The organism is Macrococcus capreoli, assembly GCF_025628935.1.
In the GTDB taxonomy this organism is placed as follows: Bacteria; Bacillota; Bacilli; order Staphylococcales; family Staphylococcaceae; genus Macrococcoides; species Macrococcoides capreoli.
On sequence record NZ_JAOTIS010000014.1, the window covers coordinates 1 to 57,401 of the forward strand.

The window sequence follows — 57,401 nt, forward strand, 5'->3', positions numbered from 1 at the left end:
AGGACTTATTCCAATCGGTAAGGTGTTTAAAGGTGTAGGTAAACCGGCATTAAATATGATGTCGAAGACAGCTGGAAAAACGACTGCAGGTCAGTTGATGAAGAGTGGTTTGAAAAATACGACAAATATGACGACGAATAGACTAATCAAATTAAAAACGTCATATAAAGTGATGATGGATAAAGCGAATGTTGGCTATCGTGTTGCCAGTGCGATAGAGCGTCTGGAAGGTAAGAAAGAAGCCATAGAGATGGCAGGGAAATCGTGGTACCGCGGTCAGAAAGAACGATTGATTAAATATGTAGATGAGAAGATGGTACCTCAGGTGCACAACATCGCATATAAAGGCGCGAATCACTACAACAAAGTGAATGAAGCACTTAGTAAACTAGGGATGGCACCAAAGTATGCCTATGCGGGGATTGGAACAGAAACTGCGAAGAAGATTACGAAGCAAGATATCGATCGGTACATTCAGAAAGCCAGTGCGAAACTGACGAATAAAGGAACAAGCACAGCGGTGAAATCTGGAACAGAAGGTTCTATTAGTCTCACAAAAAATAAAGGTAAGCCATTAAAAGTAGATGATAAAGATGCGCACCTCATTACAAGGGTGGAATACACAGAAAAAGAACATATGATGTGGAAGAATGGGAAAGCATTAAAGCCAAATGTTGAATATGTCACACCGGAAGGTCATTTATATCGTACTGATGATTTAGGTAGAATTAAGTATGTTGAGGTTGATAATCTATATCTTAAAAAAGGTAAGCGAAAACCGCATATGCAGAGAGTAGTGGGCAGGATATTTAGACGTAAAGATGATGATGGTGGTCATTTAATTGCTTTGCAATTTTCTGGCAGTGGAGATATAGATAATCTTGTTGCGATGCATAGTGGCATTAATAGAGCTGGTGGAGAATGGTATGAAATGGAGAAAGACTGGGCAAATGCCTTAAAAGAGATTCCACCAAAACAAGTAAAAGTGAAGATAGAACCTGTGTATAGTGGCGATTCATTGCGACCGGATAGATTTAAAGTTCGCTATACTATTGGCGAAGAAAAGCATTTTAAAAATATAGTAAATGAGGGGTAAGAAAATGGAACTATTAATTAATAAAAAAATTATAGAAATCGTAGAATATGTGAATGAAATGATACCAGAAGAATGGGACGAGTTTTATGTCAATGGCGATATTAATGGAGAAGAAGGTGGAATATTCTTTTACTATAGAATCAATGATGAGTGGATATATAGTCATGATATGTATGAAATTTACGAAGGATATTCAAATGAACAGTATGAGGAAGATTGGTATCAATTGTTTGATATAGCAGTCGAACTCCAACAAATCTTCCGTGATCATGATCAACCAATTTGGTCAAATGTCATCTTACATGTAGATGAAAACATGAAGTTGACAACAGAGTTTGATTATGCAGATTGGTCAAATACCGAAAGATATGGAATGCCATCTCTTTACTTGGCTTTCTTTAAGTATTTTTATTTAGGAATTAACCCAACGAGATTTACTATTGAAGAATTAAATGAAATGAAAGCATTTAAAGAACGAGAGAACAGTAAAATTAACTAAGGTGTTTACGATGAGAGTAAATAATCACTTTAATAATGCCGAATCAAAATTGAGGTAATAAAATGGAACAATTAATAAAGAAATAATATTAAACAGAAATTAAAAATTATGAAAGAAGCAGCACTTGAAGAATTGAAATTTACAAAATATTTCAATGCAAAAAAATTGAAACATTTTTTAATATTGATCAAAATTTTAAATTTAGTGATATTAAAAATAAAATAAAAAAATTAGATTTTTCAAAAGCAAATTTAAAGCAATTAATGATAAATAATGCTAAATCATATAAGAAAAACTTAACCAACTTAGGTAAAAATATTTCAAACACTGCTAAAGGTGATTTTAAAAATATTGTAAAAGATTTTAAAAATGTAAATAAGTTAGGGAAATTATCTAAAGCAATGAAATATGGTGGAAAAGTATTAAAACCTTTAGGTGTGCTTTTAGTTATTCAAGAAAATGAAAGTATAAAGGATACACAAAAACGACTAGTTAGTACGGGTGTAGATTTTGTTGCAATGTCTGGTAGTGCAGCAGCAAGGGCTGCTGTAGGTGCGGCAATAGGTGGACCAGTGGGTATAGTTGCTGGAATTGGAGTAGGAATTGCAAGTGATATAGTACTTAATCATGAAATAGGTGGAAAATCTATTAAAAATCATATTAAAGATGGAATTAATAAAGGGATAAATAAAGGAAAAGAAATTGTCGGTAATATTTCAAAAGGGTTTGAAGGATTTGGTAAAAAATTTGGAAGTATTTTCGGAGGTTAACAAATATGAATAGGAAATATTTAGAAGAACTGAAGTTTGAAGCATATCATAATTTCAGAGGGATAGATTGCTTATACGCATATTTAGTTGTATTTATTGCATTAATAACGGGTGTTCTACATATTATTTTTAATGATACTACTATCTTTATGTCATTCCCTATTCCTGTTGTGATGACCTATATCACTAATATTATTTTATTTTCATTAGTGATTCACATTTGGAACAATACTATAGCTTTTGACATAGAAAAGTTAGAAAAGAATTTTAGCATATTTAAAGAGATAAGCGTGTTTATAATTCAAATGTTGGTCGTGTATTTTATGCCGATTACTAGTACTATATTTGGTTTTGCATTTATGAATTATGACGGAATATATGATAATCATCAACTAGTAGAATTGATTCAATTTACATTAGTATTGATGTTTATCAATATATTATTTTTAATGCCTGTCAACCGAAATACATATAAATGGCAGAATATTGTATTGGCAATTCTCTTTTTAGGTTTATACATTTATTATTACTTTACTCATAATGCTTTTTTACACAAGATGGACAAAATTGCAAATTTCGAAGTATTTTCTTTGTATCCGATATTAGTATTGTTATCCTTTGTAATTTCATTAAGAATAGGTGGCAATTTCTTTGCTATGCTGATGAAATTCGGATATTGGAATAAAAGAGAATGGGAAGAACATATTAAAAAATAAAACGTAACAACATAAATATGAAGTAGTGATTAAATGGAAAAGTCAGCATTTATTCAACTGAATTGTGCGGTATAGGAAAAAATTAGGTAGTGTTTTTGGAGGATAATTATGAAAAATAATTATTTAAATCAATTTAAAGAAGAATCATATGAATCATTTAGAGGAATTGATGTACTTTATGTATATCTAATAGTGATAATTTCTGTTGGGGTAGGATTTTTACATATTGTATTTAATGATATAGCAATTTTTAAATACTTCCCTATTTCGGCTATAATATCATACTTATTAAATTTGTTGTTATGTATTTTAGTGTTTTATATTTGGTATAACAGAAGTTTTAGTAGTGGTATGGAATTAGAGAAAAATTTCAATATAATCAAAGAATTATCAATTTATTTTTTACAGTTTATTGTACTTTATTTTATGCCAATAACATCACTATTACATGGTTTTGCATTTATGAATTATGAAGGATTATATGAATTTAATTATTTTTTGGAACTTATCAAATTTACATTTATTTTAATGATCTTAAATATGCTGATTGTTATACCTACTACAAGAAATATGTTTAAATGGCATAATATTCTACTTTCATTATTATTATTTGGTGTTTATTTATTTTATTATTTTAAAAATAATCACTTTTTATATGAGATAGATAAGACAGCTAATTTTGAAGTGTTTTCAATTTATCCTTATATTTTGTTTGTAACATTCGTTATGTCATTCCGAATTGGTGGGAATTTCTTTGGTATGCTCATGGACTTTGGATACTGGGATAAAAAGTTTAATGATGAGTTTAATCGAAAACATTTTAGTGATGAAGAAGAAGGAAAAGTCAAACGATAGGAGAAAAATTAATGGAAAAATCAGCGATTATTCAACCTAATTGTGCGGTGTATGAATTTATTGATTCGAATCAGTCATGGATGGAAGAGCTTAAGGATGTATATCATCATTTTATATTAGAAGATGCATTTTTAGTTGGTCCAATTATATTCACAAAAGAACCTTATGGTATTGGAGAAGAGAAAATTACGGTTTATTTACCCTTAAACGATGAAATTGAGCCAATAGAATCACTCAATCTCAAGTTTGAGCCATTATTTACTGTGATTCCTACATTAAGTGAAAAGTGTTTTGAAGAAGAAGAGTTTGAAATCATTTATGAAGCAATTCGTCTTGTATGCAAAGAAAATAACTTAAAACTAACAGATCAACCGTTCTATCATACGATGGCCGATTACATGGGTGGCTATGTATTTGAAGTTCATGGTCAGATAGATGTAAGTGAGTTGTAAATATGAATTTAAATGTTGGAGAACGATTAAGTTACAGAAATGTTATTCGAAAGATATATTATGATATTTCAAATGACAGCCTACAAGAGACGATTGAACAATTTCTTTCAAACTTAGAACACTTAGGAGTAGATCCGAATGGTCCGTTAATTTATAACTATCAACGCATTTATAAAGATGGTAGTTATGATATTGAAATGATGATTCCAGTTACAGATATAGTAACTGATTACACTGAAGTTCAATTTATGAGTTATTTGCATATTACCGATATGCTTCATTCTAGATTTAAATCGAAAGATTTTATTAAGGAAGAACGTCAAGTCATGAAGACAATTGTCGATTACGTTAATGATAATGGATTGATGGTGGTGTCACCGTATTATCATATCGTTAATCGAACAACAGGTAACATTGAAATAAAAGTGAAAGTTTCAACTTATAGAGATTAAATTATATTGGAGGAATTAATTATGGAAAACTTAAGAAAAGAAGATGGAAAGAAATTATTAATTTGGGCGTGGGTGTGTGTCGTTTGTATTATCATTTCACCATTATTTGCGATTGGCGGGATTATATTAGGAAGCAAATATAAGAAATATGATCAAAAGAAAGGAAGTCAAATTATTACAGCATCAATCATTGCGGGTGTATTAATGATTTACTTCAATTTTAAAATTCTTTCGGGTATGTAAGATTGTGTATTTAAGAATAGGCGATAAGTAATCTTCTTATCGCTTTATTTACAAGTGTAATTGTGTGAAAAATCAAAAAAGGTGATAAAAAATGTTATTAGTTTATTTATTAGTGAGTATCTTAATGTTTCATGCGCTCTATATCATTTCAGGTTTTATGAGTGCGAAAGCGATAGTATTTTCTGTTGTGTTAAACATCATTTGTATTTCAATATATTTATTTGTAATGACGATACCAGGATTTATTAGTAGTGAATTATCTGAGTTTATTGCGTATATAGCAGCTACGATATATTTCTTTGCAGGTGCGTTATGTTGGTTCCCGCATTCTGATTATGAAAAGCTAAGACAAGAACAGGATCCAGAAACAATTGAGAAGATTGAAGATGATATACAGCTTTATAAATATGCAAGGTTCGTTTATACCATCAATGCAGCAATTATATTAGCGAGTATTGTATATTTTAAGAACTATGAAACACAGGTTACTGTCGTATCACTAGCGTATTACATGGCGATACTGAGTATTTTAGGGGTTGTAATTGATCTGATTATTACGATATTAAACTTTAAAAATAAGAAGCGTTATCAATTTAGATTTTCAAAGTACATTTTAATTTATATATGGCTATTTTTATCGGCGTATTTAATCCTTTTATAATTTGGCAGGAGGGTTGATATGACAAAAGAATATATATTTAAATTTGAAGATTATTATGCAATGTTCAAAAGTAATTATTTATTGCCATTACTTAGTCTAATGTATTTAATATTAATATTCCACAATATTTTGGATTATTTTGCTATCGGTTTGGGATGGCAAGATATGCCAAAATATCACCAATATTATTTAATATTTATTTTTAGTTGGATTGGATTAATGATTTTACATCAAGCTTTTTGTGTAGTATTCCCTATATTTAGGGATGAGACAAAATTTACATGGCCAAAAATCTTTGTGGATTTATTAATGGTTCAGAATTTTTAATATTTTCTTATCATTTTAAAATCATGACAATGAAAGAGAATGTGAAAGTAATAAGATAAGTAAATTATAAATAGAAAACGATAAGTTGAACATCTTATCGTTTTTTCTCTATCACAGTTGATAATGCAGAAAAATGGCAATAAGGATTTTTCCAAGAAATGAAAGTATTTAAAGAACAAGAAAACAGTAAACTCAATTAATATTTCAGCGATAAGAGTCACTTATCGCTTTATAGTATCACTTCGAATTAATGAAGGAGAATAAAATGGAACAATTAATTAATAAAAAGATTATCGAAATTATTGAATATGTAAATGAAATGATACCTGAAGAATGGGACGAGTTTTATGTCAATGGCGATATTAATGGAGAAGAAGGTGGAATATTCTTTTCCTATAGAATCAATGATGAATGGATTTATAGTCATGATATGTACGATATTTATGAAGGATATACAATGGAGGAATATGAAAAAGATTGGGATACACTATTTTATTTAGCAGTAGACCTCCAACAAATCTTCCGGGATCATGACCAACCAATCTGGTCTAAAGTAATCCTACATGTGGATGAAAATATGAAGTTAACAACTGAGTTTGATTATGCGGATTGGTATAACTCTGAATATGTAGATTATGAGTATATGGATTACTTTAGAGATGAATATTTAAATCAGCCGCCAAAACATGTAGGAATGGATGTTGTCCAAGAAATGAAGGCATTTAAAGAACAAGAAAACAGTAAACTCAATTAATATTTCAGCGATAAGAGTCACTTATCGCTTTATAGTATCACTTCGAATTAATGAAGGAGAATAAAATGGAACAATTAATTAATAAAAAGATTATCGAAATTATTGAATATGTAAATGAAATGATACCTGAAGAATGGGACGAGTTTTATGTCAATGGCGATATTAATGGAGAAGAAGGTGGAATATTCTTTTACTATAGAATCAATGATGAATGGATTTATAGTCATGATATGTACGATATTTATGAAGGATATACAATGGAGGAATATGAAAAAGATTGGGATACACTATTTTATTTAGCAGTAGACCTCCAACAAATCTTCCGGGATCACAATCAACCGATTTGGTCAGATGTAATTATACATATTGATGGAAATATGAAATTGACAACTGAGTTTGATTATGCAGAATGGGATTATAGCAGATATAATGAGTATCAAAAAATGGATTTTTTCAGACATGAATATTTAAAATTACCACTTGAAGATATTGACGAAGCTTTTTTTGAAGAAATGAAAGCCTTCAAAGAAAGAGAAAACAGTAAACAACAGTAATACAGAATCAGAAATAATAACATGATTCCTCTGTGTTGATTTTATGTAAGTGGTAGTTTAAGAGATGTATTCAATTCATTATAGAACAAGGCGCTTTCTACTAGTTATCGCATATTGGTAAAAATTTATGAAGGAATCGATGGTTAATTATTAGAAATAAATATTTAGAAGAAGTTAAATGGAAATCATTTATTAAATTCAGAAGATTAGATTCGCTTATTATTTATATCATTATTTTATATGTTATAGCCATGCAGTGCCTACTATTTTATTTTAATGGTAGTTACATTTTCAGATATATTCCTATATATGTTAGATAAATTTGTATACTGGAATAAGAAATTTAATGATGAGTTTAATCGAAAATATTTTAGTGATGCGGAAAAGTAATTTATTTTCCAATATTAGTGATTGTTTTATTTAGTTTTAATTTTTTCTGATTGCCCATATGCGACAAATCCCTCTTTTTATTAACATTTATATCCGTTTCAATAACAACACTTACCATTGGGATAGTAATTCGTCAGTAAAAATAGTAATTATATACGTTTCACTTAAGTAATACAAAAATCGATTTACAACTTTATGTAAATCGTTTTTTTTGTGAGCATACTAATATTTAATTTTAATTGGAGATTAATTCAGACTAGATGTTTGATGCTGATAAGTGTTAATTGAACAACATTTCTATATTTTAACATAATTCCAATAAGTCAATTTACTTAAAAATTGTAAATTGATATGATATATGTATAGATATTTTATATAAAGATTGCTATTTACCGGAATAAAATTTTGTTATGATGCAATATACCAACGATACATTAATGAGGTGATAATGAAAAAATATAAAAAAGGGTTACTTATTTTTACATTTTTAATGATTGTATTAATAGCAAGCGCAATTATTATTCCTAAAAATATAAATCCAAAGATCGAACAAGCATTTGAGAAACATTTGTCGATTTACCCGGTGAAAAGATTAGAAGATTTTTACGATTTGGAAGGGTTTAGAGACAAAGAGTTTGATCAAAAAGATAAAGGTACTTGGGTATTAGAATCGAGTTTCACCAAAGCGTTCAAATATAAGGGACCAGTAATTACTCATAAAATAGTACTTTATTTAGACAGAAATAAAAAAACTGGTGAAGGGCAATATAGCTATAATCTGGATTATCATGAATTAGGTGGATATGAACAACACACTTATAACGTTGAATTGAAAAATAATCACTTATACATTATCAATAGAGCTGATGATTTAGAAAAGAAATTTGTAGAAAACTTCAGGTTCCTTGTGCAGGATAAAAAATTCGAGCAATTGAATAAGTATAAATTGATTAAAACTAACTATATTCCAACTGTCCCAAAATACAGTTCTGTATATCAACTGGATAAAAATAACGAGATAAATCGATGGGTACAAAATCGTTATCATATGGCTCCAAAAGCTGCGACGTTATATTTAGAAGGGTTGGTAATTTTAAAGGAAATAGTAGCGGGGATTTCTTTTTTGAAATTAGATACCGTGACCAGGAAGACTATTATTTTAGAGAAAGGATCAATTACCGACCATCAAATGAGTAATAACCGCAAACACAATCACAATTTTGAGCATTTACTTAATATAGTGAATGAAGTCAATAAATGAAAGGGTTGAGTATATGTCTCGTAGAAAACTTAATGCTGCTTGTATCGTTGTTAGCTTAATGATGTTAAATACAGGATGTTCCAATATCGCCATAACAAAAGATCAAAAAGTTGAACAAGCATTTGAGAAACATTTATCGATTTATCCTGTGAAAAGTTTGGAAGATTTTTATGATATGGAAGGGTTTAGAGACAAAGAGTTTGATAAAGACGATAAAGGGACGTGGGTGTTAAGTTCAAAAATAGTAACACAGTCAAATAAAAATGCTCCATTAGATGTGAAAGGAATTGTGTTATTTCTAAATCGTAATAAGCGTGAGGGATATGGAAATTTAAGGTATGCAACTGTTTATGATGATCATAGTAAGTATAAAGAAACAAAATACAAAATTGAATATAAAAATAATCGATTATTTTTAAAAGATAAAGCAACTAGTGAGGTAAAGCATTTTGTAGAAAACTTTAGATTTCTAGTGCAAGATGAACAAATTGGTGATTTAAGTAAATTTAAAAAGATTGATAGTACTTATAATTCCAATGTTCCTCTATACACATCTGAATATCAATTGGATAAAAATAATAACATAAACCAATGGGTCCAAAACCATTATAATTTGGCAGAAAAAGATGCAACGCTTTATTTAGAAGGTACGGGTGATTTGAAAGGAAGTAGTACGGGCGATTTCTATTTTGAAGTTAGAAACAGTAAAAAACAAGGAGATAATTGCTATTTTAGCGAAAGTATTACTTATCAGCCATCAAAATAATTGCGAAAGTTTTAACGTATTTGAAGAAAAAGGAGCAGATATGATGTCTCGTAGAAAACTTAATGCTACTTGTATCGTTGTTAGTTTAATGATGTTATTACAAGGATGTTCCAATATCGCCATAACAAAAGATCAACAAGTTGAACAAGCATTTGAGAAACATTTATCGATTTATCCGGTGAAAAGTTTGGAAGATTTTTATGATATGGAAGGGTTTAGAGACAAAGAGTTTGATAAAGACGATAAAGGGACGTGGGTTGTGAGTTCTAAAATAGCTATACAAAAGGACGACAGTTCACCACTAGTTTCTAAAAATATTTATCTATTCTTTAATAAAAACAATAATAAAGCTACTGGTAAATTTGTATTAAGTAAAATCTATGAGGATTTTAGTAAAAATACAGAAAATGAATACAGAATCGCTTACAGCAATAATAAGATTGAATTACTCGATAATGCACCTAAAGAAGTAGAACTGTTCTTAAAAGATTATAAATTTTTAGTTGAAGAAAAATCATTCAAATCACTTAATAATTTACCTAAAATAAGCTCTAGGCATAATGATAATCTTCCACTTTATTCTATTAACTACTTAATAAAACAAGATAATGAAATAAACAAGTGGTTACAACAAAAATATAAATTTATGAAACAAGATGCCATTATGAATATTGAAAATAGCGGAGAATTAAGTAATTCTAGTCTTAGTAACTTCTATTTTAAGGTTCGATATAAAGGTAAAAAGGAAGAAATTCAGTATTTTAGAGAAAGCATAAATTTTAAACCATCAAAAGGGGGATATTAATGAAATTACAAATAGATGAAAATATTGATTATCAATCAGAGGCTACTAGTACAGTTTCAAGTATCTCCTATTCAATAGAGAATGCTCTTTTTAATAAAAATACCAAGAGAGAAATTTTTGATTTCATAAATGATATTAAAAACGAAAAACATTTCCCCAAAAACCTCACTTTCATCGATGCACATTTAGATGAAGCAAATGGTTTATGTGCGAGCGCTTTTTTAGATGATAAAACAGGTAAGGTTATTATTGGTCTTACAGGTACTAATAACGATACTTCATTATTACATGCGACAAAAGATTGGATAGCTAATGCCAATATCGCCCTTTCGGTAAGGAACGCGAAAGATCCATATTACAAACCAACTCAAGCATTTATCGAAAAGATTGATAAAAAATATGATATAGACACATTTACTGGACATTCTAAAGGCGGGCATGACGCAATAATATTAGGCCTACATAATAAAGTAGATAATATTGTCGTCTATAATTCAGCTCCTGTATATCATGAAGAAGCTCCCAATGTACCATTTTTATTCCCGACTGAACGACAGTTAGACATAACTATGAAACATTTATTCGACAAATGGAGTGAAGAAGATAATAAAATTTACTCAGAAGATTTACTTGCTATGGAACCTGAAAGCAGAAAAAAGCTAGAACAACAGAACTTGAAAAAATTAAAATCAGATATAAAGAATTATAAAGGAAATCTAACATGGTTTGTTACAAATCATGACTTCTTAAATTGGATTAATATAAATACAGGAAGTACAACTGCTGGTAATAATGTCTTGATTGATAATGAACTTGGACATGGTATGAGTAGCTTTCATGGTAAGGATGCCCAAACTGTTATTATGCAATCATTAATGAATCCAACAAAAGAATTTATCTCCAAAACGCAAACAGCGATTTATGAAAAAGCCGTGAAGCATAACCTTCAAAAATTAGATCAACTTTCAATAAGGTTAAGCAATAGCGGAAGTTTCACTAGTAATCATCAAATCATGTTAGATAAAGTTACATCGTTTGTTATTGTATCAGGATACAAAAACATTATAGAAGAATTTATTAAATCATTAACATCTGAATATGAAAAATGTATTGAAAAATATAAATTGAATTGGTCAGGAACTATTGAAAATGCTAATTTCATAGGAGATTGTTTGTCAAGTTACGAACAAATTGAAGCACTTGAGCATGGTGGTGCAACAGAACATAATGCTTTAAATGAACCTGTAGAAAAAATAGAAGAAAAGATATCAAAATTAAAATCTTTTAATCATGATTGTATAGCATCTCTAGAAAAAATTGAAAATAGTATTAAAGACATGATTGAAAAAGACGAAACTTTATCACATGATTTTGGGGTGTTCTTATGAGCAACAAATATTATAAACTGCAAATGCTTGAAGAATCTTACTACGATCAACAAAGAGAAGTTGATAAAATGATTGATGCATTGTTAGAGATGAAACATCAAGCTTTAAAAAAAAGAGAGCAGATATACGATAAATGTCAGTATCTATATTCTAAAGGTGAATTATTACAAGGTTATCAACATAAATTGGACGGTATATTAATGCATTATCATGATAATGTTCAAAGATTAATTTCAAATGAACTAAATGTATTAGAAGAATATCGAGATGAAAGTCGCAAAACATTTAGAAAATCATATGATTTAATGATGGAGGAAAAAGATGAATGAATTTACACTCGATAAGCAAATAGAAATAAATGCAAACCTTAAAATTATGGAAATAGAGAGACATACTGAAAAATCAACGATTTCAAATATTATTGCACCAGCTTGTACCGAAAAAAGAAATGAGATTAATGAATTTGTTATCAAGTTAGAAACACAAAAAAGTGAAGAATTTAACAATGATCTACATAGATTTATTAATAATTTTAAAGACAAGAATAATGGAATGTGGGTTGATAGTGCAATGACTGAAATGGAGAATAATATTCAAAAGTTTAATGATATACTCCATTAAATATATGAACACATTAATAAGAAATAGAATTTATTATACTATTTAGTTCGTTAGTTCGCAATAGTACCGAGAAAAGCGAACTAACATCAACAATTTATAGTCTAGGCAACAATGTACACAAGAAATCCAGGTAGTTAGTTCGCAATAGTACCGAGAAAAGCGAACTAACGTCAATAATTTATAGTCTAGGCAACAATGTACACAAGAAATCCAGGTAGTTAGTTCGCAATAATACCGAGAAAAGCGAACTAACGTCAATAATTTATAGTCTAGGCAACAATGTACACAAGAAATCCAGGTAGTTAGTTCGCAATAATACCGAGAAAAGCGAACTAACATCAACAATTTATAGGTCTAGGCAACAATGTACACAAGAAATCCAGGTAGTTAGTTCGCAATAGTACCTAGAAAAGCGAACTAACGTCAAACAACATCTTACTATCATCATTTACTACAACGATCAATCCACGCAAAAAAGAGGTTGAAACATAAGTGTTTCACCTCTCGTGAACACCTTATATTTCAACCTCATCGATTAAGATTACCCTCTAAACGTAAATCCGCCTTTTGCTTCAATCTCAGCAGATTTCTCACCAAACTTCTTAAAGTTCTCCTGGAAACGAAGTGCTAAATCTTTCGCTTTCTCATCATACGCATCTTGAGAAACCCACGCATTACGTGGCATTAAGATTTCTTTCGGCACACCAGCCACTGAATTCGGAACATATAATCCGAAAATAGGATCTTGTGTAAATTCAGAGTTCTTAATTTCTCCACTAATCGCACGACGAATCATTGAACGTGTATGTGTTAAGTTCATACGGCTACCAACTCCGTACTCTCCGCCAGTCCATCCTGTGTTCACTAAGTATACATCTGAACCGTGTTTGTCAATTAGATCACCTAACATATTTGCATATACTGTTGCATGTAATGGTAAGAATGGTGATCCAAAGCATGTAGAGAATACTGGTTGTGGGCTTGTAACACCACGTTCAGTTCCCGCTAATTTAGATGTAAATCCACTTAAGAAGTGATACATTGCTTGTTCTTTCGTTAATTTAGAAATTGGAGGTAATACCCCAAAAGCATCTGCAGTTAAGAAGATGATCGTTTTCGCGTGTCCTGCAATCGATGGTAATACGATGTTATCAATATTTTCAATTGGGTAAGCAGCACGTGTATTTTCTGTTAATGATTTATCTGTATAATCAGGGAACCCTTTGTCATCTACTTTAACGTTCTCTAAGATGGCACCATATCGAATTGCATCATAAATTTGTGGTTCTTTCTCACGTGATAAATCGATTGTTTTCGCATAGCAGCCACCTTCGATATTGAAGACACCATTATCGTTCCAGCCGTGCTCATCGTCACCGATTAATTTACGATGTGGATCTGCTGATAAAGTCGTCTTACCTGTTCCTGATAATCCGAAGAATAACGCAACGTCTTTATTCTCACCAACGTTAGCTGAACAGTGCATACTCATAACACCGTGTTTTGGTAATAAGTAGTTCATAACACCGAAGATACCTTTTTTCATTTCACCGGCATATTCAGTTCCACCGATTAAGATGATTTTATGTTTAAAGCTTGTCATAATGAATGTTTCTGATTTCGTACCATCAATTTTTGGATCTGCTTTAAAGTGTGGTGCAGAGATAATTGTGAAGTCCGGGTCAATTAAGATGCCTTCATTATATGTTTCTGGACGGATGAACATTGTACGTGCGAATAAATTGTGCCATGCTAATTCGTTAATCACACGTAATTTTAATTGTGTTGCAGGATCTGCACCTGCATATCCATTGAATTCATAGACTTTTTCTTTTGTCCCTAAGTAGTCTAATACGCGGTCTAATAGTTTTAAGAAGATGTCTTCTGAGATAGGTTGGTTAATAGTGCCCCAGTCAATCACATCTTTTGTTTCTTCTTCTTCAACGATAAATTTATCTTTAGGTGATCGTCCTGTATATTTACCAGTTTCTGTTCTCACAGCGCCAGACTCTGTAAGAACACCTTCTCGGTTTGCAAGAATTTCATTGATCAATTGCGTTCTTGATAATTGGTTTAATACAGTGTCGCTCTTTAATAAGCTGTCTAATTTAGCAAAGATTTGTTCGCTCATTTCAAGGTCCCCCAAGTTTATATTTTCTGCTAATGTAAGCAGTTTCATGAAATAGTATAACACAAGGTAACTGGTGTTACATTAAATATCAAAAAAATTTTAACAGCACACAATTATTCAGAAAATTTGGGCTTCATTTAGAAAAGTTGACAGCTTACAAAAAGTTTAGTATTATCTTACTTGCGGATTCTCTTATCCAGAGTGGTGGAGGGACATGGACCCTGTGAAGCCCAGCAACCCTTAACATAGAGGTTAAGTAAGGTGCCAAACCGTTTGCAGACAGTTGTCTGAACGATAAGAGTAGAATGGACTAATTATGTTTATTAGCCTTCTCTCTTAAAGGAGAGAGGGCTATTTTTAATTTTGTAGCTTGGACCGTAAAAATATATATAATAGGAGTGTTTATACATGACAGATCGTAAATTATTTACATCAGAATCAGTAACAGAAGGACATCCAGATAAGATTGCTGACCAAATTTCAGATGCAATCTTAGATGCGATTCTTACAGGAGATCCAAAAGCACGTGTAGCGTGTGAAACTTCAGTAACAACAGGTATGGCGTTAATCGCTGGTGAGATCACTACTTCAACTTATGTTGATATTCCTAAAGTGGTACGTGAAACAGTTAAAGAAATCGGTTATACACGTGCTAAATTTGGTTATGATTATCAAACGATGGCAGTACTTACTGCAATTGATGAGCAATCACCTGATATCGCACAAGGGGTTGACCGTGCGTTAGAAGACCGTGGTAACTTATCAGATTCAGATATCGAATCAATCGGTGCGGGTGACCAAGGTTTAATGTTTGGTTTCGCATGTAATGAAACAGAAAGCTTAATGCCGTTACCAATTTCATTATCACATGAATTAGCACGTCGTTTAACTGAAGTACGTAAAAACGGTACTTTAGATTACTTACGTCCAGATGGTAAAACACAAGTTACAGTTGAATATGATGAGAACGGTAAACCGAAACGTATCGATACAATTGTTATTTCAAGTCAACACCATGAGAAGATTGAATTAGAACAAATTCAAGCGGATATTAAAGAACACGTGATTAAACCGGTTGTACCAGCTGAATTAATCGACGAAGAAACGAAATACTTCATCAACCCAACTGGCCGTTTCGTAATCGGTGGTCCTCAAGGGGATGCTGGTCTTACAGGTCGTAAGATCATCGTAGATACTTACGGTGGTTATGCACGTCACGGTGGTGGTGCATTCTCTGGTAAAGATGCGACTAAAGTTGACCGTAGTGGTGCTTATGCAGCGCGTTATGTTGCGAAAAATATCGTAGCAGCAGGTTTAGCTGATAAATGTGAAGTACAATTAGCTTATGCGATTGGGGTAGCACAACCAGTATCTATCTCAGTTGAGACTTACGGTACTTCTGAGTACACTGAACAACAATTAGTTGACGCAGTACGTAAAACATTTGATTTACGTCCAGCGGGTATTATCCAAATGTTAGATTTACGTCGTCCAATCTACAAACAAACAGCGGCTTACGGTCACTTCGGTAGAACAGACGTTGATTTACCATGGGAAGCAACAGATAAGATTGACGCATTAAAAGGAAATTTATAATATCGTTATCTGAATGGCGAATGAGCCGAGTAAGATGACTATTGTTCATAAGACACCCCTAAAGTTTGTATTTCAAACTTTAGGGGTGTTTAATTTGGGAAGAGATGCGTTGGGGATCGGGATAGACCGGGGAAAGTGCCCAACAAGAAATCCACATAGTCACATACCTAGCGCTATAATTGTACAAAAAAACCGTCCCTTCAATCGGGACGGTAATCGTATTATTTTGCTTCAGTTGTAGCTTCTTCAGTAGTAGCGTCTTTAGAACCTTCTTCTGTAGTCGCTTCTTCAGTAGTAGCGTCTTTAGAAGCTTCTTCTGTAGTTGCTTCTTCAGTTGTTTCGTCTTTCTTAGCTTCCTCTGTAGTTGCTTCTTCAGTAGTAGCATCTTTCTTAGCTTCTTCTGTAGTCGCTTTGTCTTCAGTTGAAGCGTCTTTCTTTTCCTCAGTACCGCAAGCACCTAATAATAATGCTGACGCGAAAGTACCTGCTAATAATAAACGTTTATACATTGCCATGGTATCATCCTCCGAGAAATATGTTTAGTCCAAATTTGATTTAGGACACTTAAATTATTTCACATCAATGTTAATTTAGAATTTATATTTCATAAATATTTGTTAAAGTTTGTTCAGAATATTAATTTATTATTAATTTTTTTAATTAGAGTAAACTTTCACAAATTACTTTTGTATTTTCAATGAAGTTATTTAAAAAGTTCATTATAATGAAAGAAATACAGTTAGAAAGGTGAATGAAATGTCAGGTTTAGATGGAAATGCATTATTATATGTACTAATCGGATTAGGTGTACTTGCATTGATATTCTTTGTGTTGTGGCTCATCTCTTTATCAAGTAAGAAGAAAGCGATGGCACGTCAGGAAGAGGCTTTTCGTAAGGAACAGAAAGAAAGATCAGATCGATATCACGAAGAGAGCGAGAAAGCGCGTTTATCTTACAAGAAAGAATTAACGGAGCAGAAAGAAACGTTACAAAAATCAATTGACGAAAAAGCATTACATATTGAGTCATTAAAGATGTTCTCTAAAGATAAGGGAGAGTATTTAACAGATTTAACGTTAATTCAATTAAAAGAACAATTCATTCAGGATGAGCGTATTCGACCGGAAGATATGCATGTGCTTGCAAATATTTATATTCCGGGTAAACGTGTAAAGAGTACAGATAAGTTAGACCACGTTGTTTTAACACGTACGGGTATTTATTTAATTGATTCAAACTACTGGACGGGTCATATTTACCACGGTGTAAGCCAAATGCAATTTGATGGTGAGCCTGTGTTTGAAGACGTGTTTAAAATTTTAGGGCTTGATCCGTCAGTTGAACAGACGATTGTATTAGATAAGAACAAAGACGGTCATGCGACGTTCAGATCGTATCATCATGATTTAGAAACGTTAAAGTTAAAAGCGGAACGTTTAGAGAAAGTATTTGAATTGCCTTATCCTGTTACGCCAATTGCCTATTATAATGCAGAAGGTGTCGGTAGCGAACAATTCACAAACTTCTCTCGTGATAACAGTGTAAAAGTGATTGTAGGAGAAGAGGAGTTACAGATGTTCTTTGAGAAGTTTGTATTCCACGGCAGATTCCAGTATAAAGTTGAAGAATTAGAAAATATTATGGATAGAATTGAACATTTAAATCCATAATTCAATCAAAAGAAAAATTAAATATTAAAATAAAATACAATACAAAAAGGCTGTTACAAGTAAATCTGTAACAGTCTTTTTTTACACATATTCAATACTATCAATCGAAATATTAGCACCATTTTTATTTAAGTTTTCAACATGGACTTCACCCCAATGGCATAACATTGATAATAAATCATCTAACGTATGACCATAGTCTGAGATTTCATATTCAACTTTCGGTGGCACTTGATTGTATACGATACGATTAATAATCCCATCTGCTTCTAATTCACGTAATTGCTGCGTTAGCATCTTTTGTGTAATGTTTGGTATCTTTCTTTTCAGTTCAGATGTGCGGTGTTTACCGTGCTTTAAATGACACAAGATTACTGGCTTCCATTTACCGCCAATCACTGCGATTGTTGCTTCCACACCAATATTATAATGCTCTTCCATTATTAAAACCTCCTAAGGTACTTTTTGGTACCTATAGTACATTAAAGTACGTACTATTATTAATTAATTGTTGTGATTATAATAACACATATCAAACTTATTCGGAGGTTATTTATGAAAAATTATCAATTTGCATTGCTCGCATTAGCAATTGCAGCATTTAGTATTGGGACAACAGAATTTATTAGTGTCGGATTATTACCGCTAATTTCAGATTACTTTAACGTATCAGTCGCTTTAAGTGGCTTAACGGTATCACTGTATGCGTTTGGTGTCACAATCGGTGCGCCAGTCATTACGACGATGACGAATAAAATACCGAGAAAGCAATTATTAATGTATATCATGCTCGTATTTATTGCAGGGAATTTACTTGCTGCATTTAGTCCAAACTTTATCATCTTATTATTCGCGCGTATCTTTACTGCATTTAGTCACGGTGTATTTATGTCAATCGCAACAAAGATTGCTTCTGATATTGTACCACCATCGAAACGTGCATCAGCTATTGCGATAATGTTTACTGGATTAACAGTAGCGACGATTACAGGTGTGCCAATTGGAACATTTATTGGACAACGATTAGGATGGCAATTGGCGTTCATCTTTATTAGTGTGATTGGATTCATTAGTTTATTATCAGTTCTTAAGTTCGTACCGAAAGATTTAGAACAACCTCAATTAATTGCGTTATCAAAACAACTTGGAGTCTTAAAAGAAAAACATTTATTAATGGTGTACTTAATTACAGCATTAGGATACGGTGGATCGTTCGTTATTTATACTTATATTACCGAGCTACTAAGTAACGTGATGGGGTATAGTGAAGACGCGATTGTCATCATATTAATCATTTATGGTGTGATGGTAGCAATCGGCAACACTTTAGGTGGGAAATTCACGAATACGAATCCAGTTCAACGATTAATTATTATTTTCTTAGTACAAAGTGCAATGTTATTTATCGTAGGGTTAACAACATCGTTACATACAATTGGATTAATCGCCATCTTAGCATTAGGGTTATTATTCTTTATGAATGTCCCTGGATTACAACTAATCGTAATGCTATTTGCTGAAAAGTATACACCACAAGCAGTGAACTTTGCATCAAGCTTAAATATATCAGCATTTAACATTGGTATTATGTTAGGCACATTTATTGGAGGTTATGTCGTAGAAAGTTTAGACATCACAATTGCACCGTATGTGGGTGGAGCAATTGTATTAATTGCAAGTTTCTTAATGTATGTATTGCATAAAATGCCACAATCAAGCGCTGCTGTTCAAGTTGATTGTTAAAAATGAAATATTAAAAGTAAACTTTAAAGAAAAAATAAAGTAAATACTAAATTGATATAAAAATAAAAAAATCCCAAAGTGAAATTTTCACTTTGGGATTTCATTATATTAAGCTGATTTACGTTTGATTAAGTAAAGTCCTAATCCGAATAATCCGATTGCAGCTGCACCCGTACCTGCTGCTTCACCAGTAATCGGCAATTGATGTGCTGTCTCTTTGTCTGTTTGTGCTTTAGCGTCGTGTTGAGATTTATCTTTTTGTTTAACAGCTTGGTCAAATGGAATGACATTATCATGCTTCACTTCAACAGACGCTGCAGGTGTGTCTTGTATGCTAGTCGGTTGTTCCGTAGTGACAGTTTCAATCGTATCTTCTACCATCGTAGCTTCATCAGTTGGCGCTTCTGTTGTAGGTGTTTCTGTTGTAGCTTCATCAGTTGGCGCTTCTGTTGTAGGTGTTTCTGTTGTAGCTTCAACTGTTGGCGCTTCTGTTGTAGGTGTTTCAGTTGTTACTTCACCCGGCACATTTTCACTTGCAGTGCCTGCTAAGATACGTTGTAATTCAGTTGATTGATATGCTGTCATATCAGCTGCCTTGAAGTAATTGCGAACGACTGTATCTAATGATGGTCCTTCTTCACGAGGGCCGCCTAACATTGTATAGCCGTCACCACCAACAGCTAAGAAATCATTTGTTACGACTTTATAAGTCTTATCTAATTGAAGCGGTTCAAATTTGTTCGTTTGTTTATTTAACACTTCAATCGCATAGACACGTTCACCTGCAGGCTTTGTTAAATCATAATGAACTTTAATTGATTTAGAGATGTGTAAGAACGCACCGTTCGCATCTAAACCAACTTGTCCGTCTTTCTCAATTGTTGGTGCACTTAATGCATGTTCAAACATTGCAACAACATCTGTTCCTTTTACTTGAATTTGCGTGATAGTGTTACCGAATGGTAATACTTTAATAATATCACCTACCGTAACATCTTTATTGCCATCGATAGATGCACGAATACCGCCACCGTTCGTTACTGCAAAGTCTCCTGCTGTATCAAATCCAGTTTCACTATACGCTTCCATAGCATCGGCAATCGCATTTCCTAAGTTCGTTTCGCGTGTACGGACGTCGCTTCTTTCACCTTGTAACGGTACTGGGTTGTGGAACACAACTTCAGAGGTTGCTTTTCCGAAGTTTGCTTTTGCTGTTTCAACAATAGCTTTCACTGCTTCATCCTGCGTTACATCTTTCGTATCTGCTTCTTTAATCATTGATGCAGTAATGTTAGTTGCATTTTTACCTTGTAAGTCAAACGTAACTTTACCGATATTCGCTAATGCCGTACCTGTTTGTGCAAGTAATGCTGTATTCTTTAACTGACCATTTTCAATGACTGAATGAGAATGACCATCTAATACGATGATTGCATTGTTTAAGAAATCTTTGTTGCTTGCTAAATTGTTCATTAAGTTATCGCCACGCCATTCAAGCTTCGTCGTGCTATCGATACCTAAATGACTTAAAATGATAAATGCATCCACTTGGCCTTGTAATTTCTTCATTTCAGCAGTAACAGATGCTACCGGATCTAAAAATGTTACGCCAAGAATATTATTCGGGTGTGTCTTTGTTGCCGTTTCAGGTGTTGTTACACCGATAACGCCAAATTTCTTACCGTTCTTTTCAATAATTGTAGAAGGTGCAAAGACGCTTTTTCCGTCTTTATAAACATTTGAACTAATAATCGGGAAATTTAATAATTGTTTATATTGCATTGCCATTGCATATCCGAAATCAAATTCGTGGTTACCAACCGTCATTGCATCATAGCCAACAGCGTTCATCGCTTTCGCCATATCTGCGCCTTTAGAGAAGTTTGATAATGGTAACCCTTGGAATGCATCCCCTGAGTCAAACATTAAAGTAGGTTGTACATTGTCTTTAATCGTTTTTAATTTTGCCATTCCAATTACTCGACCATCTTCAGCATCTAAACGGCCGTGCATATCGTTTGTGTGCAAAATAGTGACAGTATCAGGGTTTGTTGTACCAGGTGCAGCTGTTGTCATCATCGGCGCTTCAGTAGTAGCAGCTTCCGTAGTATTTGCTTCCGTTGTTGGCACTTCAGTAGTAGCTACTTCGGTAGTAGCAGCCTCAGTTGTAGGTGCAGCTGTTGTCGGTACTTCTGTTGTTGGCACTTCAGTTGTAACCACTTCAGTTGTCGGTACTTCAGTCGTCGGCGCTGATTGAGTTACTGCAGCAAATGCAAACGGAGCTGGAAATACCATCGCGATAATCAAAGTTAACAATAGAATGAAAGATGTAATGCGTTTCACTGTATGACCTCCAAAATTATTTTAATTACATTAATATAATAAAGGATAAGTCGATCAATCGGCATGTTTAATTTGAAAATTTACATTAAATTTACAATAACCTTAAAAATGATACATATATGCAAATAAAAAGAGGAGCGGCCCTAATATATACGTAATGCATAAGTAAATAACTGCGAGCGATTTTCGCTGCTCAAATAACTGTAGCACTTCAACATTAAACGTTGAATATGTCGTAAAGCTCCCTAAAAAGCCGGTACCGAGTAATAACATTGTCGTTTGGTCAAACCGTGCGACAATGCCAAGGCAACATGCACCACATAAATTGATGAGCAATGTGCCTAATGGATAACGACCATTGATTTTCTGACTCATAAAATATCGTAACATCGCACCGAACGGGGCACCGATTGCAACATAGAGCATTAACAATCACCTCGCTTATTACCCATTATTATGCCAGCTTTCATACCTATCGACGCACAGATGAGGCCACCGAAGATAGAAATCAATAAATACAGTACTACAAAACTATATCGATGCATTAAATATAAATCAATCACATCTTTACTCAGTGCAGAGAATGTCGTAAAGCTACCTAAAAAGCCAGTCGTGATACCCGTCTGAATCACTTTCGCTATTTGCAGCTGCTTAAAATAAGTCGTACAGAACCCTAAACAATAAGCACCAGCTAAATTAACGATGATCGTATACATCGGTGCATCAATCCATAAGCTCAAACCATATCGACTACATGCTCCGAGTATACTGAATAGTGCAATCCACAAATAAACCATAAAAACCTCCAAATTAAAAAGGACTGACGAATCAATCCTTAAATCACACCAAATCTAAATAATATACTGATCAGTTGTAGCACAATAACCATTAAAATTACAAATGGCCATAACTTCGCTAACTTCAATAAACCGCTGGAAATGTCCTGGCGTTGCTTTAATGCTTTATCAATCATCATAATACTTAAAATTAATAAAATACAGCTTGCTAAACCGGTAAACAATATAATAGAAGTAATTGAACCAAATAAAATATTTAAAACAGGGTTATAACCATTACAAAAAATACTCAGGACAACAAAGAAAATAGAAAAATAGACATATTTATTTGCTTTCATGAAAGGCCTCCATTCATTAATCAGTTTATTTTACCATAGGAATGGGAATGAAATATATCACTTTGTCAGATTCGTCATAAATTCCTTCAAAAATACATGATGTGATGTTCAATCAGTAGCAATCATAAGCGGGATATGATTATAATAAAGAAGTGAAGATAAATATTCTGGAGGAATAAAAATGAACAATTTAAATGTACAAGTATTTGCGGATGGTGCGGATATCGAACAAATGAAGTCGGCGTATGCGAATAAGACAGTAGATGGCTTTACGACGAATCCATCATTAATGGCTAAAGCGGGCGTTGAAGATTACAAAGCATTTGCTGAAGCGGCGGTAAAAGCTATTCCTGATGCATCCATCTCATTCGAAGTGTTCGGTGATGATATTGAAACGATGGAGAAAGAAGCGGCAATTATCCAGGCTTTCGGTGAGAACGTATTCGTTAAGATTCCGGTTGTGAATACGAAAGGCGAATCTATGATTCCGTTAATTAAGAAGTTATCTGAACAAAACATTAAATTAAATGTAACTGCTGTTTATACGATAGAACAAGTAACAGATATCGTTAAAGCAATTAAACCAGGGGTTGAAACGTATGTATCAGTATTTGCAGGACGTATTGCAGATACAGGTGTGGATCCAATGCCGTTAATGCGTGCTGCTGTGAAAGTATGTCACGACAAAGAAGGCGTGAAGTTATTATGGGCATCTTGCCGTGAATTATTTAACGTCATTCAAGCGGATGAAATTGGATGCGATATCATCACTTGTCCTGGTGACGTTGTGAAGAAGATTCCAAACATCGGCCGTGATATTAATGAATTATCTGTCGATACAGTACAAGGCTTCGCGAAAGATATTCAATCTAGTGGGTTAAGTATTTTATAATAATTAATATTATTTATCGCTGAACAGTTTCCTGTTTAGCGATTTTTATTTATATCATAAATGTCTGAAAAATGAATACGTCATTTTCAAGCGCTTTCAAAAATGTTACACTTATAGTGACTAAATATTAAGGCGGGGTAAAACATTGACTTTTAGATATATGAAATTATCGGATGAACACTATCGACATGTATTGTTAAGATTCGGAGATTTCTTTGAAGACTTTAGATGTTTTGTTGAGACGAGTAAAGCGATGACGGATGAACTGAAGATTCCAGTAGATAAAGATGATTCTTATACACGATATTTAATCCGACTTTTTGTGATAGCAGAGGAGTTATCTGGTGAGAAGATTGAAGATCCAAGATGTGATAAGACGATAGAGATGATTACAAACGTCGTGAAGGATAAGAATTTCAATCGTTATAATAGTGCCGAAAGTGGTGTGCCGGGTAGAATGTATCAGGCGTATCAGATATTTGTTGGAGAAGGATTGACAATAGAGTAATTTCATTATGTGGAACAGGATCAACAGTAGTTGGTCTTGTTTTTTTATGAAGTTTTATAACAAAAAGAGGTTACGACTTTAATATTAAAGGGTACAAATAATCATTAACACAAAATAAATTGAAAAAGGGTGAAAGTATGGGTAGTGCATTCTTTTGGGGCGCAGTATCAGGTATTGCAGTATTACTTGGTGCATTGATTAGTATGATTGTTGATATTCCGAAGAAAATATTAGGCTTTATTATGGCATTTGGGGTCGGGATATTGATTGGAGCAGCGACATTTGAATTGTTGCAGGATGCGTTAGAGAAGAGTCATTTCATTAATACAGTCATTGGATTTATAGCTGGGGCGCTTACCTTTACGATACTGGAAGCGTTAATTTCACATCATGGTGGTAAACATCGAAAAAGATCAAACCAACATGAATTGAATCAGGAAGATTTACCTGAACAACAACATAAGCAAAGTGATGGTGACGGTAATTCTGGATTAGGGATCTTTATAGGAACGGTGATGGATGCGATACCAGAATCGATGATGTTAGGGATGAGTTTAATCGGTGGTAAAGGTGTCAGTATGTTATTGCTGATTGCAATTTTCATTAGTAATATTCCTGAAGGATTATCGAGTACGACAGGGATGTTGAAGAGTGGCCAATCTAAAATGAAAATAATAACGCTATTTGGTGTTGTGACGCTCGTTGCTGCTTTTAGCGCACTGTTTGGTTATGTGTTCCTGGATCACGCGAGTCTAGGGATTATTTCAATGTTATCGAGTTTTGCAGCAGGTGGTATTATTACGATGATTGGTTCAACAATGATGCCGGAAGCATACGAAGACGGTGGCGGACTAGTAGGACTCATGACAGCGTTTGGCGTGATTACGTCAGTGTTATTAGATCAGTTAGGGTAAATTCAAATTTATTAAATATAGTTTTGAGTGATGAGCCAGATAGAATACATTAGATGTGTTAAATAATGGTCTTTATTGATTAACAGTGGAATAATATTGTGAATAAAATATCGTCTCACTATGTATAATATTATTGAGCGAAAAATGTATATTTTATATAATTTTTACATATTAATAGAAGCCAAATTGATTCTATAAGATTGAAGACAAACTCACAATTCAAAAATGAGTTTGTCTTTTTTCTTCGAAATATAATGAAATTCTAAAAAAATTAGCAAAATATCCAGGCTATCCTGCAGATAATTTGCTAATTTCTTTAAATTAATGCATGCAAAAATAAGCGTGGTCTCCATGGCGACTTTTTGAATCCCTTTATGCTTAGTCCATTTTAAACCATGCTGCTCTTTGGTATCAGCAAATCGTCTTTCTATCGTTTGACTACGCAATTTATATATAGATTTTATTGTATCTATAAAACTCAAGTTATCAACAACATCAAGATATTCTTGCCAAATATGCCTTGTAACTATTTTTTCTGTTCTTTAGTTTTCGAACATTTATTAAGTAACGGGCAATTCTTACACTCATTTGGATTTGAAATATATAAATGATATCCGTCACTGTCTGTTCTCTGATAGTTCAACATTTGATTATTAGGACAAATATAGAAATCATAAAATTCGTCATATGCAAACTCATTTTTATTCATCAGGTCCTTTGGACCCATCGGACGTTTATATGGCATTGCTGGAATTATTTCTTTGCTCAATAAGTATTTTGCATTGTTTTATCAAAAAAAGACTGTAGGCTTCATCGCCGAAGGAGACTTTGTCTACAGTATGAGACCTTTAAGAGTCTTATTTTTGTTGTATTTATTAGCTATTACATTATTGATACACTTAATTATAAGGCTTTAAAGATTGTAAATTAATAAAAATGTTTTTTTAGTAGGTATTAAACTATATAGAATGGTATTTTATATTGAAACAATAACAAAATTAGAGTAAAATTGAATGATTTATATAAGCATATGATATAGAAAATATAAATAAATTACGTATAATAACAAATGAAGCTTGTATAAAACGATATACTTTATTTGAAAAATAGTTGTTTTTGATTTTTACATTAATGATTTTAAATAGGAGAAAAGTATGAAAAAAAAACTTAAAGCTATTGATTTATTTGCAGGCTGTGGCGGTTTATCTGAAGGATTTTTACAGTCTGATAAATATGAATTTTTAGCACATGTCGAATGGGAACTCCCAATGGTTAATACATTAAGAGAAAATTTAGAGAAAAGATGGGGGCATAGCAACCAAGATACTATTAATAGAGTAATACATTTTGATATTCAAAAAACTGATGAATTAATAAATGGCAATTGGTCTGAAAATACTAAAATGTTATATGAAAAAACAAATGGAAATCCTGTTAAGGAAGGTGGCTTAAAGAAACTAATTGGTAAGGATCAGGTCGACGTCATTATTGGTGGCCCACCTTGTCAAGCATATTCTATCGCAGGCAGAGCACAAGATCCAGACTCTATGCAAAATGACTATAGAAATTATTTATTTGAAAGCTTTGTAAAGGTTGTTGATAAATTCAAACCTAAAGTTTTTGTATTTGAGAATGTTCCAGGAATTTTAAGTGCAAAGCCAGGTGGGACGTCTGTTTTAGAAAGAATTTACCAGGCTTTTCATGAAATTGGTTACGAAATTCGTGAATCAGGGAATATGAAAAATTCAGTTTATACTTCTGCTGATTATAAAGTACCTCAAGAAAGAAAAAGGGTTATAATTCTAGGTGTTTTAAAGGATAGTGAATTAGATTTGGAGAATTTTTACAACGTTTTAGATTCACTTAAATCATCAGAAAAAAAGTTAACAGTTAGAGATGCTATATATAATTTTCCGAAATTTTTTCCATTGGATTCTATAGTTAGGATTGGAAATAAAAATATATCTCATGGTTTTACTGATGAAAACAATTTAGACCTACATATTCCTAGGTATCACAATAAGAGAGATATGGATATATTTGAAGAATGGATCAATAACAATATGAATAAATTAAGTACAAAGGAAAAATTAGAATATTATTATTCTAAAACAGGGAAAAAATCTAATCATAGTAAATATAGGAATTTAGAATGGGATAAACCTTCTCCAACAATTGTTTCTCATCTTTATAAAGATGGATTAATGTTCATCCACCCGGATTCAGAACAAAAAAGATCGATTACAATAAGAGAAGCTGCTTCTCTTCAAACATTTCCAAATGATTATATTTTTGTGGGATCTAGTGCTTATTGTTTTAAAATGATTGGAAATGCGGTTCCAGTAAATTTTTCGAAATTTATTGGTTTGGCAGTATGGCAGTTTATAAAGGAGTAATATTATAATGAAAAAATTAAATGTTTTAGTAGCATGTGAAGAAAGTCAAACAGTTTGTAAAGAGTTTAGAAATTTAGGTCATAATGCATATAGCTGCGATATTTTAAAATGTAGTGGAGGTCATCCTGAATGGCATTTTAATCAAGATGTATTTAGTATTATAGAAAATAGAGGTGGTTTACTACAAAGTGGAGAAGAAGTATTTTTAGATAAGTGGGATATAATGATTGCTCATCCTCCATGTACGTATTTAGCAGTTAGTGGAGCTAGATGGTTTTATCATCCAGAGGATAAAAATTTGCCTGTTGAGAAAAGAAGACCCCATCCCAAATTCCCTAATAGGGCACAGGATAGAGAAGATGCTGTGAAATTTTTTATGAAATTAGTGAATGCAAATATTGAAAAAATTGCAATAGAAAATCCTGTTGGTACAATTAATACAAGATATAGAAAACCAGATCAAATTGTACAACCATATCAATTTGGTGATTCAGCATCCAAATCAACTTGTTTGTGGTTAAAGAACTTACCTAAACTTGAACCGACTAATATAGTCGGAAAAGGTGATTTCGTAATTTTGAGTAGTGGGAAAAAATTGCCCAAATGGTATTCAGATGCTTTAAGTAAGTCTAAAAGTTCCGAAGAGAGAAGAACTTTAAGAAGTAAAACATTTCCTGGATTTGCGAAAGCAATTGCTACACAATGGAGTAAGGAGGAGTTATATGAATAAGTATATAAGAAAACTATTCCCGCATGATATTAATAAGCAAATAAGCATTACTAAAAAAATACAAAATGATTTTTTTGGTAATGCAGAAGTATTTGAAGTGATAGGAATGAGGTCTGGCAAGAATGGTAAAATAACAATTTTATCTGCAACAGATCCAAGGTTTGGTGGTGATATAAAAAAGATTTTGAGTGAAGAAGGAAATTTTTCTGAAGAGGATATTATAATATTCACGAAAAATGGTAGTAGCAAGTATTTTATTGAATTAATCACTAAGGATAGTGATTCTTATAATATTTTTAATTCATTTTTTAATAATAATGAAAGACATTCGTTATTATTTTTTGATGAAGAGAATGAACAAGATAATGAAGATGAAAATAAAAATAGAGTATTAAAGGGTAAACAAAGAATATTTTTTGGAGCGCCTGGTACGGGTAAAAGTTATAAATTAAACTGTGAAGCAAAAGATGATTTTAAACATAATTATGATAGAGTCACTTTTCATCCGAATTATTCGTATGGAAATTTTGTTGGTTCTTTTAAACCTTTCCCTAAAATAAAATATACAGCCTCTAATGAAATTAAAACAGATGAAGATGGAAATATAATTGAGACAATTACATATGATTTCATACCAGGAATATTAATCAAGGTTCTAGAACGTTCGTATCGTAATGTTCATAATGATTATTTGTTAATTATTGAAGAGATAAATAGAGCAAATGTTTCTGCAGTTTTCGGAGACTTATTTCAGCTTTTGGATAGAGACAATAATGGAGAAAGTGAATACTACATTAGTACTTCCAAAGAATTACAGTCATATTTAAAGAGAGAACATACAAAAGAACCATTTGATCCATCTGTTGTAAAAAAATTGGGAGAAAATTTTGAAAAACTTTATTTTCCCTCCAATTTATTTATTTGGGCTACGATGAATAGTGCCGATCAAGGAGTCATGCCTCTTGATACTGCTTTTAAAAGAAGATGGGATTTTGAATACTTGGGAATTAATGAAACAGCTGATGAAAATAGAGAATTATTTGAAAATTATTTTATGAAAATTAATTCTACAGAAAAGGTAAAGTGGGATACTTTTAGAAGAAATATTAATGAAAGATTATCAAAATTGAATATTCCTGAAGATAAATTATTAGGCCCCTACTTTATCTCTAAATCTGTGTTAGAATCTGATGATATTCAAAATGTTACAAATGTAATTAAAAATAAAGTATTAATGTATCTATATGACGATGCAGCAAAAGCATATCGAAATATTTTATTTGCTGAAGGAAATCATTCTACTTTTTCGGCTTTGTGTAGAAGTTTTGAAGAAAATGCCTTAGATATTTTCAAGGAACGTATTCAGATTGAATCAAGTGAGATCATTTCTGTTAATTTCAACAATGTGAATGTAGAAGAAAAAAATAATGAAAATAGTGAATTATCTTGAAAATAAAATTAGTTAAAGAATTGAAGCCTTATTCAGTTTCTGAACTCAATAATATTTTTGAAGAAGAAGATTACTTTGAAGATATAATAAAAAGTTTGTCTATTATGAATATATTAAGACAAATAAACAAAGAGTCCTCAGATTTTGAATTAGAAGACTTAATAGATGTTGAAAATTTAACAGATATAAATGAAATAGACGGAAACATGTATGTTTTTAGGTTTGTTGGCATTATTTATATAAATGAAATTTGTTTAGTAAGTTATCCTAAATACATTTCTAATATTACTCAAGACAAGAAAAATAATTTTGAAATTATTAAATTAATCATTTCAGTTATTAGGAAGTATAACAGTAAATCACAAAGAATAAATTTTGGAAAAGAAGAAATTAATAATTTTAATCTTTTAGCGACTGGCTTAGAAATAATTGAAGATTATTTTGAAAGTGGATTATATAGAAACGATAAAGAAATTATAGATAATAATACTGACGGTGAAATATTGTGGGATAAGACAATTAATGAAACAAGTATAATTTTGGTTGATAATTTTCCCTTTTATTTTGATACTTATCATAGAAACCAAATTGATAATAACTCTGATTTTTTTACAATTCTACATTCTGCTATTATTAATGATATTAATATAAAGTTAAAAGAAATATTTGAGCTTATTGGGTTTGAGAGTATCTATTTAGATGCTGAAGATTTAGATTTTAACAATAGAGAATATATACTGTATAAAATCAATCAAGAATATTCACAACAATTTATTACTTCAAAACAAAAAAAATTATTATTAATGAAAAAGTATATTAATAATGAAGAAGGAAGTAATGTTGCCGAAAAAATATCTTTTGTGGGTACAAATCACTTCAATCTAATATGGGAAGATGTATGTAGTGTCGTAAATAATAACAGTAATAAAAAATCATTAAAGGAATTAGGTCTAAAATTTAAAAATGGTGGAGATTCTATGAATCTTTCTGATGTAATATCACGTCCAAAATGGACGCCCAATAGTAAAAATATCACGCATACAGCACAAAGCACACTTATTCCAGATATTATCACAATTAAAGACGGTAATCTTTTTATTTTTGATGCTAAATATTATAAGATGACTCTAGATGATAAAGGTGTTAGAAACCATCCGGGTATTAGTGATGTTACAAAACAATATCTGTATGAATTATCATACAAAGCTTTTGCTGAAGAAAACGGATTAAATATTGTTAAAAATGCTTTTTTATTACCTTCAGAGTATGACGAAGAAGTAAATTTGGGTACTGTTGATTTAGATATCTTCTCTTTATTAACAGAAACTACTTTTAATGAAATTGAAGTTATTTTAGTTTCGGCTAATAATTATTATAGAGAGTATTTACTTAAATGATAAATATTACCGTTTTTATGTTAAATTTATTTATTAAATCAAAATTAATCTATGATTATAATGTTTTATTTATGTGAATTTTTAAAAATAAATTTAATATTTAATGAGGTGATATTATGGATGTTCATACTAAAGAACAACGTCGCTATAATATGCAAAAGATTGCCGGGAAAAATACGAAGCCTGAAGAGATTGTTCGTAAATTTTTATATCATAAAGGTTTAAGGTATAAGAAAAATGATATTAATTTACCGGGCAAACCGGATTTGTATATTTCTAAATATAACGTGGCCATATTTGTAAACGGATGTTTTTGGCATGTCCATAATTGCGATTTATTTGTCATGCCTAAGTCTAACCAGGAATTTTGGCAAAAAAAATTAGAAGCCAATGTTGCAAGAGATGAAATAAATATTAATAAACTTAATGAAATGGGTATTAGAGTGATTGTAGTTTGGGAATGTGGATTGAAGAAGAATAATAGAGAAGAAACATTAAATGATTTATACCACATGATCATCGACAATTTATAAGAGCATTGGACCGAGTGTCTAATGCTCATTTTTTTTATTGCGTCTATTTCTTTTCGGAATAACAATTAATTGCTCTATCGATATCGAGAATAAACCTGCAATCTTCCAAAGCTCTACCGCAGTAACTGCTCTTTCACCATTTTCAAGTTTTGAATAAGACGATTCCGAAATATTTAAATACGACGCAACTTCTTTACTTTTATACTCTAGATTTTCGCGGTGCCATTTAATTGCTGCTGCGATTTCTTCATTTGTCATATTATTTCACCTTCTCGTAAGGTGAAAATATCAAATGATTTTAATGAAATGATATTTCTGTCGAACTTCGCAATAATCCCCAAAAAGATTCCAAAGTAATATATAATAATGAGTTTGTCTTTAAACCTATTTCAAATAATATTTCATCACAACCTACATATTATACCAAAAGAACATCAAAATATGTGTAATTTTTCAATTTTAGAAAATTAATTCGTATACTCTACATAATTTTATATGATAGATTAAGAACCAACACCAAGGAGGTGACACCATGGATTTTGAGCTTGATCAAATACAGAATGTGTTAGTAACGATACAAGACCATCCAGATGCTGACTATTACGGTTACTTTAAAGACGACGACATCATTTTCATCTTACTCGAGATGGGACTAGTGGAATTCAAGTTCAATGTCTTATTAGATAAACGTATATTTGAACCTGAATTAAAGATTGAAGTAACGAAAAAGGGGAGACTCTTTATTACGGCATATATGAATAAAGTGAAATATAAATTATAAAGGCTGCACATGCAGTCTTTTTGTATTTATTAGGTAACATTATTATATAATGATAGAGAGGAGTAGGGGGGAATATTATGATTAACGCCATAAATCACATCACATTTTCAGTTGCTAATTTAGAACGTTCTATTTACTTTTATCAGAATATATTAGAAGGTAAGTTATTGATGAAAGGGCGCACATCCGCTTACCTAGATATTGGTGGTATGTGGATTGCATTGAATGTTGAAACAGATGTTCAACGATTTGAGATTAATCCAACATATACACATATCGCGTTTTCAATCGATGAACAGGACTTTTCATACTGGATGGAGAAATTCGAGAAAGAAAATGTTAATTTATTGGAAAGTAGAGCAAGAAGTAAGGAAGATAAGTTATCAATTTATTTCACTGATCCGGATGGTCACCGTTTAGAATTACATACGGGTACTTTAGAAGACCGCTTGCAATATTATAAGGAACAAAAGCCTCATATAAAAATATATTAAATAAAATGCCGGACTTACACTTGGAATAAGTCTGGCATTTTATTGTTATTTGATATTAATTAATAATGCATTTAATTTTGTTCTCTAGCTGCTTCAGATTGAATTTCAGCTTCAGTTAATAATATTTCTTCATTAAAAGCCCTTAATTCTGCTTGTAACTTGTTAATCTTCGCACGTCTCAACAAACTCGACGTAAAGTTAGTCGGTTGTTTCATTAGTTGTTCATTTAATTCTGCTAATACATCTGCTCTTGTTCTCATTGAAAACACTCCTTTAAAGTTTTTTACAATAAAAATAAGCTCATCTCAAAGAAAGAAGAGCTTAATAAAGAACTTCTTATCTTTCAAGATTACATCTTGTTGGAATTAGCACAGTGCAAACGCCTGTTGCTGAGGTTTCATAGGGCCAAGTCCCTCCACCTGCTCTTAATAAGATACGAGCTATTATATTGTAGGAATATTATATCATAAACAGTATAAAATATATACAGCGATATTATTTTGAAACATTGTTCATACGATTTGCTTTGAATTCATTATAACTATGCTATTATTATCGTGAGGTGACTACGTATGAATATTCATGATATAGCGAAGATAGCAGGTGTTTCTAAAAGTACAGTTTCCAGATATTTAAATGGGGGATCTATTAGTGAAAAAACACGTATAAAGATTGACAAAGTAGTCAAAGAAACTGGATTCTCTCCAAACCAATTTGCGCAAAGCTTAAAAGCGAAAAGAACTCAAATGGTTGGTGTAATCGTCCCGAGATTAAATTCTTTCGCATCAAATGAAACACTTTTAGGTGTAGAAACATATCTACGTCAACAACATTATCAAACGATTATCGTGAACACTGATTTAGATATAACACGCGAAGTAAACGCTCTATATTCATTAGCGAAAAATAAAGTGGATGGCATTTTACTTTTCGCTACTCAAATTACTGATCATCATATTCAGGCGATTGATTCAATTACAGTACCAGTAATTTTAGTAGGTCAATCTTATAAAAATATACATTCCATAGTTCAAAATGACTACCAGGCAGGCTATGAAATAGGTAAATATTTTGGGAAAACAAATATAAATAACATAGCCTATTTAGGTGTCGGTGAATATGATAAAGCAGTGGGTGTACACCGTAAAAAAGGTGTGTTAGATGGTTTAAAATTGTATCAAAAGACTGCAACTGATTATACTACTTCATTTAAGTTATCTGATGCACACCAAAAGGCGAAACAATTTATTTCAAAATATGATGCAGTTATTTGTGCAACAGATAATATCGCATTAGGTGTATTGAAAGCAGCATATGATTTGAGTATTAAAGTACCTTCACAATTATCAATCAGTGGCTTTGGTGGTTATGAAACAACTTCAATTGTGACACCAACTATCACAACTGTTGCTTATCCTTATCAAGAAACGGGAAACTGTGCAGCCAAGTCGCTACTTCAATTGTTAGATGGGCAATATATTCCACTATTACAACGTATGGATTTTACAATCATTGAAAAAGAAAGCGTTGACATTTAAAGAATCTAAGAGTAAAATGCTACTTAAGTAAAGCGTTAAGTATGTATTTTACTTTTTTTTAATCATAATTGGAACCGGTTCCAAAAATCAACCGAAAGAAGGAATCTTATGGCAAAATTATATGCAATTGGTGAAGCGCTTATTGATTTTATTCCTCATACGAAAGGCGTAGCATTAAAGGATGTGAGTTCATTTAATACACAGGTAGGTGGAGCGCCAGCAAATGTTGCGAGTTGTGTTGCAAAATTAGGAAAGTCCTCAGCATTAATTACACAATTAGGACAGGATGCTTTTGGTGATTTAATTGAGGAGACATTGTATAAAGTTGGCGTTGATACATCTTATATTATGAGAACAAATGAAGCCAATACAGGTTTAGCATTTGTTAGTCTAACAGAAGATGGTGAAAGAGATTTTGCTTTTTATCGAAAACCTTCTGCCGATATGTTGATGCAAGGAACCAATGTTGATTTTACTGAACAGGATATTCTACACTTTTGTTCAGTAGATTTAATACCTTCACCAATGAAAGATACACATATCCAGGTTATTCAGCAAATGCATGCAACAGGTGGCACAGTTGTGTTTGATCCTAATTTAAGGTTTCCGTTATGGCCATCAAGCATTGCTTTGCGAAACACTGTACAAGCGTTTCTGCCGTTAGCACATATTGTTAAGATTTCAGATGAAGAACTTGAGTTTATTACAGGGTCAAATCACACCGACTCTATTATGACCCTATTTCATGGACATACTGAAGTCGTGATATTCACAGAAGGCGCAAATGGCGCATCGATTTATACGAAAAAAGGACGAATTGCCCATCACGATGGATTTAAAGTTAAAGTACAGGATACGACAGGCGCAGGTGATGCTTTTATTGGAGCTACAATTTATCAATTACTTGGTCAGGATGTAATTTCATATTTAATAAACAATGCTAAAGAAATTTTAACTTTTAGTAATGCAGTTGGTGCATTGACAACAACGCAAAACGGTGCAATTCAAAGTTTACCCAATTTATCAATGGTAAAAGAACTAAAGGAGGAAGAATAATGGCTAAATCAGATCATCAAATTGCCCAGGAAGTATTAGATGCAGTAGGTGGCAGAGATAATATCGCTTCTATTGCACATTGTGCAACAAGATTACGTATTATGGTACATGATAAAGAGAAAGTGAATCAAGCAACAGTAGAGGATATTGAAAAAGTAAAAGGTGCATTTTACAATTCAGGACAATATCAAATCATTTTTGGTACGGGTACAGTGAATAAAATATATGATGCAATAATGGGTTTAGGCATCACAGGAAAAACAACTGAGGAAGTAAAAGCAGAAGGTAAAAAACAAGGAAATGCATTCCAGCGTGCGATCAGAATATTTGGAGATGTATTTGTACCGATTATTCCTGTGTTAGTTGCAACTGGTTTATTTATGGGATTACGTGGTGTAATGATGAATGAGCAAATTCTTTCATGGATGGGAATGACACCAAAAGATATATCTCCAAACTTTATATTATTCACACAAGTGTTAACAGATACAGCTTTTGCCTTTTTACCTGCATTAGTAGCTTGGAGTGCATTTAAAGTATTCGGCGGTAGCCCAGTGCTTGGTATTGTGCTTGGATTAATGCTTGTAAATCCTGCATTACCTAACGCTTATGCAGTAGGTAATGGATCAGCAGAAGCATTGAAGTTCTTTGGTGTAATACCAGTCGTTGGATATCAAGGGTCAGTATTACCAGCATTCTTCGTTGGATTAATTGGGGCAAAATTTGAAAAGTTCTTAAGAAAGAGAATTCCTGATGCGATAGATTTAATCGTTACACCATTTGTTACATTATTAGTCATGATAACTTTAGGGTTATTTGTTATTGGGCCGGTATTCCATGGTTTAGAAACAGTAATATTGACAGGTACGAAGTGGGTACTTGATTTACCTTATGGTATAGCTGGATTAATCATTGGTTTCTTCCAGCAGATTATTGTTGTGACAGGTGTGCATCACATATTCAATTTTATGGAAATTCAATTATTAGAAGAATTTAAGTATAATGAATTTAATCCAATCATCTCTGCAGCAATGACAGCTCAAGGTGCTGCAACTGTTGCTGTTGGTTTAAAAACACGAAATAAGAAGTTAAAAGCATTGGCATTACCATCAGCATTTTCAGCATTTTTAGGTATTACTGAGCCTGCTATTTTCGGGGTGAATTTACGATACTTCAAGCCATTTGTATGCGGATTAATTGGAGGAGCAGTGGGTGGGTTCTTAGCTTCGTTATTCCACTTAAAAGCTTCAGGTATGGCGATTACAGTATTACCGGGTACATTATTATTTATTAAAGATATTGGGCAATTACCATTTTATTTATTAGTATTAGCAGTTTCATTTGCAGTTGGATTTACATTAACATGGTTCTTTGGATATAGTGATAAAATGGCTGAGGAATTAAAGCAAAAATAAATGTAAGATGAACGTATTAAAATTTCAGATTATTATATACTAGAAAACACTCCAAACTTTTTGATCGTTTGGAGTGTTTGTTCGTTATAGATGATTCATTTTGTTCTTTTTAAAAGTAATTTCGATTAGTTTATTAATCTTTTGTTTTAAAGTAATATCACGTTTCATTAAGATATCTAAAGCTTCTACAAATTTAGAATTCTGAACAATTTTCTCCATAATATCCTCCCTTATTTATCTCGTCTAAATTGTCCTCCGAATGCGATGTTACAATTATATTATTGGATCAAAACCATAATTAGTTAACAAATCAAGTACCAATATCTTTTTCAAATATACAAAGTCATTGTACTATAATTTTTATATTTACACTCATACATACTTATGATTATATATAATTATAAGTATGTATTTTTTGATAGACAGGAGTATATATGATGAAATCACTTAAAGTATTAGCTGCATTAACTTTGTTATCAGTTGCTTTACCAGTATCACACGTTGACGCCGTTACTAAATCATCAAAACCGAAAACAGTTAAGGTTGCTACATCTAAACCTGGTTATCCAACTTCTAAATACAGAAAAGGTGCACCGAAAACATTTGCAAACTGTAAAGCGGTCAATAAATACTATCCAAATGGTATTACGTACAATCACATTTCATATCGCAAAGGGTTAGATCGTGATAAAGATAAAATGGCATGTGAATCAAAAGCAATGAAATTCCAGCCTTGGATGGCGAAAAACTAATGGAGTCCTGCGTATGCAGGGCTTTTATTTTGTGTTTACTAATAATATTATAAGTAGTACTATTGAAATATAATCGTATTTTGCAATAATAGCTGTTTTTAATAAATAGGAGGTGGATGAATATGAAATATCAAAGCTTAAAAACGATTTTTCACAGATATGCGGAACAAAATTGGAATAATGAATATCATATGAGATTAAATCATTATTCTACATTTAATACGAGTATATCTATTCACCCCATCCAGGATGAAAAGCAGAATAAAGAATATAATTACCCACTATTTATTATGAACACGACTGAACTGGTCACTAAACTCGAGAAAATCAATATGAATTCTAATAAAATTCTACGTTTATCTCATGCATTACCCGGTATTGCCAATGATTCTTATTTTAAAAATTTATTAATTAATGAACTACAAAGTACTAATGAGACAGAAAATATTAGAAGTACAAAAAAAGAAATTGCAGATGCTTTAAACGATAAACATCACCATAACAAAAGATTTCAAGGTCTTGTAAAGCAATATAATATGTTAATGACAGAAGGTAGTCCAAGTATTAATTCAATACTTGATATTAGAAATTTATTCGATACTCTTGTTTCAAGTGAAATCAAAGAAAAGGACATGCCTGACGGTAATTTATTTAGAACAAAAGGCATAGGTGTATTCAATAATTCTACAGGTAAATGGACACATAGAAATGAATATAATGAAGCGGAGATATATGCTTACTTAACAAATCTGATAAATTACTTAAACGATGATGGTTTTCCTGTCCTTTATAGAATAATGGGTGGGCATTATATGTTCGAATATTTACATCCATTTTACGATGGCAATGGAAGAATTGGAAGATATATTGTTGCTAAGATGCTAGCAGAGCATCTGGATAAATTTACTGCACTTACTTTTTCCTATACTGTTAATAGAAATCAGCAAAAGTATTACAAAGCATTTGAAGAGACGTCTCACTTTTTTAATAAAGGTGAATTGACGCCATTTATTAATACGATGTTTGATATATTAATTGAGGGACAGGAAAACATTATTGAACAGATGATTGAAAATCTGGCGTTGATTAAAAGCTTTGAAGTGGTGCTTAGTATGTTACAACTTACTAATCAAGAAAGTATGATTTTGTATTATTTAATACAGGATAAAGTATTCGGTAGTAAGTATTCTAAACTTACGTTGATTGAATTGACGCAAATTTCAGGTTTATCAAGAAACAAGGTCGATCAGATTATTAAGAAACATCTGGATAAATTGACGGAAGTTAAAAGCAAACCGAAGATTTATGAAATTAACGACGTGTTTTTAAATGAGTTAAGAGAGAAGAGTAATGAGCATTAACTGATTGATATATAAGTGGTTTAAATAATAATCAGGTACCTGTTTTGGCACCTGATTATTTTTATTGTACAACTTTCTTTTTCTTTGGCCATATAAAATAGCTGATGGTAATGATTAAATCTATGAAAAGAACCACTTGCCAAACATTCATAATGGATAGCAGTGTATTTTTTGAACTTGCATTATCAGTGAACAGTGTCATTAATGTAATTAGTCCGTAAGCGATACAAAATGCAATGATATTTTTAGCAAAACTGATAGCATATTGTTTTGCATGATCTAAACCATAATATTTAATTGGAGAATCTTCATTAAGCACTAAAGCTTTAAATTTCCCATCGGCCCATTGCACTAACTGTTTACCAAACATGATAGATATTGCAATATAGACAGCTGCCAGTCCGTGTGCGAATTCAGCTTTCCCACCCAATGCTAAATGAATAGAAGTTGCAATGAGTAAGAATAAGTCAACTGCAATAGTACTTGATAAAAGGATGTTGCCTAATAACTTTTTTTGAAATATGTAGCGACAAACCAGTCCTGAAAGTATGAATACCCAGAATAATATTTCTGCTGCAATAATAAGCATTACAATAATGTTCATATTATCACTCCATCCAAGAATATATTTCATCAGATATTATTGCTTCGATTAATTCGTTTGAAAGTTGATCGGGTTGATATAACTTGTGTAAAGCAAGACCATCAATCAATGCGTGTAATCTTTGAACAGATTTTTCTTTGTTAATGTTTGATTTGAGAAGCTGCTCTGCCTTCAATATTTCATATACTTTTTCAGATAAGATATATATTTCATTACTCATTGATTGATTAACGGACACACTATTTTGATTTTGAACAGCTAGCCATACAATCATATCAGCTCTTCTTTTCTTATCTAGCGGTATCGTAAGCAATATTGCCTGTATAATACGCGGGATAATAGGCTTTGATTGATCCATAAATATTTCAATGATTTGATGTTCAATTTCTTTCGTCAATTGAGCGAGAATCTCTTCTAATAATATTGAATGATTTGGGTAATAGTATCTTACTTGTCCTGTCGTCATATTAGCCGCATTTGCAATGCTTCGTACAGAAGTACCCATACTACCGTGCTTCTGAATGTTTAAGTACGCAACTTCTAAAATATGTTGTTTTTTTTCTTCATGATTTACAATCTTTGGCATAACAGCCTCCTTTTTTAATACACATGAAATAATACGTTTTTATTTTAATACACATGTATTAAAATAGTCAAAAGATTTCATATTGATGTTGTGAGAAACGCTTTAATTAAAAATTGTATAAAAATAAACCAGGCATCCATGTGATGCCTAGTTTACTATTCTTCATCAATTTCTACTTGACCCAACTCAACATTGATTTTGACTGTATATTTCCCATTGCCTAGAATTGATTTTGGTCCAGCGATATCATTCATTTCAATATCACCTGTCTTTGTTGTAATATCAAACTTTGTATTCTTTGGAGCTGATTTATAATAAAAGTCTGCTTCGCCACTGCCCACTTTTCCATTCATATTCGTATCAGGATTTAATGCATGTAAAGTAATCATGCCGAGTTTAATATCGAAGTTTATATTTTTTATATTTGTTTTATCCACCTCTAGTTCACCAGTACCTGCGTTGAATTCAACTTTATCTGCCACAAGTTCATCAATATAAATCGCACCAACTTTTGATTTCATATTGATTGATTTCGCTTTGAGTTGATCGATATTAACTTCAGATTTATTAGTAGATAGAGTGATATTATCAAACTCTTTATTAGGAATTGCTATTTCAATCGAAGGTTCATTATGTTGTTCAAATCCATAATTAAAGATACGTCTATTTTTTACTTGCTCATTATTAATAATTATTAATGAATTATTTTTTACTTCGTATTTAAAGAATCCTTTTTTATTAACGCCACTAACTTTAATATGCGTGTTATTATCAGCTGATTTTTTAAAGTGAACTTCTCCAGATTGAACATCAACCTTAATATTATTATAATTTGTGTTGAATGATTTACTTTCATTTACATCAGGTTCTTTAAATAGAGATTTGCCAGTAAATATCATTCCGATACAGCCGGTGATAAATAATAATAAACCGATTATTAAAAGTTTTTTCATTTTATCTTACTCCTTTCACTGTATTGATATTCCATCTTATATAAGACATTAGCAATTTGTTGCTTAATTTAATGATGAAACTAATAACAGGAATAGCTATAAGACCAAGTCCGAAGAGGGCGATAGTCATAAATATTTCAAAAGTACTTACGGCATCAGCACCATTTATGAAATAATCTAATCCAAAGATGATTGGAGATAATAGAAATGTTGCAGCAATAAATATTAAACTGATCAGCATCCCGATATAACTAAAGATAACAGGAATCATAAAGAATAGATTGAGAAATCCTAATCCTAAAGTTGCCATCACAGCTTGCATAATATTTTGGGTGTTGGGTGTATTTTCTGCCTTTCTAACAATAGTTGTCGTTCTGAGTTCTTTTGCTATTTTTTCTGGTGATCCAAGTTCAGATACAATTTGAGATTCACTTTTACCATCATATAAACCCATCTCAAAGTGCTCTTCATAGTCATACATTATGGAATCTATTTCGTTTTGATCTAGCCCTTGCAGTTGTTGATACAATCGGTTTAAAAACTCATTTTTAGACATTGTATTTTCCTCCTCTTGAAATTAGATTTTCTACTGAAACTTTTAAATCTTCCCATTCACGTATTAAATGGTTTAAATGATCTTTACCGGTATCTGTAATAGAGTAATACTTTCTTGCAGGACCACCAGATGTTTTTCCCATATATGTTTCTAAATGACCATCCTGAACAAGTCTTCGCAACATAGGGTAGAGCGTTCCATCTGCAATGGATAATTCATGTTGGATATTCTGGGATAACTCATAACCGTACTGATCATTTCGAGCAATTTCATTTAAAACAACGAGCTCCAGTACACCTTTTTTAAATTGAATGTTCATAGATTTACACCTCACTACTATATATAACGATATAGTGATTTTAAAAAATATTTCCTTTTCCGACTATATTGTATCATTCACTAGTGAATAATACAATATAGTTTGTTCAAAATGTATTGATTTAATGTAAAAATGTTCTAGAAATAATTAAGGATTTTAATATAATATTATTAAGTAGATAAATTATTTGGGGTGGTTTTTATGAAGCTGTTTAAATTTTTTATTGCAATGATTTTATTGTTATTCTTGTTGCCTGAACATAAAGGGGAGGCTGTTTCATCGAAATACACAGTGAAATACGTGTCTGTCGTTGACGGTGATACAGCGGTCGTTAAGTTGAATAATAAAACAATTAAAATTCGTTTGTTACTCATCGATACACCAGAATCAAAAGATCCGCGCAAACCGGTACAACCTTATGCCATCGAAGCGGCGAGATATTTAGAGAACTACATGCGTTACGGGAAACTACAAATTCAATATGATAACGGTGGCAAGTTAGATAAATACGGACGTCATTTAGTATATTTATATTCGAATGGCAAAATCGTTAATAATGAAATGGTACGTTACGGGTATGCTAGAGTAGGATATATTTACAGCCAAAGATATTATTTAAATGTGCTAAAGAAAAGTGAGAACAATGCGAAGCAAAAGCGTTTAAAAATCTGGTCGATTAAAGGTTATGTCAATCCATACGGTGAAGGCTTTGTTTATAAAACAAGTTCGAAACCTACTTATACAACTACAAATCGTAATGTAACTCGACTTACTTCAACAACGAAACCAAATACTACGACACCATCACGTAAAGGATATCCAACTTCAAGATATAAAAGTGGTGCACCACGCGTACTGGCAAATTGTACAGAAGTGAAAAAATATTATCCATATGGTATTACAGATAGTCATGTGTCATATCAAACGAAATTTGATAGAGACCATGACCGTATGGGGTGTGAAGCGTCTGGTGTCCAATATCAAAGCTGGATGGTGAATAACTAAAGAAAGAAGGCATCTGATTAATCGGATGCCTTCTTTTTGTGGATGAAGTGGGGAGGAATAGAGATATCAAATGATGAATACCGTTGTTTTCCTTTAACTTTATTTTTTGATATGATTCTCGTTGTGGTGTAATATGTAATTGAATAGAGCGGTGCTGTAATACCCCTCCAGTAGATCCGTTTAAGACGGTGACTAACTTAATGATAATGGTTTTTCATAACCATCAAGCTCGTCAAAGCTTTATTGATGGTTATTTTTTTGAGAATTTATTCAATTTCTATCCAGTATCTTTCTACATCAATATCATCGTATTCGTCATAGACGATTGATTCAAGCCTCCCGCCGTTTGCAAGTATTGTATTATGACTACCGATATTATCGACATCGCACGTAATTAACGCGCGTTCCACATCTTTTTCTTTTAAGAAAGAAAGACTCTCTTTTAGCATCCACTTCGCAATCCCTTTTCTTCGTTCATCCGGTCGTACAGAATAACCCACATGCCCACCTATTTGAATTAAGAAGTCATTGAGATAATGACGGATATTCACCATACCAACGATTTTATTTTGCGCATTGACACATAAGAATTGTGTCGCAGGTACCATGCCGTGTGGAATACGTTCGAGGTTATCGCTATGTTGTACTTTTTCAAACCACTCATCAAAATTATCGAATTTATGAAGTGACGAAGATCCATGGATAACTTCTTTCGTTGCTTTAAATTCTTGTTGGTATTTTAATATGTCTTCTTTATATTCGATTGTAGGTCGAACGAGTTTAAGTATTGTCATTATGAGAACCTCCTTGTATTTTTTATGATTATACACGAAATGGGAATTTATTGATATAATATTCTAAAAATATAGGAAGTGATAGTATGGAGTATATTATTTCATTGTTTAATAACGAAGATGCAACTGAAATTAAACAGTTAATTCATCGTGCAATGTTGGAAACAAACATACAGGATTATTCTTTAGAAAGCCTTCAGGAAGATATGAAGGCAATTGATGAAGAGATGCTTATAGAACGTGCGAGTTTTACACATTTTTATGTATTTCGTGATGAAGATAAAATTGTCGGAACAGGCGCAATCGGACCTTATTGGGATAGCTTAATAGAAAGTAGTTTGTTTACGATCTTTGTGTTGCCTGATTATCAAGGAAAAGGATTAGGCCGATTGATTATTGAGACTCTGGAGAAGGATGAATTTTTTAAACGCGCGAGTAGAGTTGAGGTTCCGGCTTCTATAACTGCTGTAGACTTTTATAAAAAATTTGGTTACGTAGTAAAACCTGGTGTAACAGGACCAGATGAAGAGGGAATTATAAGAATGGAGAAATTTAAGGAGAATGATTTGGGGTAATTTAGCAATTTTTGCGCACTTTGGATTTGAAGTGCTCAAAAATTGTAACAAAATAGAAAAGAGTAGAAGGTAAAAATCCTTCTACTCTTTAGCTTATGCACCGAATAATTTTAATATAGAACTGATTAATATACCAATAATTCCAAAGTCAGCATCACCGAATGTTGTATTTTGGAATCCTAAATCTCCTAACAGTGGTAATAGCAATGCTGGTAATAAACTAATAACTAAACCATTCGCAATTGATCCAAATATTGCGCCACGACGTCCACCTGTTGCATTACCGAATACACCAGCTGTTGCACCTGTAAAGAAATGAGGTACAAGTCCTGGTACAATTACTTTAAGTCCTAGCACTGGTAATATAAACATTGAAATAATACCCGCTAAGAAGCTGAATAAGAAACCAATAATAACAGCGTTAGGTGCAAATGGGAATACAGTTGGACAGTCTAACGCAGGTCGTGCATTTGGTACTAACTTATCTGCAATTCCTTTAAATGCTGGTACGATTTCTGCAATTAACATACGTACACCTGCAAGAACGATATAAACACCTGCAGCAAATGTGATTGCTTGAATGAATGAGAATACTAAGAAGTTAGATCCTTTTGATAGCTCTTTTTCAACGTATTCTGGTCCTGCAAACAATGCCACGATTAAGAATAATACTGTCATAGTAAGTGAAACAGCAACAGATGTGTCACGTAAGAATCCTAAAGATTTTGGTACTTTAATTGTTTCAGTAGACTTTTCTTTATTACCAACAAGTTTACCAATAGATGCTGAAATGAAGTATCCAACTGATCCAAAGTGTCCGATTGCAAAGTCATCTGAACCTGTGATTTGACGTACTGTTGGTTGTAATAATGCTGGGAACAACACCATGCAAAGTCCTAGAATTACAGAACCAATAGCAATAATCGCTATGTTACTTAAATTTGAAACTGATAATGTTGCAGCAATTAAACATGCCATAAATAATGTATGATGACCTGTTAAGAATACATATTTAAATTTAGTAAATCGTGCAAATACTAAGTTCATAATCATACCGAATACCATAATCATGGCAGTTGCTGTTCCGATTTTTTCTTGGGCTACAGCAACGATGGCTTCGTTATTTGGAATGATACCTTTACCATGGAATGCTGCATCAAACATCTTACCGAATATATCTAAAGATCCGATGATAACATTTGCTCCAGCACCAATAATAATGAATCCCATTACAGTTTTTAGTGTGCCTGAAACAACACTTGCTATATCTTTCTTTTGTAGAAGTAAACCGAGTAGTGCAAATAATCCCACAAGAATTGCAGGTGTACCTAATATATCTTTCATTAATATATCTAACATGTTAAACACTCCCTCTTATAATAGTGGTGTTAATTTCTCTTTAATTTCAGGTACGTTCATCACATTTTGTAATGTAACGATTGTTCTTGAACCATCTTCTAAGTTCCCCATAATATCTTCAGCACCTAAGAATATATCTGCAGTTTCAGTTTTTGCTGACGCTAGATCTGTGTGCGAAACTTCAGCTTCTTTTCCTAGTTCAGTTAGTGCTTTCTTTACATTCATCTCCATAATAAAACTTGATCCTAATCCGTTACCACATACAACTAATATTTTTTTCATCATTTTTTCCTCCATTATATTTATTTGATTTCATTGATTAATTTTATAATTTCATTTTTGTCTGTTGCAGTTTTTAATATTTCTACATAATTGTCATTTCCGAGAATTTCGGTCATTTCAGCTAATGCTTTTAAATGTGCATTTTGATCTTTTGCAGATAGGACTATCATAGCTTTTACCGACTTATCATTAGGAAATACAACAGGTTCTTTAAAATTAGCAAATGATAGGCCGACTTCCAATGCACCGTCTTCTGGTCGCGCGTGAGGAATTGCTATATCCGGCATAATTACAATATATGGCCCAAGCTCTATAACTGAATTAATCATAGCTTTAATATAATCTTCTGTAATGATATTGTTTGTTAGGAGTGGCTTTGATGCTTTTATGATACTATCTTGCCAATTATCTACTGTTAGCTCAGTTTGTATGAAAGATTCCGTTAATAATTCTTTTAACATAGGTTGATACCCCTCCTTAAAATGGTGCTTCGGTTTTAATAATTGAGAGATTGCTTCATATAGATTCTTTTCGTTCTTAATGTCTGCATGTTCCTTAATGACATCCATTAAATCATTCATTGAATATTTTGGTTCAAAAGGAATCGTCATTGTCATATTTAATTTTTCATTTAAATATTCAAGTTCATGAATAGAAAGGGATTCAGTTATTAAATAGACTGGTTTATCTATTTGAATTGCATGTGTTGAGAAAATTATATCTACTTGATCCTTTTTTTCATGTACCTGACTTATAGATGTCGGTTCCAAAAAAATTAAAGTAGGAAAATGCATTTTGAGTTTTTGTGTTAATGAGTGACTGATTGCCATACCATTTGGACAAGCAACAATTGCAATTTCATGTGGTGTAACGATATTGCCTTGATTTCTTGTCACACCAGCAAAATACAATGACCATAATACAATTTCATTTTCGCTAAATTGTATATTTAGCGATGATTCTAAATCTTTAATTGCGCGTTTTGTAAATGTAATAATGGGCTTCATAGAAGGTTGTACTAATGATTCTGTATTCACGACCGTATTTATTCCGTATTTAGCACGTAAAACTGCAGGATAATAATGACGTTTTAATTGATGAATGAGTTTATCTTTATTCATAATGATAATGCCACTTAGTATTTCAAAGGTTTGAACAAAGTTTAATAATAATTGATCCGTTTGCTTATCTGACAAACGGGATTCATCAAGGAATACATTAGTACTTTGCATCATTAATACAATCAGTGGATGAAAGCCTTTAATATGATTTTCACTTTCAAATTGCTTACTTTTTATTTCAAGTTGTGACTTGGAAAGTCTGGATTCGTAATATCCGCTGTCAATGATGTAAAGTGCAAATTGAATCGCTTTGCGATGATTGTCACTAAACGCATGTCCAAGTTGTGCTTCAATAATACCTATATCATCGTTGTATAAGTTATTAGAATCGAAGTCATTATTTGAAATAAATTTCATTAAATATTTAGCATAATGTTTTGGTGCAATTTGGTGAACTAAGTTAATAAATAGTAAATCACGATCCTCAGCATTCATGATTAACTCATAGCCATTTGATCTGCTATATTCAATTGCACCATTCAGATTTCTGATTTGCTCCTTTAATATTTTAATATCTTGAAGAATAGTATTTCTCGAAACATTACCTACATCGATTAAATGCTCTATTGAAATGTAGTCATGTTTTATGAGTAGGTAAAATAATAAAATATTAATTCTCTCATCTTCAGAAAAAATTAAATCGTGATACTGAATTTTAGATAACGTACTATTTAATAAATCTATATCGTCGATATATACTGATGTTTTAGTCACGTGTATATTGAAATCATCTACAATTTTATCAAGCTCATATTTTAGTTTTTTATTTGTAATATTAAGCTGATAATACAAATCGCGTTGAGCAATGGACTGTTGTTTTTTTAGCAAATCTAATATTTTCAAATTTAATTCAGATATTTGCATAGCATCACATCACTTTCTATATTTATTATAGTGCTCCTTATTTTGAAATTATATATGGATTGAGTCCAACTTTTTGAAATAGTTATTTCAAAAATTGTACTTTAATAATATAAGGAAGGAATATAGCAATAATATTAATCAATCTTTATGTCGAAGTTGGTAGTTCGTTAGAGAGAGGTGTAAGAAAGGAACATCATGCGCACTTTGGATTTGAAGTACGTAAAAATTGTAACAATATGGCAAGCCCCGACCCCCACATTCACCACTCTCGATAATGCTTATAGTATAATAGAAGTATTACGTCAAAAGGAGATATTTATGGCGAAACTTTCAAAGAAACAAGTACAACGAAATAAGCTGATTCTTATCCTCATTTTATGTGCAATAGCATTATTGATATATTTCATGATTGCGCAGGCGATAAAGCAATACGAAAAGAAAATGATGGATCATAGAGTGACGGTGGAGCATACGTATGTTAGTGCTTTATCACAACAATTAAAAAGTGGAGCACAGTATTCAAACGGTACAGTATGGAAAGATGCATCGCAAAAAGAAATAGATTTATATTTAAATCCAAAGCGTTATTATTATCATCCTGAACAAAAGTACCAATTCTTAAATTTAAGTATGAGTCAGAAAGTGTCTGCCGATAAACTTAATCAATTGTTAAAGGGGAAAGGCATACTGGATGGTTTAGGACCATCGTTTGCGAAAGCGAGTCGCATCGAAGATATCAATGAGATTTACCTGATTAACCACGCACTGCTTGAAACGGACCGAGGGAGAAGTGTTCTGGCACGCGGTGTCAAGATAGATGGACGCGGCGTCGTTGGTAAAGGTGACAAGCAGTATTATAACTTCTTTGGCATTGGTGCGTATGATCATGATCCTATTAAAGAAGCGGCTAAATTCGCGTATCAGCAAGGATGGGATTCACCTGAGAAAGCTGTGATGGGCGGTGCGAAGTTTATTAAGCGTTCGTTTATTGATAAAGAAGGGCAGAATACATTATACGGTATGCGCTTTAATCCTGTTTCACCCGGGAAACATCAATATGCTACTGATGTACGCTGGGCGCATCATAATGCAATGGGGATTGCGCGAGATTACAAGAAATTAAACTTAGAAGGTAAATATTTTACGCGTTACTATTATAAAGAGTAAAGGAAAGACCTTGAGACATACACGAATGTGCCTCAAGGTCTTTATATTATTTCGCTTCAGTAGTTGCTTCTGAAGATGAACCGTTTTGTGCTTTCTGTTGCATTTCTTTTTGAAAATCTTCAAATGATTTTGCGTTTTTTACCTCATTAGGAATCTCGATGTCCTTAACTTTATTGAAATTATCATATGTAATACTAGTAAGTGATTTAATAGTTCGATCCTTAACTTTCATTTCAACATTTCTTTTTGCTGATTTCACATAATAATTCTTGTCAAGGTATATTGTTTCTGTTCCTTTTATAGATTGTAGTTGTTTTTCAATTGATTTTACCAATTCATTAGAGCCAGCTTGTTTAGCTATTTCTTTATAATCATCAAGATTTTTATAAGTAAGTGTTATAGTATATCCGTCATTTGTTTTTTTGAAAGGTGCATTTTTAAAGATTTCTAAAGATTTTACGTAAGAACTATAATCAACTTGATCAATTTGTTTATTCACTTCATTTCCCATAACTTTAGTTACATCAATAAATTGTTTTCCATCTTGATTGGCAACAATTTTATTATCAAATAAGTATAATGTAGTTTCTTGATTTTCAGTATTATTATCAATTCGTTTATTATTGTTTTTATCAGAATTTAGCTCCATTTTCACATCTTTTTTACTACCGTCTGATTCCATTGTTGCACTTAAAGAAGAATGATAACTCTTAATATCTTTCCCGGCATCTTTCGCTTTACTAATAAGATCAGCTGATGCTTTTACTTCTGAAGTGCTGTCTTTCGTTGTCGTATCTTTAGAGGTGCTTTCTTTACTTTCAGTTGATTTAGTATCCGCACTCTTTTGGTTCTCTTTCGTTTGCGTTTCAGTCTTTGCCTTTTCTTCTGTTTTGTTTGCTGCATCATTGCCACAAGCTGCAAAAATTAACGTCGTACCAAGTAATGCTGATAATAAATGTTTTGATTTCATAAAAAATCCTCCTTAAGTGATTAAATAAATCATATCATAAAAGAAAGATTTATTGAAATCAGACCTAAGGAGGAACTTTATTATTTATCTAGTGTTGCCTGCTGTAAAACTTTATTACGTTTAATCGGATCAATTCGACGTTCAATTATACCAAGTATAATGTCAACTAATACTGCCATAATCGCTGTCGGTAATGCACCGGCTAATATAATTGATGTACCACTTGTAGCATTTGTACCTCGAATAATGATATCTCCTAAACTAGGTGCACCGATAAATGAACCAATTGCTGTAACACCAATGGCAATAACTAACGCAATTCGAATACCCGCAATGATAACTGATAATGATAAAGGCAATTCTACCATTGTTAATAATTGACGCTTCGTCATGCCCATCCCTTTCCCGGCATCAATTAAATGCGTATCCACTGACTTAATGCCCGTATACGTATTTTTAATGATAGGTAATAGAGAATAAAGGAATACAGTCGTAATAACGGTCGTCTTTCCTAATCCAAGCACTAACATGAGTAGGGCAAGTAATGCAATTGCTGGTACGGTCTGAATAATATTGGCGATGGCAATGACTGGACCGACTAATTTCTTATGGCGCGCAATCCATATACCGATTGGAATGCCGACAATGGCGCCGAGTATTACACCGTAAACGCTGATTAAAAAGTGCTCTAAAAAGAGTTGAAACACGTACCCTGCGTTATCCTGGAAGTAATGGATGAACTGTTCAAACGTATTCATTTTCTCCATCTTATTTACCTCCTTCAAAGTAGTGATGTTTTTTCAAATATTCTTCGGCGACAACAGCAGGTTCTTTCAAATTGTTATCGACTTCATAGTTTAACTTCTGCATTTCTTCAGTTGAGATTTTATTTTTTAATAAATTAAGAATTTTATCAATTTCAGGGTTTTTCTCGATTAAATCTTTACGTGCTACCGGTGCAGCATCGTATGGTGGGAAGAAATGTAAATCATCTTCTAATATGACTAAATCATAACTTTGAATTCTCCCGTCTGTCGTATAGCCTAATACGACATCCATTTTGTTATTGGCAAGTGCATCATATACAAGTCCTATTTGCATCGGACGAATATCTTTAAATGAATAGCCGTATTTCTTCACAAAGCCATCATATCCATCACCTTTACGTTTAATCCATGTTGAGTCAACACCTGCACTTAATTTGTCAGCATATTTTTTCATATCGCTGACTTTTTTTAAGTTGTATTTTTTCGCAGTTTCTTTCGTTACCATAAACGCAAAAGTATTTTCAAAGCCATATGAGTCATAATACTTTTGGTTAAACTGCTTATCAAAAGCATCTACCACAACTTTACGAGCTTTCTTCGGATCAGTAATCGGCTCCATTTGAAGTGCACCTGTTAGGTCGGTTCCAGTATAACGTGTTGACGAAACATTCGCATCGCCACGCACCATCGCTTGGTGCATAACAGTTCCAGATCCTAAGTTGTTAATTAATTCAACCGGATTATCTGTATTACGTTCAACGAGTATTTTAATCATATGCGCTAATATTTGACTCTCAGAAATATATGTTGACGCAATCTTTACAGTCTCTTTCCCTTTATTGTTTTGCCCGCAACCGCTTAAAATAAGCAGCAGTGTTAGCAATGTTAATATTATTTTTTTAGTATGCATTTATAAATCCCCCTTAGACACTTGTAAACCACGTGGGGTTGTTACTTTTTCAACGATTGATAATAAGAAATCAGTAATTAATGCTAGAATCGTTACCATTACAGCACCTGCAATAATCAACTTTGAATCGAACAAATTCAAACCGTTAAAGATAAAGTCACCTAAACCACCAGCGCCAATATATGAAGCGAGCGTTGCCCAGCTGATCGCATAAACTGCTGATAATCTAATCCCACTCATAATGACGGGGACGGCAAGTGGTAATTCAACCATGCGTAATAATTGGTTTTGTGTCATCCCCATAGCGCGTCCTGCTTCTTTCGCATCTTTCTTCACCGACTGAATCCCTAAATATGTGTTATTTAAAATAGGGAGCAGTACATATAAGAATAATGCGATAACTGCTGGTACCGTGCCTATACCAAAGAAAGGAATCATCATCGCAAGTATTGCGAGGGACGGTACAGTCTGCAAGACACTTGTTATCGATAACACGATTTTTGCTAATCGATCTGATTTCGTCAGTAATATACCTACTGGGACTGCAACAAGCACTGCCGCGAGTAGACTTAACAGAGAAATTGAAATATGTTCAATGGTCTTCGTAAAGAGTTCGGCTTGATTATGCTTTAAAAATTCAATCATCGTTACGCCTCCTCTTCCTCGTCACCCCAGATTGTGTCATAAACAATATCAACTAAGTTGGCACGGGTAATAACGCCAAGTAATTTATCTTGTTTATCAATGACCGGGATAACACGAATATTTCGTTTCAAGATGGTACGCACAGTATCCTGTAAGTAAACGCCTGAACGTACGTAATACACTTTATGATTCATAATGCGCGATAAACTTAAATGTTTCTTATGCGCTTCTGATAAATCTTCAATATCAACATAACCGACAAGCACATTTTGATCATCGACAACAAATAATGTATCGACACGTGAAGCACGCATTAAGTTAATCGCTTCACCAATCGATTTCTCTGGCGTAATCGATATCGGTTTATGCATTGCCTGATCAACGGTCTTAATATTAGGTGTCGTTTGAATTAATCTATTCTCTCCAATGAAATCTTTTACGAAGTCATTCGCCGGATTGCGTAAAATATTATTCGGAGTATCGATTTGAATGACTTCACCGTGGCTCATAATCACGATTCTATCTGCAAGTTTAATCGCTTCGTCCATATCATGTGTCACCATAATAAAGGTCTTGTTAAATTTAACTTGCAGTTCTTTCACTAAATCCTGTAGCGTATCGCGTGTAATCGGGTCAAGCGCACCGAACGGCTCATCCATTAATATAATTTCCTGGTCAGCAGCAAGTGCACGAATTACACCGATACGTTGCTGTTGTCCACCTGAAAGTTGTGATGGGTACATATCAAGATATGATACCGGTAAATCAACTAACTGAATAAGTTCTTCTGCTTTACGATTTTTATCTTCTTCTGACCATTTTAATAATTTAGGCACGAGCGTAATATTATCACGAATCGTCATATGGGGTAGTAGACCAATTTGTTGAATGACATATCCGATACTACGTCTTAACTGCACAGGATTCATGTCTTTAATATTTTTTCCGTTTAAAATGATTGAACCATTCGTCGGCTCAATCATACGGTTAATCATACGCATTGCTGTGGTCTTACCTGAACCACTCGTACCGATAAATGCGATAAATTCACCTTTCTCAATCTTCATATCCAGATTGTTGACTGCTTTTTTGCCGCCTCGATAAACTTTTGAGACATTGTTGATTTCTAACATGTTGTCACCTCTATGTATATTTTTGTGCAAGATCAATTGATTTATTTCTATAAAAAAATCCCGCGCTTTTAGTTTGTTTACCCTATTTTTTGATAATATATATACAAAAGGAGGAACTTTTTATGAAAATAGCGATTATTGGGACAGGTGTAGCAGGTGTAAACGTACTGAAATACTTGTCTAAAGAGAAGCAAATAAAAGCTGAAATATTATGTTTTGACGATCAGAAATATTTAGGGAACGGGCGTGCGTTTCAATATGATGATCCGGAATTATTGATGAATTATCCAGGAAACTTAATTAGCATGAAGCCGAATAAACCGGATGATTTCGTGAAATGGATTGAGAAAAATGAACAGGATTTGAAATTGCAAATTCATAAAGAAGCAGATAATAATGCTTCGGGTAATCAATATTATTCGCGTCAATTATTTGGAAAATATATGACAGCTCATTTTAATCAATATGCGCAAAAGAAAAATGTCACGATTATTAACAACCATGTGAGAAATGTTGAACAGTTAAACAATGGATATCGTATATCGACACAAGACGAAGCATTTGATGTCGATGCTGTATTTTTATCGCCGGGTCAATTTGGCCCGATGGATCCATACAATCTTACAACAACACCAAACTATATTAAATGGCCATATCCGCTTAATCGTGTACAAGTGGATAAAGTGAAAGATTATGCAGTACTTGGAACGGGATTGTCTGCAGTAGACATCGTCCGTTATTTAACACCTGAGCTTCAGACGAAACTTTATTTAGTCAGTCGTGATGGTAAAGTACAATCAGTGCGCGGTGCAATGCAACCTATCCGATTCAAATATATTACTGCAGCTCAGTTAGAGAAAGTGAAATCAAAAAATAATGGCTTTTTACCGTTAGAGGCACTTAAAAAGTTATTTCATAAAGAAATTGCGCATCAAGGGATTGATGCGGATCGATTATTTAAAGTGAATCGTACGCAGCCAATGAAGGCAATGCAGTTTGATTTAGCACATTCACAAGTAGTCGGATTAATGCAATCGTTTGTCTATGAATTAACGCGCAATGCATATTTAATCTGGCCATTTATGACACGCCGTGATAAAGCAGCATTTCTCAATAATGATGCCGGTTATATTACCGCTTATGCAAATCCGATGCCGGAATCAACTGCAGTGAAGATGATGGCGTGTATTGAAGACAATACGCTGGAAATATTAAGTGGTATAGAACGTATCGACTATAAATATAATAAATATCGTATTTATACGAAAAATAAAGAAATTCGTGTGCATTATGTCATTAATGCGACAGGACCGGCGAAACATTTCAAAGATGCAATTGAGCATAACGACCTCATTGAGAGTTTGGTAAATCAGGATTTACTGATTGCACATCCGGATGGTGGCTTTTATGTGACGCCGCTTTATAATGAAGTCATCGCTGCAAAAGGGAAACTGAACCATTTTTATTTATTAGGTCAGAAATCAGGTGGCGTAAATTATATGAATAATGGCATCGTTGAATTAGCTGAAGAAGCGAAACGAGCAGTGAAGCATTTTAAAGCGAGTGTGTTGTCTGAATAGCTAATACATAAACATTTGTAATGATTAGAATTGTTAGAAATCTTTGCGTTGATTTTTTTATTTAAATTCGCTATGATGTAAATGTCTTAATTGACATACAAGTGAATATTATTCTTTCGGGGCAGGGTGAAATTCCTAACCGGCGGTGATAGTCCGTGAGCTGATAATGTAGATTTGATGCTGATTCTGTGAAACTCAGAAACCGACAGTATAGTCTGGATGGGAGAAAGAATAAGGCGCCATGTTAATGGTTTATTTGTTGATGTATTTTTTCAGCAGTAACCATCAATCTGGTCTTATTTGTTGAACCTAAAAATAATCATCGTCCCGGGATGCACATGTAGTGCACCGGGACGATTTTTTTATAGGAGATGAATAAGTTGTATATAGACAAAGCATTTGAACTCGTTCAATGGACGGATGGACAAACAGGTAGCAATCCTGCTGTCGGCTGTATTATCGTGAAAGATGATAAGATTGTCGGCATTGGTGCTCATCTTATTGAAGGTGAAGGGCATGCAGAAGTGAATGCCATTAATATGGCAGGAAGTCACGCGATTGGCGCCACACTTTATTGTACACTTGAACCTTGTAGTCATTATGGTAAGACACCGCCATGTACAAAGAAGATAATCGAAAGTGGTATCAAACGCGTTGTGTTTGCTGTAAGAGATGAATCACTGCAATCATCTGGTATTGACGATATGAAGGCACAAGGGATAATCGTAAAACAACAATATGTAAGTGAGATTTATGATTATTATCAACCATTCTTTAACGCAAAGCGTCATAAAATGCCATATACCATTTTGAAGATGGGTGTCACGCTGGACGGTAAGACAGCGGATGATCAAAACGTAAGTCAATGGATTACAAATGCTGAATCAAGACGTCATGCGCATCGTGAACGCTATCGCTGTGATGCAATTCTTGTCGGTTATGCTACATATAAACATGATGAACCGATACTGGATAGCAGAACATATAAGGAGAAGTGGCTGCGTAAAGTCGTAATATCGAATGGGTTATTTGAAATTAATGCGCAAGATAATAATGATTATGATAAATCTCGCTTAATCGTAGTGACCAATGTTCAGCAAATGATTGAAGACGTTAATGTTATCGTGTTACCTGAATTAAAGCCGGACGCCATTTTAGAAGCATTATATTTACATAAAATTAATCGATTATTAATAGAAGGTGGGATGCAGACAATACGTCTGTTTGCATCTGCACATTGTTATGATGAAATACACCAATACATTGCCCCGAAATTATTAGGTGGATCCTCAAAACATCAGTTTTTAACAACTGATGAACCTTCCCAAATGTCAGCAATGACATCACTCCAACTTGTAACAGTTAAGACTTTCGAAGACGACGTATTGCTCGTTTATAGAAAGGATGATCAGGATGTTCACAGGCATCATTGAAGAAGTAGGCAAGATCAATCAAATTAAGAAGCAAGGCGACACAACATTTATGACGATCGGATGCAGTCTGATAACTGAAGATATGCATATCGGTGATTCGATTAGCGTGAATGGTGTGTGTTTAACCGTAACGTCATTCACTGAGTCATCATTTGATGTCGATATTGTTGAAGGAACAAGTGCCGTCACGTTATTTAAAAGTATGAAGCACGGCACTCGCGTTAATTTAGAACGCGCTTTATTACCGACGACGCGCCTAGGTGGACACTTTGTGAGTGGTCATGTCGATACACATCTCGTAATTGACAACATTAGACATCTACAGAAGACGA

General features: G+C 32.7%; 67 protein-coding genes and 3 riboswitches (1 of these 70 running past the window's edge). Of the genes, 42 read left to right on the forward strand and 25 right to left on the reverse strand.

Features of this window, described 5'->3' with window-relative positions; translation table 11 throughout:
* The 18 genes from OCL94_RS10450 to OCL94_RS10535 form a co-directional block, all read left to right on the forward strand.
* A partial coding sequence (locus tag OCL94_RS10450; protein WP_262996863.1) for a DNA/RNA non-specific endonuclease occupies nt 1-1,096 on the forward strand: 1,096 nt, incomplete at its 5' end.
* A gap of 4 nt (nt 1,097-1,100) precedes the next feature.
* Entirely contained in the window at nt 1,101-1,595 is a 495-nt protein-coding gene (locus OCL94_RS10455; RefSeq protein ID WP_262996864.1) for an antitoxin YezG family protein, read from the forward strand.
* A gap of 263 nt (nt 1,596-1,858) precedes the next feature.
* On the forward strand, nt 1,859-2,365 hold the full coding sequence (locus tag OCL94_RS10460; protein ID WP_262996865.1) for a hypothetical protein: 507 nt from the start codon (nt 1,859-1,861) through the stop codon (nt 2,363-2,365).
* Between the two features lie 5 nt (nt 2,366-2,370).
* Complete coding sequence (locus OCL94_RS10465) at nt 2,371-3,081, forward strand: hypothetical protein (protein ID WP_262996866.1); 711 nt, start codon at nt 2,371-2,373, stop codon at nt 3,079-3,081.
* Nucleotides 3,082-3,189: 108 nt separating this feature from the next.
* A complete protein-coding gene (locus OCL94_RS10470) occupies nt 3,190-3,936 on the forward strand; it encodes a hypothetical protein (protein WP_262996867.1) in 747 nt (248 codons plus the stop codon).
* 11 nt (nt 3,937-3,947) lie between these two features.
* Nucleotides 3,948-4,388: a DUF5085 family protein gene (locus tag OCL94_RS10475; RefSeq protein WP_262996868.1), complete on the forward strand. Its 441-nt coding sequence runs from the start codon at nt 3,948-3,950 to the stop codon at nt 4,386-4,388.
* Between the two features lie 2 nt (nt 4,389-4,390).
* Nucleotides 4,391-4,840: a DUF5085 family protein gene (locus tag OCL94_RS10480; protein ID WP_262996869.1), complete on the forward strand. Its 450-nt coding sequence runs from the start codon at nt 4,391-4,393 to the stop codon at nt 4,838-4,840.
* 21 nt (nt 4,841-4,861) lie between these two features.
* Nucleotides 4,862-5,083, forward strand: a complete 222-nt coding sequence (locus OCL94_RS10485) for a hypothetical protein (protein ID WP_262996870.1) — start codon at nt 4,862-4,864, stop codon at nt 5,081-5,083.
* 91 nt (nt 5,084-5,174) lie between these two features.
* Nucleotides 5,175-5,744, forward strand: a complete 570-nt coding sequence (locus OCL94_RS10490; RefSeq protein ID WP_262996871.1) for a hypothetical protein — start codon at nt 5,175-5,177, stop codon at nt 5,742-5,744.
* A gap of 18 nt (nt 5,745-5,762) precedes the next feature.
* The gene (locus tag OCL94_RS10495) at nt 5,763-6,071 is read left to right on the forward strand and encodes a hypothetical protein (protein WP_262996872.1); all 309 of its coding nucleotides are present in this window, start codon (nt 5,763-5,765) and stop codon (nt 6,069-6,071) included.
* Nucleotides 6,072-6,336: 265 nt separating this feature from the next.
* Nucleotides 6,337-6,825, forward strand: coding sequence for an antitoxin YezG family protein (locus tag OCL94_RS10500; RefSeq protein ID WP_262996873.1), 489 nt, complete (start codon nt 6,337-6,339; stop codon nt 6,823-6,825).
* Nucleotides 6,826-6,890: 65 nt separating this feature from the next.
* A complete protein-coding gene (locus OCL94_RS10505) occupies nt 6,891-7,379 on the forward strand; it encodes an antitoxin YezG family protein (protein ID WP_262996874.1) in 489 nt (162 codons plus the stop codon).
* 838 nt (nt 7,380-8,217) lie between these two features.
* Nucleotides 8,218-9,030, forward strand: coding sequence for a tandem-type lipoprotein (locus OCL94_RS10510; protein WP_262996875.1), 813 nt, complete (start codon nt 8,218-8,220; stop codon nt 9,028-9,030).
* A 13-nt stretch (nt 9,031-9,043) separates the two neighbouring features.
* Complete coding sequence (locus tag OCL94_RS10515; protein WP_262996876.1) at nt 9,044-9,796, forward strand: tandem-type lipoprotein; 753 nt, start codon at nt 9,044-9,046, stop codon at nt 9,794-9,796.
* Nucleotides 9,720-10,601, forward strand: coding sequence for a tandem-type lipoprotein (locus OCL94_RS10520; RefSeq protein ID WP_262996877.1), 882 nt, complete (start codon nt 9,720-9,722; stop codon nt 10,599-10,601). The genes OCL94_RS10515 and OCL94_RS10520 overlap by 77 nt, the downstream gene beginning before the upstream one ends.
* Nucleotides 10,601-11,989, forward strand: coding sequence for a hypothetical protein (locus OCL94_RS10525; RefSeq protein ID WP_262996878.1), 1,389 nt, complete (start codon nt 10,601-10,603; stop codon nt 11,987-11,989). Before OCL94_RS10520 ends, OCL94_RS10525 begins: the two co-directional genes overlap by 1 nt.
* Complete coding sequence (locus OCL94_RS10530; protein ID WP_262996879.1) at nt 11,986-12,318, forward strand: hypothetical protein; 333 nt, start codon at nt 11,986-11,988, stop codon at nt 12,316-12,318. The genes OCL94_RS10525 and OCL94_RS10530 overlap by 4 nt, the downstream gene beginning before the upstream one ends.
* Nucleotides 12,311-12,610 (forward strand): hypothetical protein, encoded by a 300-nt coding sequence (locus OCL94_RS10535; RefSeq protein ID WP_262996880.1) that lies wholly within the window; start codon nt 12,311-12,313, stop codon nt 12,608-12,610. The genes OCL94_RS10530 and OCL94_RS10535 overlap by 8 nt, the downstream gene beginning before the upstream one ends.
* A gap of 541 nt (nt 12,611-13,151) precedes the next feature.
* On the opposite strand, the gene pckA is transcribed toward OCL94_RS10535, so the two are convergent.
* Nucleotides 13,152-14,741: a phosphoenolpyruvate carboxykinase (ATP) gene (gene pckA / locus OCL94_RS10540; RefSeq protein WP_262996881.1), complete on the reverse strand. Its 1,590-nt coding sequence runs from the start codon at nt 14,739-14,741 to the stop codon at nt 13,152-13,154.
* 189 nt (nt 14,742-14,930) lie between these two features.
* Nucleotides 14,931-15,042, forward strand: a riboswitch (SAM riboswitch).
* 107 nt (nt 15,043-15,149) lie between these two features.
* Here pckA and metK point away from each other — a divergent pair.
* Nucleotides 15,150-16,337: a methionine adenosyltransferase gene (metK, locus tag OCL94_RS10545; RefSeq protein ID WP_262996882.1), complete on the forward strand. Its 1,188-nt coding sequence runs from the start codon at nt 15,150-15,152 to the stop codon at nt 16,335-16,337.
* Nucleotides 16,338-16,558: 221 nt separating this feature from the next.
* Here the strand turns inward: metK and OCL94_RS10550 are convergent, their stop codons facing one another.
* On the reverse strand, nt 16,559-16,852 hold the full coding sequence (locus tag OCL94_RS10550; RefSeq protein WP_262996883.1) for a hypothetical protein: 294 nt from the start codon (nt 16,850-16,852) through the stop codon (nt 16,559-16,561).
* A gap of 241 nt (nt 16,853-17,093) precedes the next feature.
* On the opposite strand from OCL94_RS10550, the gene OCL94_RS10555 reads away from it, so the two are divergent.
* Complete coding sequence (locus OCL94_RS10555) at nt 17,094-18,008, forward strand: nuclease-related domain-containing protein (protein WP_262996884.1); 915 nt, start codon at nt 17,094-17,096, stop codon at nt 18,006-18,008.
* An 81-nt stretch (nt 18,009-18,089) separates the two neighbouring features.
* Here the strand turns inward: OCL94_RS10555 and OCL94_RS10560 are convergent, their stop codons facing one another.
* Nucleotides 18,090-18,449 carry a winged helix-turn-helix transcriptional regulator gene (locus tag OCL94_RS10560; RefSeq protein ID WP_411268502.1) on the reverse strand — a complete coding sequence of 120 codons (360 nt, stop codon included), beginning with the start codon at nt 18,447-18,449 and terminating at the stop codon, nt 18,090-18,092.
* A gap of 114 nt (nt 18,450-18,563) precedes the next feature.
* Between OCL94_RS10560 and OCL94_RS10565 the strand changes: the two genes are divergently transcribed.
* A complete protein-coding gene (locus OCL94_RS10565; protein WP_262996885.1) occupies nt 18,564-19,751 on the forward strand; it encodes an MFS transporter in 1,188 nt (395 codons plus the stop codon).
* 108 nt (nt 19,752-19,859) lie between these two features.
* On the opposite strand, the gene OCL94_RS10570 is transcribed toward OCL94_RS10565, so the two are convergent.
* From OCL94_RS10570 to OCL94_RS10585, 4 genes are all read right to left on the reverse strand, one after another.
* The gene (locus OCL94_RS10570; protein ID WP_262996886.1) at nt 19,860-22,094 is read right to left on the reverse strand and encodes a 5'-nucleotidase C-terminal domain-containing protein; all 2,235 of its coding nucleotides are present in this window, start codon (nt 22,092-22,094) and stop codon (nt 19,860-19,862) included.
* Between the two features lie 102 nt (nt 22,095-22,196).
* Nucleotides 22,197-22,520, reverse strand: coding sequence for a fluoride efflux transporter FluC (locus OCL94_RS10575; protein WP_262996887.1), 324 nt, complete (start codon nt 22,518-22,520; stop codon nt 22,197-22,199).
* Nucleotides 22,520-22,891 (reverse strand): fluoride efflux transporter FluC, encoded by a 372-nt coding sequence (locus OCL94_RS10580; protein WP_262996888.1) that lies wholly within the window; start codon nt 22,889-22,891, stop codon nt 22,520-22,522. The genes OCL94_RS10575 and OCL94_RS10580 overlap by 1 nt, the downstream gene beginning before the upstream one ends.
* A 38-nt stretch (nt 22,892-22,929) precedes the next feature.
* Complete coding sequence (locus OCL94_RS10585; protein ID WP_262996889.1) at nt 22,930-23,229, reverse strand: hypothetical protein; 300 nt, start codon at nt 23,227-23,229, stop codon at nt 22,930-22,932.
* Between the two features lie 181 nt (nt 23,230-23,410).
* Between OCL94_RS10585 and OCL94_RS10590 the strand changes: the two genes are divergently transcribed.
* The 3 genes from OCL94_RS10590 (at nt 23,411) to OCL94_RS10600 (ending at nt 25,543) form a co-directional block, all read left to right on the forward strand.
* Nucleotides 23,411-24,121: a transaldolase gene (locus tag OCL94_RS10590; protein WP_262996890.1), complete on the forward strand. Its 711-nt coding sequence runs from the start codon at nt 23,411-23,413 to the stop codon at nt 24,119-24,121.
* A gap of 145 nt (nt 24,122-24,266) precedes the next feature.
* Entirely contained in the window at nt 24,267-24,629 is a 363-nt protein-coding gene (locus tag OCL94_RS10595; protein WP_262996891.1) for a hypothetical protein, read from the forward strand.
* A 137-nt stretch (nt 24,630-24,766) separates the two neighbouring features.
* Entirely contained in the window at nt 24,767-25,543 is a 777-nt protein-coding gene (locus OCL94_RS10600) for a ZIP family metal transporter (RefSeq protein ID WP_262996892.1), read from the forward strand.
* Nucleotides 25,544-25,755: 212 nt separating this feature from the next.
* On the opposite strand, the gene OCL94_RS13325 is transcribed toward OCL94_RS10600, so the two are convergent.
* Nucleotides 25,756-26,073, reverse strand: a complete 318-nt coding sequence (locus OCL94_RS13325; protein ID WP_411268503.1) for a transposase — start codon at nt 26,071-26,073, stop codon at nt 25,756-25,758.
* A gap of 624 nt (nt 26,074-26,697) precedes the next feature.
* On the opposite strand from OCL94_RS13325, the gene OCL94_RS10605 reads away from it, so the two are divergent.
* From OCL94_RS10605 to OCL94_RS10625, 5 genes are all read left to right on the forward strand, one after another.
* Complete coding sequence (locus OCL94_RS10605) at nt 26,698-27,939, forward strand: DNA cytosine methyltransferase (RefSeq protein WP_262996893.1); 1,242 nt, start codon at nt 26,698-26,700, stop codon at nt 27,937-27,939.
* 7 nt (nt 27,940-27,946) lie between these two features.
* On the forward strand, nt 27,947-28,669 hold the full coding sequence (locus OCL94_RS10610; protein ID WP_262996894.1) for a hypothetical protein: 723 nt from the start codon (nt 27,947-27,949) through the stop codon (nt 28,667-28,669).
* Nucleotides 28,662-30,119, forward strand: coding sequence for an AAA family ATPase (locus tag OCL94_RS10615; protein ID WP_262996895.1), 1,458 nt, complete (start codon nt 28,662-28,664; stop codon nt 30,117-30,119). The genes OCL94_RS10610 and OCL94_RS10615 overlap by 8 nt, the downstream gene beginning before the upstream one ends.
* The gene (locus tag OCL94_RS10620) at nt 30,116-31,516 is read left to right on the forward strand and encodes an LlaJI family restriction endonuclease (protein ID WP_262996896.1); all 1,401 of its coding nucleotides are present in this window, start codon (nt 30,116-30,118) and stop codon (nt 31,514-31,516) included. Before OCL94_RS10615 ends, OCL94_RS10620 begins: the two co-directional genes overlap by 4 nt.
* A 116-nt stretch (nt 31,517-31,632) precedes the next feature.
* Complete coding sequence (locus OCL94_RS10625) at nt 31,633-32,049, forward strand: very short patch repair endonuclease (RefSeq protein ID WP_262996897.1); 417 nt, start codon at nt 31,633-31,635, stop codon at nt 32,047-32,049.
* An 18-nt stretch (nt 32,050-32,067) separates the two neighbouring features.
* Here OCL94_RS10625 and OCL94_RS10630 read toward each other — a convergent pair whose 3' ends face one another.
* Nucleotides 32,068-32,307, reverse strand: coding sequence for a helix-turn-helix domain-containing protein (locus OCL94_RS10630; RefSeq protein ID WP_262996898.1), 240 nt, complete (start codon nt 32,305-32,307; stop codon nt 32,068-32,070).
* 274 nt (nt 32,308-32,581) lie between these two features.
* Between OCL94_RS10630 and OCL94_RS10635 the strand changes: the two genes are divergently transcribed.
* On the forward strand, nt 32,582-32,830 hold the full coding sequence (locus tag OCL94_RS10635) for a hypothetical protein (protein ID WP_262996899.1): 249 nt from the start codon (nt 32,582-32,584) through the stop codon (nt 32,828-32,830).
* A 77-nt stretch (nt 32,831-32,907) separates the two neighbouring features.
* A complete protein-coding gene (fosB, locus tag OCL94_RS10640) occupies nt 32,908-33,324 on the forward strand; it encodes a metallothiol transferase FosB (RefSeq protein WP_262996900.1) in 417 nt (138 codons plus the stop codon).
* A gap of 71 nt (nt 33,325-33,395) precedes the next feature.
* On the opposite strand, the gene OCL94_RS10645 is transcribed toward fosB, so the two are convergent.
* Nucleotides 33,396-33,584, reverse strand: coding sequence for a hypothetical protein (locus OCL94_RS10645; RefSeq protein WP_262996901.1), 189 nt, complete (start codon nt 33,582-33,584; stop codon nt 33,396-33,398).
* A gap of 73 nt (nt 33,585-33,657) precedes the next feature.
* Nucleotides 33,658-33,759, reverse strand: a riboswitch (SAM riboswitch).
* A gap of 137 nt (nt 33,760-33,896) precedes the next feature.
* On the opposite strand from OCL94_RS10645, the gene OCL94_RS10650 reads away from it, so the two are divergent.
* The 3 genes from OCL94_RS10650 to OCL94_RS10660 all read left to right on the forward strand — a co-directional run bounded on the left by OCL94_RS10650 (nt 33,897) and on the right by OCL94_RS10660 (nt 37,333).
* Entirely contained in the window at nt 33,897-34,862 is a 966-nt protein-coding gene (locus OCL94_RS10650; protein WP_262996902.1) for a LacI family DNA-binding transcriptional regulator, read from the forward strand.
* Between the two features lie 108 nt (nt 34,863-34,970).
* On the forward strand, nt 34,971-35,918 hold the full coding sequence (locus OCL94_RS10655) for a carbohydrate kinase family protein (protein WP_262996903.1): 948 nt from the start codon (nt 34,971-34,973) through the stop codon (nt 35,916-35,918).
* Nucleotides 35,918-37,333, forward strand: coding sequence for a sucrose-specific PTS transporter subunit IIBC (locus OCL94_RS10660; protein WP_262996904.1), 1,416 nt, complete (start codon nt 35,918-35,920; stop codon nt 37,331-37,333). The genes OCL94_RS10655 and OCL94_RS10660 overlap by 1 nt, the downstream gene beginning before the upstream one ends.
* Before the next feature lie 84 nt (nt 37,334-37,417).
* Here OCL94_RS10660 and OCL94_RS10665 read toward each other — a convergent pair whose 3' ends face one another.
* On the reverse strand, nt 37,418-37,552 hold the full coding sequence (locus tag OCL94_RS10665) for a hypothetical protein (protein WP_262996905.1): 135 nt from the start codon (nt 37,550-37,552) through the stop codon (nt 37,418-37,420).
* A 218-nt stretch (nt 37,553-37,770) separates the two neighbouring features.
* Between OCL94_RS10665 and OCL94_RS13330 the strand changes: the two genes are divergently transcribed.
* On the forward strand, nt 37,771-38,085 hold the full coding sequence (locus OCL94_RS13330) for an excalibur calcium-binding domain-containing protein (protein WP_262996906.1): 315 nt from the start codon (nt 37,771-37,773) through the stop codon (nt 38,083-38,085).
* Nucleotides 38,086-38,207: 122 nt separating this feature from the next.
* Nucleotides 38,208-39,446, forward strand: a complete 1,239-nt coding sequence (locus OCL94_RS10675; protein ID WP_262996907.1) for a Fic family protein — start codon at nt 38,208-38,210, stop codon at nt 39,444-39,446.
* A gap of 61 nt (nt 39,447-39,507) precedes the next feature.
* Here OCL94_RS10675 and OCL94_RS10680 read toward each other — a convergent pair whose 3' ends face one another.
* The 5 genes from OCL94_RS10680 to OCL94_RS10700 all read right to left on the reverse strand — a co-directional run bounded on the left by OCL94_RS10680 (nt 39,508) and on the right by OCL94_RS10700 (nt 42,464).
* A complete protein-coding gene (locus OCL94_RS10680) occupies nt 39,508-40,050 on the reverse strand; it encodes a hypothetical protein (RefSeq protein WP_262996908.1) in 543 nt (180 codons plus the stop codon).
* 4 nt (nt 40,051-40,054) lie between these two features.
* Nucleotides 40,055-40,636, reverse strand: coding sequence for a TetR/AcrR family transcriptional regulator (locus tag OCL94_RS10685; RefSeq protein WP_262996909.1), 582 nt, complete (start codon nt 40,634-40,636; stop codon nt 40,055-40,057).
* 155 nt (nt 40,637-40,791) lie between these two features.
* The gene (locus OCL94_RS10690; RefSeq protein ID WP_262996910.1) at nt 40,792-41,589 is read right to left on the reverse strand and encodes a DUF4097 domain-containing protein; all 798 of its coding nucleotides are present in this window, start codon (nt 41,587-41,589) and stop codon (nt 40,792-40,794) included.
* Nucleotide 41,590: 1 nt separating this feature from the next.
* On the reverse strand, nt 41,591-42,145 hold the full coding sequence (locus tag OCL94_RS10695; protein WP_262996911.1) for a DUF1700 domain-containing protein: 555 nt from the start codon (nt 42,143-42,145) through the stop codon (nt 41,591-41,593).
* Nucleotides 42,138-42,464 carry a PadR family transcriptional regulator gene (locus tag OCL94_RS10700; RefSeq protein WP_262996912.1) on the reverse strand — a complete coding sequence of 109 codons (327 nt, stop codon included), beginning with the start codon at nt 42,462-42,464 and terminating at the stop codon, nt 42,138-42,140. Before OCL94_RS10700 ends, OCL94_RS10695 begins: the two co-directional genes overlap by 8 nt.
* Nucleotides 42,465-42,665: 201 nt before the next feature.
* On the opposite strand from OCL94_RS10700, the gene OCL94_RS10705 reads away from it, so the two are divergent.
* Nucleotides 42,666-43,469 carry a thermonuclease family protein gene (locus tag OCL94_RS10705; protein ID WP_262996913.1) on the forward strand — a complete coding sequence of 268 codons (804 nt, stop codon included), beginning with the start codon at nt 42,666-42,668 and terminating at the stop codon, nt 43,467-43,469.
* A gap of 266 nt (nt 43,470-43,735) precedes the next feature.
* On the opposite strand, the gene OCL94_RS10710 is transcribed toward OCL94_RS10705, so the two are convergent.
* Nucleotides 43,736-44,263: a GNAT family N-acetyltransferase gene (locus OCL94_RS10710; RefSeq protein WP_262996914.1), complete on the reverse strand. Its 528-nt coding sequence runs from the start codon at nt 44,261-44,263 to the stop codon at nt 43,736-43,738.
* A gap of 86 nt (nt 44,264-44,349) precedes the next feature.
* Between OCL94_RS10710 and OCL94_RS10715 the strand changes: the two genes are divergently transcribed.
* Entirely contained in the window at nt 44,350-44,838 is a 489-nt protein-coding gene (locus tag OCL94_RS10715) for a GNAT family N-acetyltransferase (protein WP_262996915.1), read from the forward strand.
* A 93-nt stretch (nt 44,839-44,931) separates the two neighbouring features.
* Here the strand turns inward: OCL94_RS10715 and OCL94_RS10720 are convergent, their stop codons facing one another.
* The 3 genes from OCL94_RS10720 to OCL94_RS10730 are packed head-to-tail and all read right to left on the reverse strand — an operon-like array spanning nt 44,932 to nt 48,464.
* Nucleotides 44,932-46,197: a PTS ascorbate transporter subunit IIC gene (locus OCL94_RS10720; protein ID WP_262996916.1), complete on the reverse strand. Its 1,266-nt coding sequence runs from the start codon at nt 46,195-46,197 to the stop codon at nt 44,932-44,934.
* 15 nt (nt 46,198-46,212) lie between these two features.
* The gene (locus tag OCL94_RS10725; RefSeq protein WP_262996917.1) at nt 46,213-46,479 is read right to left on the reverse strand and encodes a PTS sugar transporter subunit IIB; all 267 of its coding nucleotides are present in this window, start codon (nt 46,477-46,479) and stop codon (nt 46,213-46,215) included.
* A gap of 20 nt (nt 46,480-46,499) precedes the next feature.
* On the reverse strand, nt 46,500-48,464 hold the full coding sequence (locus tag OCL94_RS10730) for a BglG family transcription antiterminator (RefSeq protein ID WP_262996918.1): 1,965 nt from the start codon (nt 48,462-48,464) through the stop codon (nt 46,500-46,502).
* Between the two features lie 318 nt (nt 48,465-48,782).
* Here OCL94_RS10730 and OCL94_RS10735 point away from each other — a divergent pair, with 318 nt between their 5' ends.
* Nucleotides 48,783-49,631 carry an N-acetylglucosaminidase gene (locus tag OCL94_RS10735; RefSeq protein WP_262996919.1) on the forward strand — a complete coding sequence of 283 codons (849 nt, stop codon included), beginning with the start codon at nt 48,783-48,785 and terminating at the stop codon, nt 49,629-49,631.
* A 46-nt stretch (nt 49,632-49,677) separates the two neighbouring features.
* Here OCL94_RS10735 and OCL94_RS10740 read toward each other — a convergent pair whose 3' ends face one another.
* From OCL94_RS10740 to OCL94_RS10760, 5 genes are all read right to left on the reverse strand, one after another.
* Complete coding sequence (locus OCL94_RS10740; RefSeq protein WP_262996920.1) at nt 49,678-50,601, reverse strand: DUF6612 family protein; 924 nt, start codon at nt 50,599-50,601, stop codon at nt 49,678-49,680.
* 80 nt (nt 50,602-50,681) lie between these two features.
* A complete protein-coding gene (locus tag OCL94_RS10745) occupies nt 50,682-51,368 on the reverse strand; it encodes an ABC transporter permease (protein ID WP_317618560.1) in 687 nt (228 codons plus the stop codon).
* Nucleotide 51,369: 1 nt separating this feature from the next.
* The gene (locus OCL94_RS10750) at nt 51,370-52,278 is read right to left on the reverse strand and encodes an osmoprotectant ABC transporter substrate-binding protein (protein ID WP_262996921.1); all 909 of its coding nucleotides are present in this window, start codon (nt 52,276-52,278) and stop codon (nt 51,370-51,372) included.
* Nucleotides 52,279-52,923, reverse strand: a complete 645-nt coding sequence (locus tag OCL94_RS10755) for an ABC transporter permease (protein ID WP_262996922.1) — start codon at nt 52,921-52,923, stop codon at nt 52,279-52,281.
* Between the two features lie 2 nt (nt 52,924-52,925).
* The gene (locus tag OCL94_RS10760) at nt 52,926-54,056 is read right to left on the reverse strand and encodes a betaine/proline/choline family ABC transporter ATP-binding protein (RefSeq protein WP_262996923.1); all 1,131 of its coding nucleotides are present in this window, start codon (nt 54,054-54,056) and stop codon (nt 52,926-52,928) included.
* Nucleotides 54,057-54,178: 122 nt separating this feature from the next.
* On the opposite strand from OCL94_RS10760, the gene OCL94_RS10765 reads away from it, so the two are divergent.
* The 3 genes from OCL94_RS10765 to OCL94_RS10775 form a co-directional block, all read left to right on the forward strand.
* Nucleotides 54,179-55,636 carry an FAD/NAD(P)-binding protein gene (locus tag OCL94_RS10765; RefSeq protein ID WP_262996924.1) on the forward strand — a complete coding sequence of 486 codons (1,458 nt, stop codon included), beginning with the start codon at nt 54,179-54,181 and terminating at the stop codon, nt 55,634-55,636.
* A 108-nt stretch (nt 55,637-55,744) separates the two neighbouring features.
* Nucleotides 55,745-55,871, forward strand: a riboswitch (FMN riboswitch).
* Nucleotides 55,872-56,016: 145 nt separating this feature from the next.
* A complete protein-coding gene (ribD, locus tag OCL94_RS10770; RefSeq protein ID WP_262996925.1) occupies nt 56,017-57,069 on the forward strand; it encodes a bifunctional diaminohydroxyphosphoribosylaminopyrimidine deaminase/5-amino-6-(5-phosphoribosylamino)uracil reductase RibD in 1,053 nt (350 codons plus the stop codon).
* Nucleotides 57,050-57,401, forward strand: partial view of a riboflavin synthase gene (locus OCL94_RS10775; RefSeq protein WP_262996926.1) — the 5' portion only. The gene runs 272 nt beyond the window's last position; 352 of the gene's 624 nt are visible here — the first part of the coding sequence; it begins with the start codon at nt 57,050-57,052; its stop codon lies beyond the right edge, outside the window. The genes ribD and OCL94_RS10775 overlap by 20 nt, the downstream gene beginning before the upstream one ends.

Excerpts from the sequence above, each read along its gene's own strand:
- OCL94_RS10760 (WP_262996923.1), bottom strand. The coding sequence starts at position 54,056 with ATGTTAGAAATCAACAATGTCTCAAAAGTTTATCGAGGCGGCAAAAAA.
- OCL94_RS10485 (WP_262996870.1), top strand. The coding sequence starts at position 4,862 with ATGGAAAACTTAAGAAAAGAAGATGGAAAGAAATTATTAATTTGGGCG.
- OCL94_RS10765 (WP_262996924.1), top strand. The coding sequence starts at position 54,179 with ATGAAAATAGCGATTATTGGGACAGGTGTAGCAGGTGTAAACGTACTG.
- OCL94_RS10630 (WP_262996898.1), bottom strand. The coding sequence starts at position 32,307 with ATGACAAATGAAGAAATCGCAGCAGCAATTAAATGGCACCGCGAAAAT.
- OCL94_RS10635 (WP_262996899.1), top strand. The coding sequence starts at position 32,582 with ATGGATTTTGAGCTTGATCAAATACAGAATGTGTTAGTAACGATACAA.
- OCL94_RS10735 (WP_262996919.1), top strand. The coding sequence starts at position 48,783 with ATGGCGAAACTTTCAAAGAAACAAGTACAACGAAATAAGCTGATTCTT.
- OCL94_RS10725 (WP_262996917.1), bottom strand. The coding sequence starts at position 46,479 with ATGAAAAAAATATTAGTTGTATGTGGTAACGGATTAGGATCAAGTTTT.
- OCL94_RS10565 (WP_262996885.1), top strand. The coding sequence starts at position 18,564 with ATGAAAAATTATCAATTTGCATTGCTCGCATTAGCAATTGCAGCATTT.
- OCL94_RS13330 (WP_262996906.1), top strand. The coding sequence starts at position 37,771 with ATGAAATCACTTAAAGTATTAGCTGCATTAACTTTGTTATCAGTTGCT.
- OCL94_RS10690 (WP_262996910.1), bottom strand. The coding sequence starts at position 41,589 with ATGAAAAAACTTTTAATAATCGGTTTATTATTATTTATCACCGGCTGT.
- OCL94_RS10580 (WP_262996888.1), bottom strand. The coding sequence starts at position 22,891 with ATGGTTTATTTGTGGATTGCACTATTCAGTATACTCGGAGCATGTAGT.
- OCL94_RS10495 (WP_262996872.1), top strand. The coding sequence starts at position 5,763 with ATGACAAAAGAATATATATTTAAATTTGAAGATTATTATGCAATGTTC.
- OCL94_RS10745 (WP_317618560.1), bottom strand. The coding sequence starts at position 51,368 with ATGGAGAAAATGAATACGTTTGAACAGTTCATCCATTACTTCCAGGAT.
- OCL94_RS10625 (WP_262996897.1), top strand. The coding sequence starts at position 31,633 with ATGGATGTTCATACTAAAGAACAACGTCGCTATAATATGCAAAAGATT.
- OCL94_RS10525 (WP_262996878.1), top strand. The coding sequence starts at position 10,601 with ATGAAATTACAAATAGATGAAAATATTGATTATCAATCAGAGGCTACT.
- OCL94_RS10715 (WP_262996915.1), top strand. The coding sequence starts at position 44,350 with ATGGAGTATATTATTTCATTGTTTAATAACGAAGATGCAACTGAAATT.
- OCL94_RS10560 (WP_411268502.1), bottom strand. The coding sequence starts at position 18,449 with ATGGAAGAGCATTATAATATTGGTGTGGAAGCAACAATCGCAGTGATT.
- OCL94_RS10510 (WP_262996875.1), top strand. The coding sequence starts at position 8,218 with ATGAAAAAATATAAAAAAGGGTTACTTATTTTTACATTTTTAATGATT.
- OCL94_RS10480 (WP_262996869.1), top strand. The coding sequence starts at position 4,391 with ATGAATTTAAATGTTGGAGAACGATTAAGTTACAGAAATGTTATTCGA.
- OCL94_RS10705 (WP_262996913.1), top strand. The coding sequence starts at position 42,666 with ATGAAGCTGTTTAAATTTTTTATTGCAATGATTTTATTGTTATTCTTG.
- OCL94_RS10590 (WP_262996890.1), top strand. The coding sequence starts at position 23,411 with ATGAACAATTTAAATGTACAAGTATTTGCGGATGGTGCGGATATCGAA.
- OCL94_RS10600 (WP_262996892.1), top strand. The coding sequence starts at position 24,767 with ATGGGTAGTGCATTCTTTTGGGGCGCAGTATCAGGTATTGCAGTATTA.
- OCL94_RS10655 (WP_262996903.1), top strand. The coding sequence starts at position 34,971 with ATGGCAAAATTATATGCAATTGGTGAAGCGCTTATTGATTTTATTCCT.
- OCL94_RS10700 (WP_262996912.1), bottom strand. The coding sequence starts at position 42,464 with ATGAACATTCAATTTAAAAAAGGTGTACTGGAGCTCGTTGTTTTAAAT.
- OCL94_RS10605 (WP_262996893.1), top strand. The coding sequence starts at position 26,698 with ATGAAAAAAAAACTTAAAGCTATTGATTTATTTGCAGGCTGTGGCGGT.
- OCL94_RS10465 (WP_262996866.1), top strand. The coding sequence starts at position 2,371 with ATGAATAGGAAATATTTAGAAGAACTGAAGTTTGAAGCATATCATAAT.
- OCL94_RS10555 (WP_262996884.1), top strand. The coding sequence starts at position 17,094 with ATGTCAGGTTTAGATGGAAATGCATTATTATATGTACTAATCGGATTA.
- OCL94_RS10585 (WP_262996889.1), bottom strand. The coding sequence starts at position 23,229 with ATGAAAGCAAATAAATATGTCTATTTTTCTATTTTCTTTGTTGTCCTG.
- OCL94_RS10720 (WP_262996916.1), bottom strand. The coding sequence starts at position 46,197 with ATGTTAGATATATTAATGAAAGATATATTAGGTACACCTGCAATTCTT.
- OCL94_RS10490 (WP_262996871.1), top strand. The coding sequence starts at position 5,175 with ATGTTATTAGTTTATTTATTAGTGAGTATCTTAATGTTTCATGCGCTC.
- OCL94_RS10680 (WP_262996908.1), bottom strand. The coding sequence starts at position 40,050 with ATGAACATTATTGTAATGCTTATTATTGCAGCAGAAATATTATTCTGG.
- metK (WP_262996882.1), top strand. The coding sequence starts at position 15,150 with ATGACAGATCGTAAATTATTTACATCAGAATCAGTAACAGAAGGACAT.
- OCL94_RS10730 (WP_262996918.1), bottom strand. The coding sequence starts at position 48,464 with ATGCAAATATCTGAATTAAATTTGAAAATATTAGATTTGCTAAAAAAA.
- OCL94_RS10475 (WP_262996868.1), top strand. The coding sequence starts at position 3,948 with ATGGAAAAATCAGCGATTATTCAACCTAATTGTGCGGTGTATGAATTT.
- OCL94_RS10695 (WP_262996911.1), bottom strand. The coding sequence starts at position 42,145 with ATGTCTAAAAATGAGTTTTTAAACCGATTGTATCAACAACTGCAAGGG.
- OCL94_RS10470 (WP_262996867.1), top strand. The coding sequence starts at position 3,190 with ATGAAAAATAATTATTTAAATCAATTTAAAGAAGAATCATATGAATCA.
- OCL94_RS10550 (WP_262996883.1), bottom strand. The coding sequence starts at position 16,852 with ATGGCAATGTATAAACGTTTATTATTAGCAGGTACTTTCGCGTCAGCA.
- OCL94_RS10515 (WP_262996876.1), top strand. The coding sequence starts at position 9,044 with ATGTCTCGTAGAAAACTTAATGCTGCTTGTATCGTTGTTAGCTTAATG.
- OCL94_RS10500 (WP_262996873.1), top strand. The coding sequence starts at position 6,337 with ATGGAACAATTAATTAATAAAAAGATTATCGAAATTATTGAATATGTA.
- OCL94_RS10650 (WP_262996902.1), top strand. The coding sequence starts at position 33,897 with ATGAATATTCATGATATAGCGAAGATAGCAGGTGTTTCTAAAAGTACA.
- OCL94_RS10750 (WP_262996921.1), bottom strand. The coding sequence starts at position 52,278 with ATGCATACTAAAAAAATAATATTAACATTGCTAACACTGCTGCTTATT.
- OCL94_RS10610 (WP_262996894.1), top strand. The coding sequence starts at position 27,947 with ATGAAAAAATTAAATGTTTTAGTAGCATGTGAAGAAAGTCAAACAGTT.
- OCL94_RS10645 (WP_262996901.1), bottom strand. The coding sequence starts at position 33,584 with ATGAGAACAAGAGCAGATGTATTAGCAGAATTAAATGAACAACTAATG.
- OCL94_RS10530 (WP_262996879.1), top strand. The coding sequence starts at position 11,986 with ATGAGCAACAAATATTATAAACTGCAAATGCTTGAAGAATCTTACTAC.
- OCL94_RS10575 (WP_262996887.1), bottom strand. The coding sequence starts at position 22,520 with ATGCTCTATGTTGCAATCGGTGCCCCGTTCGGTGCGATGTTACGATAT.
- pckA (WP_262996881.1), bottom strand. The coding sequence starts at position 14,741 with ATGAGCGAACAAATCTTTGCTAAATTAGACAGCTTATTAAAGAGCGAC.
- OCL94_RS10755 (WP_262996922.1), bottom strand. The coding sequence starts at position 52,923 with ATGATTGAATTTTTAAAGCATAATCAAGCCGAACTCTTTACGAAGACC.
- fosB (WP_262996900.1), top strand. The coding sequence starts at position 32,908 with ATGATTAACGCCATAAATCACATCACATTTTCAGTTGCTAATTTAGAA.
- OCL94_RS10505 (WP_262996874.1), top strand. The coding sequence starts at position 6,891 with ATGGAACAATTAATTAATAAAAAGATTATCGAAATTATTGAATATGTA.
- OCL94_RS10665 (WP_262996905.1), bottom strand. The coding sequence starts at position 37,552 with ATGGAGAAAATTGTTCAGAATTCTAAATTTGTAGAAGCTTTAGATATC.
- OCL94_RS10710 (WP_262996914.1), bottom strand. The coding sequence starts at position 44,263 with ATGACAATACTTAAACTCGTTCGACCTACAATCGAATATAAAGAAGAC.
- OCL94_RS10455 (WP_262996864.1), top strand. The coding sequence starts at position 1,101 with ATGGAACTATTAATTAATAAAAAAATTATAGAAATCGTAGAATATGTG.
- OCL94_RS10660 (WP_262996904.1), top strand. The coding sequence starts at position 35,918 with ATGGCTAAATCAGATCATCAAATTGCCCAGGAAGTATTAGATGCAGTA.
- OCL94_RS10675 (WP_262996907.1), top strand. The coding sequence starts at position 38,208 with ATGAAATATCAAAGCTTAAAAACGATTTTTCACAGATATGCGGAACAA.
- OCL94_RS10535 (WP_262996880.1), top strand. The coding sequence starts at position 12,311 with ATGAATGAATTTACACTCGATAAGCAAATAGAAATAAATGCAAACCTT.
- OCL94_RS10685 (WP_262996909.1), bottom strand. The coding sequence starts at position 40,636 with ATGCCAAAGATTGTAAATCATGAAGAAAAAAAACAACATATTTTAGAA.
- OCL94_RS10615 (WP_262996895.1), top strand. The coding sequence starts at position 28,662 with ATGAATAAGTATATAAGAAAACTATTCCCGCATGATATTAATAAGCAA.
- OCL94_RS10740 (WP_262996920.1), bottom strand. The coding sequence starts at position 50,601 with ATGAAATCAAAACATTTATTATCAGCATTACTTGGTACGACGTTAATT.
- OCL94_RS10460 (WP_262996865.1), top strand. The coding sequence starts at position 1,859 with ATGATAAATAATGCTAAATCATATAAGAAAAACTTAACCAACTTAGGT.